Raw genomic sequence first — 55,641 nt, 5'->3', positions numbered from 1 at the left:
GGGGCCGGCCCGCAGGGCCTGGCCGCCGCAGCACACCTGCTGGAGCGAGATGTGGAACCGCTGGTGCTGGAAGCCGGGCCCGGACCCGCCGCGGCGGTGCATGAATGGGCACATGTGCGGTTGTTCTCCCCGTGGCCGGAACTGATCGACGGCGCCAGCCGCCGACTGCTGGAGGGTGCCGGGTGGAGCGCTCCGGACCAGGGGTATCCCACGGGCGGCCAGTGGGTGTCGGAGTACCTGGCTCCCTTGGCGGCAGCGCTCGGCAATCGAGTCCGATACTCGGCTCACGTGGTCGGCGTCGGACGCAAGGGCCGTGACCTCTCGGTGGACTCCGGGCGCGAGGACCAGCCGTTCGTGGTGCACATCGAGACACCGGAGGGCGAGGAGCGCATCGAGGCCAGGGCAGTGATCGATGCCTCCGGAACGTGGTCGAGCCCGAACCCCGCCGGCGCCGACGGGCTGTCGGCGCTGGGCGAACGCGATGCGGCCGCGTCGGGGATGCTCACCTACCGCATCCCCGACGTGGACTCGCGCTGCTCTGGCCGGCACACCGTCGTCATCGGCAACGGGCACTCCGCCGCGACAGCGGTCGCGAACCTCGCCCGCGTGGCTCGGCGCGATCGGACCACCCGCATCACCTGGGTGTTGCGTCGCGGCCAAGTAGGCGACACCTTCGGCGGTGGCCAGGCGGACGAGCTCCCCGAACGCGGCGCCCTCGGTCAGCGGGCCAAGCGAGCCGTCGAGTCCGGGCTGGTACGCCTCGTCACCGGCTTCCGCACCGACCGGATCGACATGGTCGACGGCTCGGTGATCGTCAGTGCCGAGGACGGCCGCCGCCTGGATCCCGCCGACCACGTGGTGGCGCTCACCGGATTCCGGCCCGATCATTCCTTCCTCTCCGAGGTACGTCTCGAACTCGATCTGCGGCTGCAGGCTCCACGGCGCGTGGCCATGGAGGTGGATCCGAACATCCACTCCTGTGGGTCCGTGGCTGCGACCGGGGCCACCGACCTCGCGCACCCGGAACCGGGCTTCTACATCGTGGGCGCGAAATCCTACGGCCGGGCACCCACCTTTCTCGCCCTCACCGGTTTCGAACAGGTGCGCAGCGTCGTCGCGAAGCTGGCAGGCGACGACGCGGCCGCCGAACGGGTCGAGTTGGACCTGCCCGACACGGGCGTCTGTGGTGGAGCAGGCCTGTTCGACGAACCGGAGCAGGCAGTCGGTTGCTGCACGAGCGCACCGCAGCCGATCTCCCTCGAACCGGCGGCCGGCTGACGAACCATGGCCCGCTTGGGCAACGTTGCGGCCACTCTCGGGTCGGAAACCGACCGCAACGTTGCCCCACCCAGGTGTGCTGGATGGCTACTGTGACGCCCATGGACGCAGCATCTCCGCACCCGGTGAGCCCGCGGACGCTGCTGCGGCAAAGCTGGCAGGAGGTGGTGTTCCTGCACTGGCGGGTGGCCGAGGAGGACGTGGCACCGTTGCTCCCCCCGGGAACCGTCCCGGACCTGATCGACGGATCGGCGTGGGTCGGGGTGATCGGGCTGCGGATGCGGAACCTGTGGTTCGGGCCGGTCCCCTATCCGTCGTTCTTCGAGCTGAACGTGCGGCTGTACAGCCGGGACGTCGAAGGGCACGCCGGGGTGGTGTTCCGGGCCATGGAGGCGGCCGACCCACTGTTCGCGGCAGGGTGCCGTGCGGCCGTGCGGCTGCCCTACACCTGGGCCGACTTCCGGTACGCCCGTACCGCCGACCATGTGGCGTACGCGACCCGGCGACTCGCTCCGGCGGCCGGCGGGGCCGGGGTGCGGCTGGCGGTGCGGCCGGGTCCGCGGCACCCTGCCCCCACCGAGGTCGAGCAGCAACTCACCGCCCGCTGGTCGCTGCACGAGCGGTGGTACGGCACCACTGTGCGGTTCCCGATCGATCATCCGCCCTGGCCGCTGCAGTACACAGCGCTCGAGGCCTGGCACGACGACGGCCTGCTCGCTGCCTGCGGGCTCCCTCCTCAGCATGGGCCACCGGAGAGCGTGCTCTACGCGTCGTCGACCACGGTGCGGTTCGGGCTACCTGCGCCGATCGTCTGAACGAGAAGGTCACGATTCGGTCGCCCGCGCGGGGATGTCTCCCGCGGGAATCGATCGCGGGCTACCGTGCGTTCACATCAGCACGCAGCACTCTGTGTGCACTCTCGGGGCCGACAAGGAGATGACATGTTCAGACGAGGTTCGCTCGCCCTGGTGGCCGGCACCGCCACTACCGCGCTCACCCTGGCCGCCTGCTCACCGGGCAGCTCGGGAGAGCCCGACGGCGGAGGGTCCGAGGACAGCGCGACGGTCACCTTCCGGTTGTGGGACGACGCGGCCGCCGCGGCCTACGAGGAGTCCTTCGAGGCATTCACCGAGGCGAACCCCGACATCACGGTGGATGTCGAGACCGTCCCGTGGGCGAACTACTGGGACCGTCTCCCGCAGGACATCGGCTCCGGCACGATGGCTGACATCTTCTGGACGAACACCTCCAACTTCGGCATCTACGCCGACAACGGCAACCTGATCGACATCGGTGCCGAGATCGGTGCCGACCAGGACGAGCTCGTGCAGTCCGCCGTGGACCTGTACACCCGCAACGGCGCCGAGTGGGGCGTGCCGCAGCTGACCGATTCGATCGCGCTCTACTACAACGCTGACCTGCTCGCCGAGGCCGGGGTCGACCCGAGCAGCCTGCAGTGGGACCCCAGCGGCACGAACGACACGTTCCTGGGAGCGGCACTCGATCTGACCGTGGACGCCAGCGGCGTGACCGCCGCCGAGGACGACTTCGATGCCGAGAACATCGAGCAGTACGCCTTCAACGCCCAGAACGACCTGCAGGCGATCTACATCGACTTCCTCGGATCCAACGGCGCCCGGTACCAGGACGGCGACCAGTACGCCTTCAACACCCCGGAGGGTGCGGAGTCGTTCCAGTACCTGGTGGATCTGATCAACACCTACCATGTCTCCCCGTCCGCTGCTGAGACCAACCAGAACGGGGACCTGGCCCGCGACCTGTTCGTGCAGGGCAAGATGGCGCTGTTCCAGTCCGGGCAGTACTCGCTGCCGCACATGGCCGACGCCGAGTTCGATTGGGGTATCGCGCCGATGCTCGAGGGCCCGGACGGGCGCGTGGGCGTGGTGCACAGCGTGGCGGCGGTGGGCAACGCCGAGACCGAGCACCCCGAGGCCACCCTCGAGGTGCTGCGCTGGCTGAGCACTGCCGAGGGACAGGAGCCGCTCGGTGCCAACGGCGCCGCGTTCCCGGCCGCCGTGGATGCGCAGAGCTCGTTCGTGGACTACTGGACCGAGCAGGGGGTGGACACCTCCGAATTCATCGCCGCCGCCGAGGGCGAGACGATCGCCGCACCGCTCGGCCCACGAGCGAACGCCGGAGCGAACGCCATCGCTCCCTACTTCGAGGAGATGTTCGCCGGCCGGCTCCCGGTGCAGGAGGCACTGCAGCAGGCACAGGACGCCGCCAACGAGGCCATCGCCGAGTAGGCACACAGCACAACGCCCCCGCATCGGGCGGGGGCGTTGTCGTGTGTGGACCGTCTGACGTGGTGCTTATCCGGCGAGCCCGAGGGCCCCGATGGCCCCTCCGATCAGCACCACCACGAGACCGAAGTACTGCATCGGGATGAAGAACAGGGTGTGGTGCCCGCGCAGCTTGCGCACCACCTGCGCGTGCTCCTTCTCGAGCATCTCAGCGCCGAGCTGCTCCGCCTCCTCGCGAGTGGCCGGCTGGTACCCGGGCACCGGCTGGAACCGACCGGCCGCGATCGTCTGCGCCACCTCCGCGCGCCGCGACTCGATGTACTTGTCGGCGCGGCGGCGGGCATCCCAGTCCTGGAACCACCGTCCGGCGAAGAACAGGATCAGACCGGCGACCGCGAGTCCGAGACCGATCGGCAGGGGTTCACGCTCCTCGCCGATGACGAGGCGGAACAGGCCACCCAGGCCCACGCCGACAACAAGAACGAAGAGAAGGCCGAGAATCCCCCAGCCACGCCAGATCACCATGACGATGATCATATGGGCGCGCGGCCCTCGAGAGTCACCGCGGGAATGGGCAGCACTGCCCATCGTCCCGAGGGGCGGGACCTGCTCGACAGGTCCCCGCTCAGCGCGGTTAGGTGCAGGTATGGCTGAACCTGTCCTACTCGCCGTCGACTGGGGAACGACGTCGGTGCGGGCGAGCGCCGTGGGCGCCGACGGCACGGTCCTGGATTCCGCCTCGGCCTCCGAAGGCATCCTCACCGTCGGCACGGAACCGGCGGCGTACGCCCAGACCCTGACCCGGCTCGCGGGCTCGTGGGCCGAATCCCGCCCAGCCGTCATCGCATGCGGCATGGTGGGCAGTGCGAAGGGCTGGCACGAGGTCCCGTACCTCCCGGCGCCGGTGCCGCTGACCGCCGGCGAGGTGCCGCTGACGCAGGTGGCCGGCCCGTGGGGGCCGGTACACCTGGTCCCGGGGGTGAGCACCGACGGCGGTGTGATGCGTGGGGAGGAGACGCAACTGCTGGGCCTTGCCCTCGCCGGGCACGCCACGGGCCCGGCCGTACTGCCTGGCACCCACACGAAGTGGGCGCTACTGGCCGACGGCGCGCTCACGGACTTCCACACGGCGATGACCGGTGAGCTGTTCGCGCTGCTCAGCACGCACGGCACCATCGCGCAGGTGGTCGGTGACGTCGCGCCGAGCGAGGCGGACTGGTCGGCCTTCGAAGCCGGGGTGCAGCGCGGGCTGGCCGGCGCCGGCCTCGGTGCGGCCGCCTTGGTGTTCGGGGTCCGTGCCCGGGCGCTGCTGGAGAAGATGCCCCCGGAGCAGGCGCGCGAGGAGCTCTCCGGGATTCTCATCGGGGCCGAGATCGCCGGTGCGTGCCATTGGCTCGGCCACACCCCAGCACGCCTGCCGGTGGTGGCCTCCGCTGCGCTGGCTGAGCGGTACCGGCGCGCCCTCGCCGCCGCGGGGATCGTGGCCGACATCGCCGACGGCGGTGTCACTACCCGCGGCCTCATCCATCTCGCCCGCACGGCCGGGCTAGGCGAAGGAGTAACCTGATGACTGGACTGATCGCCATCCTGCGCGGACTCGAGCCGGCTGACGCGGCCGCCGTCGGGCAGGTGCTGTACGAGACCGGCTTCCGCACGCTCGAAGTGCCACTGAACTCACCCGAACCGTTGCGCAGCATCGAGATCCTGCGGGAGTCGCTCCCCACCGACGCCCAGGTGGGCGCCGGGACCGTGCTCACGACGGCGCAGGTCGCCGAGGTGCGCACGGCCGGTGGACAGTTGGTCGTCTCCCCGAACACCGACATCGCCGTCATCGAGGCCACAGTGGCGGCCGGTCTGGCCAGCTACCCGGGGGTAGCGACCGTGTCAGAAGCGTTCACCGCGATCGGGGCAGGCGCCCGGGCACTGAAGTTGTTCCCGGCTCAGCAGGTGGGCCTCGCGGGGATGAAGGCCTGGCTCGCCGTGCTGCCGCCGGTGGACCTGATCCCGGTGGGTGGTGTCGGCGCGGACCAGATGGCCGAGTGGGTTGCCGCGGGTGCCACCGGGTTCGGGATCGGCAACTCGCTGTTCGCCCCAGGCGTACGCCCGGAGGAGCTACGCACGCGGGCGGCGGCACTGACTCAGGCCTGGGATGCCGCCGCTCCCGGGGTGCGCACCGTCCGCATCGGCTGACCCGGCCCTCTCCCCGCATCAGGCGTACCGTGGAGATATGGCTGACACACTCGTCGGCCCGATGGCCGACCATACGAACATCCCCCCGCAGCGGAACACCCCGCGAAAGGCAGCGGCCGTCACCCGCGACTACCGGACACTGGCGCGGCGCGTCCGCGCCACCGGACTGTTCCAGCGACGGTACGGGTACTACTGGACCCGCCTGGTGCTGACCGTGGCCGCCTTCGCCGGCGTCTGGGTGGGCGTGGTGCTGCTGGGCGACACCTGGTGGCAGCTCGCGCTCGCGGTCACGATGGCGTTCATCCTCGCGCAGCTGGCGTTCCTCGGCCACGACAGCGCCCACCGCCAGATCTTCCGCTCGTGGTCCTGGAACGAATGGACCTCCCGCGTACTGGCCAACGGACTGGTCGGGCTGAGCAACGCGTGGTGGACGCTCAAGCACGACGCGCACCACAACGCACCGAACCAGGAGAGCCGGGATCCGGACATCGAGTCCCGGGTGATCGCGTTCACCCCGGCGGCCGCCTCCTCCCGACGGGGGTTCCGACGCTGGTTCGCCCGCCGACAGGGGTGGTTCTTCTTCCCGCTGCTCACTCTGGAGGGTCTGAACCTGCACGTCGCGAGCGTGCGGGCGGTGCTCGGGCGACGCCCCATACCGCGCCGCGCAGTGGAGGCGCCGATGGTGCTCGGCCGGCTCGTGCTCTACGTGGCGGCCTTGTTCCTGCTGATGCCGCCGACTCTCGCCGCGACCTTCCTCGCAGTCCAGCTGGCCGTGTTCGGTGTGCTGCTGGGCGGAGCGTTCGCCCCGAACCACAAGGGCATGCCGATCGTCCCCGCAGATAGCAGGATCGACTTCCTGCGGCGGCAGGTGCTGATGTCGCGCAATATCCGCGGCAACCCGGTCGTCGACGTGCTGATGGGCGGTCTGAACCGTCAGATCGAGCACCACCTGTTCCCGAGCATGCCGCGACCGGCGCTCCGCGAAGTCCAGCCCATCGTGCGCGAGCACTGCGACGACCTCGACATCACCTACACCGAGGTCGGTTTCTTCTCCTCCTACCGCATCGTGATCCGATATCTGAACGACGTCGAAGGCTCGACGCGCGAGCCCTTCGCCTGTCCGGTCGCCGCGAGCCTGGGCCGCTGAACCGCTCGCCCTATCGGGAGTCCGGCCCCGGGGCTTCCTCGGCCCCGGAGCCGTTCGCCAGCCCCGTCCTGGGCACGGGGACCGGCCAGCGTGCGAGCACCACGTTACGCGCGGTCCGGGCGGACTCAGAGCGGAACACCTCAGCCACCCCGCCTGCCGCGATCAGGGCGAGACCGCCGGCAAGTCCCGCGACGGTCACCCCTTCGGCACCAAAGAACGTCTCCGCCCCGGTCGAGGCGGCGTGCCTCGCCGCCATCGAGGTGATGGTGGCCACGCTCCCCAGGCCGATCAGCAGCAGGGAGAGCGGGACGAACGTCAGGTGTGTGTGCCGGAGCAGCACCTGCTCGGGCGGGCGGGCCGCCTCGGGGTCGCCGGCCGCGTTCCGCAGCGCGCGTCGCTCGTGGAGCCGGGCTGAGGAGGCGATGATCGCGCCCACCACCACCAGCACGACGGCTGCTACGCCGATCACCGCTTCGGCCACGAACGCGTTGCGCAGGATCACCTCGACGGGTTCGGAGTAGGTGCGCGCGTCCGCCAGCCGGCTCGGCTTCCGGATCCTCAGCGTGAGCGGCAAGATCGTGAGGAGGATGCCGACGAGCACGCCACCGATGCCGGACATCCGCTGACCGATCACGATCGCGTGATTGCGGTCCGGCACCAGGGAGGTGCCCGTTCTCGGCGCCACGGCCGCCGCCTCGGCTCGTTCGACGATCTGCTCGTATCGCTCCTCCGGCCAGGAGCGACGCACCATCGCCGCGACGCGTTCGATCCCGGGCCGCACGACCGACCGGATCCACCGGATCGCGAGCAGCGCCAGTCCTGCCATCACCAGGGACACGATCAACCCGTAGACGGCGTAGATGGTGAAGTCCACGACGATGAAGCCGAGCATGATCGGTGCGAGCACGGCCCCCATCGCCACCAGCAGGTAGCACACCTGTTCCAGCCGGTGGCCGGCCTTCGACTCCTCGTGCAGCACCGTCCACTGTGACGGTGCCGGCACCACGTACGGATCGAGCCCCTGCTCGCTCACCCGGGCCAATGCCCGGACCGTGCCGTGCGGGACCGCGACATGGGTGAACAGATGCAGCACGACGGCGAGCAGTCCTCCGGCACCGCAACCGGCGAGCACGGCCAGCAGCCACGTGTTGAGGTCGTTCTGCAGACCCGGCCCGACGAAGTCCGCCTCCTCCGCCGCGATACCCACGAGGATCGCCAGGGCGGCCAGCACGCCGCAAGCCACGGCGATTGCGCCCGCACCGCGCTGGAAGGCGGAGGCAGCCCGCGCAAGCGGACTCACCTGATACTCATGCCAGACCGGTTCCGCCGGCCGGTTCGCTGCCATGTCGCCCCGGGCTCCTTCGACGCGCCGCGTGTGTCCTGCCATCCGCTGTACCAGGGTAGGAGAAGGCGCAAACGCCGGTTGCGTCGGCGACGGGAGAGTCAGCCGAGGCGTTCCCGCAACCACTCCAGGTCCGTCGCGTGCTCGGGAGCGCCGCCCGGGGTCTCCACCACCACGGGCGCACCAGCGGAGCGGACCAGCTCAACGAGCTCATCACCGGGGAGCGAGCCGTGGCCGAGGTTGGCGTGGCGGTCCGCCCCCGAGTCGAAGGCGTCCCGGCTGTCGTTGGCGTGCACCAGGTCGATCCGCCCGGTGACGGCCATGACCCGGTCCACGAGTCCGGCGAGCTCCTCACCGCCAGCGTAGGCGTGGCAGGTGTCCAGGCAGAAGCCCACCTGATCACCGCCGTCGGCCTCCATCACCGAAGCCCACAGGCGTTCCAGTTTCTCCACCCCGCGAGCCATCGCCTTGTTGCCGCCGGCGGTGTTCTCGATGAAGATCGGCACCTCGGCGTCCAACTGGTCGATGCACTTGCGCCAATTGTCGAAGCCGACCGCCTCGTCATCGGAGGCGAGCACGTGCCCGCCGTGCACCACCACCCCGATCGCACCGATCTCGGCGGCCAAACTCACCTGCTTCTGCAGCATCTTCCGGCTGGGGATCCGGATCCGGTTGTTCGTGGTGGCCACGTTGATCACGTACGGGGCGTGCACCACCAGGGTGATCCCGGCGTCCTCCGCGGCCTGCTTCAGCGCAGCTGGCCCGTCCGGGTACCCGACCGCGTGGCCCTTCCACGCCTGCGGGTCCCCGATGAAGATCTGCGCCAGCTGCGCGCCGCGCGCCTGCGCCTCTGCGATCGGGTCGGCCTGGTCCACGTGAGCTCCGAGTACTGCCATGGCCCGAGACTATCCGCCGCCACCGACCTCGCTCGAGCGGAATCACGCTACCGGCGCCGCTGGCACCGCCCGCACCAGTACAAGGTGCGCCCGGCCAAGGGCGCCGCACGGATCCGGGACCCGCACACCAGGCACGGTTCGCCGGTGCGCTTGTAGGTGAAGAACCGGCGCTCGAACCGGTCCCCCAGGCCCTGTCCGGTGAGGGTGGCGGTGTAGGCGGCGGCCGCGCCCGAGGCGACCTCCGCCGTCGCCTGCTCCACCTGATCGTCCATGGTGAGGATCTGGTTGAACGCGACCCCGAGTGGCAGCAGCATGGCCAGGTCCTCCCAGATGGCCCGCCAGGTGGCCGGGCGAATCTCGTTGCCAGGCCGCATCGGGTCCACCCGACGGCGAAACAGCACCTCGCACCGGTAGACGTTGCCGACGCCGGCGATCACCTTCTGGTCCATCAGTAGCTCGGCCACGGGCTTGCTGCTGCGCTGCAGCCGCTGCCAGCCCAGGTCCGGGTCGGCGTCAGGGCGCAACGGGTCCGGCCCCAGCGGAGCCATGATGGCCTCAACCTCCTCCGGCGTGCGCACCGCGCAGGTCATCGGGCCACGCAGGTCAGCCACATGCCCATCCCCGCGCAACCGCAGACGAACCGCACCGGTCACGGGAACATCCGCTGCGCCGTCGGGAATCGGCAGCACCGGAAAGAGGCCGATCAGGCCGAGATGCACGTGCAACCACACATCCCCGGCGAACTCGGAGAACAGATGCTTGCCATAGCCCTGGGAGCCGAACAGCTCCCGCCCGTCCAGCAGCGCCGCCCCGCCGGCAAACCTGCCCTGCGGGCTGGACGCCTGCACCGGGCGTCCGGCAAAGGCGCGATCGAGCCGGTGGGCGAGGGAGTGGATGGTGTGGCCTTCGGGCATGATCGGCACGCTAGCGTTTCCTGAGCACCCCGCACGCACTCCGGAGGAACCATGTCCACGCCCGGCCACAGCCGTGATGTCAGCCTGAACGTCTCCCGCAGCACCGGCATCACGGTGTTCCAGACCACGCCGGCGCGCCTGGTGTGGACGGCGGACGACCAGATCCAGGTGATCGACACCTCACCCATGGGTGACCAGCAACTCGTGTTCAGCGCCCGGCCGCCGGAGATCACCAAGGCCAGCTACGTGGCTGGTCCTTCGGTTGCGGAACAGAGCTATCTCACCCTGCGCACCGGCACGTCCAAGGTGAAGGTCGACCTCGGCCGCGCGCGGCCGACCCCGCACCAGGGAGAATCGGTGGAGCAGTACAACCAGCGGGTCGCTCAGGTGGGCATCCCGCCGCGCCGGTGGTGGATCGATCGGCTCGCGACCTACGGGGTCCCGGCGAAGTTCTGGAGCTTCGGGAAGATCTTCGTGCTCACCTTCCTCATCGCGATAGGTACGATCGCGGCGATCGTATTGGCCATTGCCCTGATCTCCACCTTCTGAGCACGGCGAAGCCCGCGGGTTCTCGGCTGCTGCCGAGTGCCACCTGGACGAATGGTGGCCCCCGCGGGCTTCCGGTGACTGCCGTGGTCTCGCTAGTGCGCGCGCACTGACGAGACGGCGGTCCGTCCGTGTCAGTAACGGGCGACTAGCGGACAGTCACCTCACGCGTCCAAAAAGAAATCACTTCTCGGATCACCTCCTTTCCCGTGTGCGCACCACCGTAGATCCCGACGGCGGAGCGCGCCAGGGTTTTTCGACTGCGGCCATCCGTCGGTAGGTGCCATTCGTCGTCGCCGCACGCTTACCACCGCGACAACCGCTGACACCAACCCGCCCGGTACGTGCCATCGGCCGTCGGAACAACCAATCGTGAGCGACAACTGTCGGCACCTACTGCGGTCGGGGCGGGGCGTGGCAGGCTGAACCCATGCAGCTGCGAATCTTCACCGAACCCCAGCAGGGCGCGAGCTACGACGATCAGCTCGCCGTGGCGAAGGCCACCGAAGAGCTCGGTTTCGACGCCTTCTTCCGCTCCGACCACTTTCTCGCGATGGGCGGGGACGGACGTCCCGGCCCCACCGACTCCTGGGTGACCCTGGCCGGACTAGCGCGGGAGACGTCCCGGATCCGGCTCGGCACGCTGGTCTCCTCGGCCACCTTCCGCCACCCGGGCATGCTGGCGATCCAGGTGGCGCAGGTGGATGCGATGTCCGGTGGCCGGGTGGAGCTCGGGCTGGGCACCGGCTGGTTCGCCGCCGAGCACGCCGCCTACGGCATCCCGTTCCCGGACAAGCGGTTCGGCATGCTGGAGGAGCAGCTGGCCGTCGTCACCGGCCTGTGGAACACCCCGACCGGGGAGACGTTCTCGCACCACGGCCGGCACTACCAGCTCACCGACTCCCCTGCGCTGCCCAAGCCGGCACAGTCCCCGGTGCCGATCGTGATCGGCGGCCAGGGCAAGAAGCGCACCCCGGCGCTCGCGGCCAGGTACGCCAGCGACTTCAACCTCGGGTTCGCACCGCTGGACCAGATCGCGGCCGGCTTCGAGCGGGTGCGCGAGGCGTGCCGGGCGGTCGAACGCGATCCGGCGGAGATCACCTACTCGGCGGCACTGGTCGCCTGTGTGGGAACCGACGAGGCGGAGCTCGCGCGCCGCGCCGCCGCGATCGGCCGCGAGCCGGCGGAGCTGCGCGAGCACGGGGTGGCCGGCACCGTCGCCGAGGTGGTCGATCGACTGGCCTGGCTGGCCGAGCAGGGCGTGCAGCGCACGTACCTGCAGATCCTGGATCTCTCAGACCTGGATCACCTGGATCTGATCGCGCGTGAGGTGGCGCCGCAGCTCTGAGCGGGCCTGCCGTGTACCCGGGAGCCCGCACTCGCCGTGAAGCGAGTGCGGCCGATTTCGGCTATATCTCGCGATTTGAGCGAGATGGGCCGCACTCGCGGTCAGGGGTGGGGGTAGCGCTCAGCGTGGTGGTGCACGATGCGCCACCGGCCCTCGATCGGGGTGAGCACGTCGGTGACCCGGAAGGTCTCGTCCTCGCGATCGGGATAGTGGGCTCGCAGCACGAACCGGGCCACCGCGGCGTCGGCCCAGCGGTCCACCCGGATGTCCTCCGGGGCCACCCAGGCCGGTGCCGCACTGTCGGCCGCCTGGGCCCGGCCGGCGCGCTCGTCGCGCAGCGCGTCCAGCCCGCTCACGCCATCGATCAGGTCCGGGGCGTCGGACTCCCAGATGGTGATGTCCTCGGCGAGGTGGGCGTCGAAGGCCGCCCTGTCCCCCAGTGCCCGGTACAGCGACCCGATGGTCTCGGCGACCGCACCGTCGTGATCGGCTCGCGGTTCGGTCATGATTGCTCCTCGGTGAAGGTTCGGGTCAGTGCTGCCCGCAGCGGCCCCAGCCCCATCGGGCCCAGCCGCAGCGCGGCGGTGTGGAACTCGCGCAGGTCGAAAGCGGCGCCAGTGCGTGCCTGCACGCTCTGCCGGGTCTGCCGCCACAGCCGCGCCCCCACGGCGAACGCGAGCGCCTGACCGGGCCAGCCGAGGTAGCGGTCCACCTCGAACCCGGCGGTCACCGGGTCCACCTGCGCGACCTCGGTGAGCATCTGGGCGCCGAGCTCCGGCGTCCACTCCCGCGCTCCGTCCGGCAGCCCGGGGGCACCGACGGGAATCGGCAACTGCAGGTGCAGGCCGATGTCGATCACGATCCGGCAGGCGCGCCACAACCGGGCGAACACCATGCCGAGTTCCTCTCCCGGGGTGCGCAGCAGCCCGAGCTCGCCGGCGAGCTCCTCGGCGTAGTGCGCCCATCCCTCGGCGTAGCCGTGCACGTGACACAGCAGCCGCTGCCACGGGTGCAGGTCGTCCATGGCGTAGGTGACGGCGTGCTGCAGGTGGTGGCCGGGCACCCCCTCGTGGTGCACAGTGCTGACCTCGTGCCAGGTAGCGACGCTCTCGGTCCCCTCCGGCACCGTCCACCACACCCGCCCGGGGCGGGTCAGCTGCGCATCCGGCGGGGTGTAATACATGACCCCCGACGCCGCGGTGGTGAGCATCGCCTCCACCGGGCGGGTGCGGGCGGGCACGTCCACCAGCACCCCGTCGATCGCCGACATGGTCTCGTCGATGCGGCCCTGCAGCCAGCCCTGCAGCTCGTCCCCGACCGCGACTCGGCCGTCGGTGTCAGCATCGAGCGCCGCCACCGCTGCCGCCACGTCCGGGGTGCCGACGATCTCGGTGGCCAGGGCGCGGGCCCGCCCGCGCAGCTCGTCGATCAGCTCCCACCCGAAGTCGTACAGCTCATCGAGGTCCACACTCGCGCCGAGGAACGCCTGGCTGGTGCACGTGTAGGTGTCCCGCCCGACGGCGTCGGTCACCGGAGCGGCAGGCGCCAGCTCGGTCTCGAGGTACTGAGCGAACGACGCCGTGGCTTCCACGGCCCGCTCGGCGCCGCTGGCGAGCCGGGCCGCCGTGGCGCCCCCGCCCTCGTAGCCGGCGACCACACCCGGGTAGTACCCCTGGTCCACCCAGCGGCGGCACTGCTCGGCCACGGTGCGCACCTGCCGGACCGCCACGATGTTCCCCGAGGCGGCCTGGGCGGTGAGGGTCTCACGGAACTGGGCGTACGCCGTCGGGACGTGCTCGAGGTGCCGGGCCACGCGCTGCCAGTCGTCCTCGCTGGAGCGGGGCAGGTCGTCGAAGGCCTGCCGTACCTGGTGCACCGGGGTGGCCAGTGGGGCGAGGAGCCGGCGGGTGAAGCCCACCTCGTCCAGGGCGATGTCGCTGCGTAGGCGTTCGGTCAGGGCCGCGGCCAGCGGGTCGTCCGCCGTCTCGGGGGCTTCGGTGACCAGTGCGGTGAGCCGGCGCAACGCCTCCACGTCGGTGGCGTGCCGCCGGGCGAAGCCGTCCGGTGACAGGTCGGCGATCACCAGTTCCGGCGTCTGGCCGAGAGCGGCCGCGGCCTCGGGGTCGTCGGCGGCGCGGGCGCGCACGTAGTCGTCGGCGATGGCGCGCACCGCCTCGTGGCGCGTGTTCATCCGCGGGGTCCTTCCGGTTCGCCGAGTGCGGCGCGCACGGCGGGCACCACCTGGGAGCCGAGCAGGGCGATCCCTCCGGTGCCGGTGAGCCCGTGCGGCGTGCCGAACTCCACCCGGTCCGCACCGGCGTCGGCGAGGCGCAGCGTGTGCTCCACCAGTTGGGCCGGGGTGCCGGCGAAGGCGAACCGGTCCAGCAGGTCGTCGCTGAGCAGGGCGCCGGCATCGTCCGGGCGGTCCTCGGCGAGCAGGTCACGGAGCCGGGTGAGCAGCTCCTCCTCCACCTCCACGGTGGGGTCGAGGGCGGCCACCACGTCCACATACATGGCCACCTCGCGGCGGGCCAGTCCGCGTGCCACGTCGCCGTCGTCGTCCACCACGGTCACCGCACCGGCGCACACGTCCACCGCCCCGGCCCCACGACCGGCGGCCACCGACGACGCGTCCAACCAGGTCCGCATCTGCGCGACCATGTCCGGGTTGGCGCAGCCGCCGATCTTCACCTCATCGGCCAGCCGCCCGGCGAGTGCCGCTCCGCGCGGGCCCCAGACCCCGAGCAGCACGTCCACCTCGGGCCGGACCGGGGTGTAGTGCAGCCGGAACCCCGGCTCGATCGAGAAGGCCCGCCCGGTGTAGCCGCCGGCGTCCCCAGCGAGGAGTCGCCGGACGATCTCGATGGTGTCCTCCAGGTGCGCCAACGGCCGGTCCTGCCTCACGCACACCTGCTGCAGCCAGGACCCGCGCGCCAGGCCCAGGTAGGCGCGACCACCGCAAGCCTCGTCCAGGGCGGCGATCTGCCCGGCGATCTCCACCGGGTGCAGCAGGTACGGGTTCAGGCAGGACGGGCCCAGGCGCAGTCGCTCGGTCACGTCGGCGGCCACCATCAGCGGCGCCATCGGCGGCTGGAACCCCAGGTCGGAGTACACCGAGAGCCCGTCGAAGCCATGCGCCTCCACGGCGCGGGAGAGCCGGGCGTAGTCGGTGGCGTGCTTGTCCGACTGCAGCGCGATCGTCAACGAGACACTCATGTGAGCTCCTCCGTGGGGATGCTGGTACGGCCGGTGCGCTCGATCCGCATGATCAGCCGTTCGTCGGGATCCGGGCAGGCCACCTCGTTGTCGGTGGCGAGCCAGTCGCCGGGATCCACCGCACGCTGTGCGGCCGGCAGCAGCGGCAGCACCGCGGAGAGGGCGTACAGGCAGAAGTGCTTGCCCTCCGGGATGCTGATCCGGCTCGAGCAGGTCACGTCCAGGTGGTCCCCGGGCGCCATCCCGCAGACCGAGCGGCCCTCGATCCGGTCCACCACCACCCGCAGGTCGTGCAGCTCGGTGCGGCGTTCGTCCATCACAGGCTCCCGGTCAGTGCGTGCAACATCCCTCGATCGTCGCGCACCGCACGCCCCGCCTGCACCACGGCATGCATCGACCGCAGTGCGGAGATGTCGGCGAGCGGGTCGGAATCGAGCACCAGCAGGTCGGCCGCGGCGCCGGGCACGAGTGCTCCGATCTCCCCGGCGCGGCCCAACCAGTTCGCGCCGGCGCTGGTGGCGGAGACCATCGCCGCCTGCGGGCTCATCCCCGCCTCCACCATGAACTCGATCTCCCGGACCGTGGCGGTGGTCCCGTCGAAGGGCGCCTGGGGCGGCATGTCGGAGCCCATGATGATCTCCACCCCGGCGGCGATGGCGTGCTGCAGGCTCTCCCAGTGCCGCGGACCGGCCGCGAGCGCCCGGTTCATCATCCACTCGGGCACCTGGTTGGCGCGGAAGAACTCCTCGCACCGGCTCACCGTGATCGTCGGCACGTAGCTCACGCCCCGCGCGGCCATCAGATCGCACAGCTCGCGGGTGAGCTCGTACCCGTGCTCCACACAGTCCAGACCGAGCTCGACCGCGCGGGTGATCACCGGTGCCGGTCCGGCGTGCGCGGTCACCTTCCGGCCCCAGTCATGCGCGGTGCGCAGCACCGCGGCCATCTCCTCGTCGGTGAGCTGCGGGGTGTCGATGGACTCGTGCTCACCGGCGATCCCGCCGGAGATGCACACCTTGATCAGGTCCGCCCCGGCGCGCAGCTGGGCGCGGGTGGCGTGGGTGAACCCGTCGGCGCCGTCGGCCTCGAGCCCGTCGGAGTCGTGTCCGTGCCCGCCGGTGCAGCACAGCGCGTGCCCGGCGGTGAAGATCCGCGGTCCGTCCACGGCACCGTGGGTGATCGCGGTACGCAGCGCCATGTCGGTGTACCGGGTCTCCCCGACCAGGCGCACCGTGGTCACCCCGGCCTGCAGCACCTCGCGCGCGTTCCCGGCCATCCGCAGCACCAGTTCGGCGTCGCTGGAACCGTGCAGGGCATCCTGCATCGGGCCGGGCAGCCCGAGGCCGAGGTGCACGTGCATGTTCACCAGGCCGGGGATCACGACGGCGCCTGCCAGGTCCACGTGCGTCGCTGCGCTGGCGCCGTACTCACCCAGGCGCGCGAGCACCTCCGCGTGCGGACCGATGGCCTCGATCGTGCCGTCGGCGCCGATCACGATCGACTGATCGGCCTGAGTGGCCGCCGCCGACCCGTCCCAGACGGTGCAATGGGTCAGCACGATCGGCTCGCGGGCCTCGCTGGTGCTCATACGTCCTGCTTCTCCTTGGTCTCGATGTGCAGCCAGCACGCGGTGTGCCGGTCGCCGAGCCGCACCACCGGTGGCTCCTCGGCGCAGATGTCCATGGCCGATGCGCAGCGGGGGCGGAACCGGCACCCGGTAGGTACGTGTGCGGCGTCCGGGACCTCCCCGGCCAGGGTCTCCGGGAGGGAGGCCTGCGCGCTGATCCGCGGGATGGCGTCGATCAGGGCGTGCGTATAGGGGTGCGCGGGGTCCCCCCAGACGGCGTCGGTGGCGCCGTCCTCGACGATCCGGCCCAGGTACATCACTGCGGTCCGGTCGGCGATCTGGCGGACGAGCGCCAGATCGTGGGAGATAAACAGCATGCCCACGTCCAGGTCCCGCACCAGGGACGTGAGCAGGGTGACGATCTGCGCCTGCGCGGAGGCGTCCAGCGCAGTCACCGGTTCGTCGGCGATCAGGATCTCGGGCCGCGGCGCCAGTGCCCGGGCGATCGCCACGCGCTGGCGCTGACCACCGGAGAACTGGTGCGGGTACCGGGTGGCCGCCTCGGCGCCCAGGCCCACCCGCTCCAGCAGGTCGGCCACATCGGCCTCAGGGTCGGTCACGTCGGGCGGGACGCCGTCGCGGATCTGGGAGCCGATGGTGCGCCGCGGGTTCAGCGAGGAGTACGGGTTCTGGAACACCATCTGCACCCGCACGTCCGAACGCACCCGCCAGCCCACCGGCTGCACCTCGCGGCCGTCCAAGCGCACCGACCCACCGGACACCCGCTCCAGCCCGACGACGGCACGAGCGAAGGAGGACTTCCCGCACCCGGACTCCCCGACCAGACCGACAACCTCACCGCGGGCGACGCTCAGGCTCACTCCGTCCACGGCGTGCACGGTGCCACGGCCACGGCTGCGGAAGGTGACCTCCAGGTCGGTGACCTCGAGGGCAGCTTGCGCCTGCGCGCTCATGCTGTACCCCTTTCGCATGACCACTGCGGTGCCTCACTCCGGCACACCTCGTCCCTCGCCGTACCTCCGCGGGAGCTCCTCGCGCTCATGCACGTACCTCCGTCAGATCGGGGCGGACCACACAGGCGAGCTCATGGCCGGGCGGACCGGCTGCACTCAAGGTGGGGACCGCCGTCGTGCACTCCTCGATCGCGTGCGTACACCGCGGTGCGAACGGGCAGCCGGGCGGCGCCGTGGCCGGGGTGACCGGGCTGCCCGGGATCGACTGCAACGGCTGGCGAGCCCCTTGGCCCCAGCTCTCATCGGCGTGCGGGCGCGCGCGCAACAGCGCAGCGGTGTACGGGTGGCGCGGCCGAGTCACCAGCTCCGGCGTGGCGGCGGTCTCCATCACGCGGCCGGCGTAGAAGACGTACGAGCGGGCAGTGAGGGAGGCGAGCACCCCGAGATCGTGGGTGACGAACAGCACCGACAAGCCCGTCTCGGTGCGCAGCTCATCGAGCAGCCGCAGGATGCCGGCCTGCACGGTCACGTCCAAGGCAGTGGTGGGCTCATCGGCGATGAGCAGGCGCGGGTGGCAGGCCAGGGCGCTGGCGATCGCGACCCGTTGCCGCATCCCGCCGGAGAACTGGTGCGGGTAGGCCCGCAGGGCGCGGTCCGGGTCGGGGATGCGCACCCGGTCCAGCAGCTCGACGGCGCGACGGCGGGCCGCGGACTTGTCCATGCCCAGGTGCACGCGCATGTGCTCGGTGAGCTGGCGGCCCACGCTCAGCATCGGGTGCAGGGAGGCGGTCGCGTCCTGGAAAACCATCGCGATCTCGGTGCCGCGTACCCGGTTCCACTCCGCGCCACGCAGGCCGAGCAGATCCACCGTGGAGGTGCCGCCCGGCCCGGGCACCCCGTGCAACCGGGCTGCGCCGCTGGTGCGCGCCCCGGGAGGAAGCAGACCGAGCAGTGCGGACGCCGTCATCGATTTCCCGGACCCGCTCTCGCCGGCGACCCCGACCACCTCCCCCTCGTCCACGCGCAGGGTGGCGTCGTGGATGACGGGCATGTCGCCGGGCAGGTGGACGCCGAGGTTCTCGACCTCGAGCAGCGCGGTCATGACAGTCCCTTCGCGTAGCGGGGGTCCAGTCGGTCGCGCAGTGCGTCACCGATCACGTTAAAGGCGAGCACCACGGTGAGGATCGCCAGGCCGGGGAACACACTCACCCACCAGATGGACAGGTCCTTGGACCCCGCCGCGATCATCGCGCCCCACTCCGGCGCCGGCGGGCGCGGGCCGAGGCCAAGGAAGGACAGGGCCGCCAGCATCAGCACGGCGTTGCCCAGCTCCAGGGTGGCCAGCACGACGGCGGGGCCCACGCTGTTCGGCAGGACGTCCTTGCGTAGCGCTCGCCAAGGCCCGACCCCGAGCAGCCGGGAGGCGGCCAGGAAGTCCGAAGAGCGGATGCTCAGCACGGCCGAGCGGATCACCCGGGCGTAGACCGGCCAGGAGACGATCACCAGCGCGATCACCGCGTTCTGCGTGCTCGGGCCGAAGGCGGCCGCCACGGCCATCGCGAGAATGATCTGCGGGAAGGCGAAGACCAGGTCGGTGACCCGCATGATCGCTTCGTCGAAGCCACGACCCAGGTAGCCGGCCAGCAGCCCGAGCAACCCGCCGATGGCGAGTGCGCAGGCCACGATGATCACGGCGAGCGGGAGGGAAAGCCGGGCGCCGTGCACCACCCGGGCGAAGACGTCCCGGCCGAGCTCGTCGGTACCGAACCAGTGCGCACCCGAGGGCGGCATGTACAGGTCGCCGGACTGGGCGATCGGGTCCTGCCCGGCGATCACCGGGGCGAGCAGCGCGGCCAGCACCCAGGCAGCCAGCAGCACCATTGCCAGCACCACAGACGGCTGGCGCCAGGTGGAGTGGACCTGGGAGAGGCGGAGCCGGCGCACCCAGCGGCGCCGGCCGAGCGCGCGGTCCACCCGGTCATCGGTGTGGGCCACAACGTCGTCGGTACGGGGTTCGATGCTCATGACAGCCGGATCCTCGGGTCGATCAGTCCGTACAGGAGGTCGACGATCAGGTTCACCACCGTGTACACCACGGCCACGAAGAGGCTGACGCCGAGGATGGCGGGCATGTCGAGGGCCGCGGCAGCGCGGTAGGCGTACTGCCCGACCCCGGGCCAGGAGAAGATCTGCTCCACCAGCACCGTGCCGGAGAGCAGCGCCGCGAACGCGAGCCCGCTCACCGTGATCACCGGCACCAGCCCGGCACGCAGCACGTGCGAGAGCAGCACCGTCCGGCCCGGAAGCCCCTTGGCTCGGGCGGCGCGGATGTAGTCCTGGTCGAGCACCTCGAGCATCGCCGAGCGGACGAAGCGCACGAGCGTGGCCACGGTCAGCACGGTCAGCACGAGTACCGGCAGCACGGCGTGCTGGACGGCGTCCCACGCCATGGCCGGTTCACCCGCCAGCAGGGCGTCCAGGCTCATCACCCCGGTGACCTGCTCCGGCGGCACCCAGTAGGTGCTCAGTCGGCCACCCGAGGGCGAGACGCCGAGGACGAAGAAGAAGACGTACAGCACCACCAGGGAGAGCCAGAACGGTGGGGTGGAGAGTCCCAGCAGGGTGCCCGCGCGCACCACCTGGTCACCGGCGCGGCCGTGCCGGACGGCCGCGTACAGGCCGACCGCCACGCCGATGAGCAGGGAGAGCAGCATCGCCGGGACGGCGATCTCCAGGGTGGCCGGCACGTAGGTCATCAGGTCGCCGAGGACCGGCCGGCCGGTCTGCTGGGAGACGCCGAGGTCCCCCGAGAGCACGTTCTGCAGATACAGCAAGTACTGCATGTGCAAGGGCTCATCCAGCCCCCAGCGCTCACGGTAGGCGGCCACGATCTCGGGGTCCTGCAGGGCCGCCTCGGAGAGCGTGGCGGTCATCGAGTCCCCCGGCACCAGCTGCACCAGCAGGAAGGTGACGGCGGTGACGCCGAGCAGCAGCACCGCGGTGATCACGAGCCGGCGGAGCAGGTACGCCCCGAGGGCGTACCCGCCGACTCGGAGCCGCCGGGCCGCGGAGCGGGAGACAGTGGACGTAGTGGCTGTGCTCATCGGGTCACTGCGGCGCTACCGCCCGCAGATCCACCTGCCACCCGGCCGGGGAGTACTCGGCGTTCGCGATCGTCTCGGTGGCCGCCACCACGCCGGAGTTGTAGGCGAGCGTCACGTACGGGCTCTCCTCGTTCAGCAGGTGCTGCCAGTCCTGGATCGCACTGATCTGGCTCTCCGAGTCGGGTGCACTCTGCACCGCCTCACCGGCGGCGATGATCTCCTCGCTGGCCCGGTCCTCGGTCCAACCGGTGCGCTCGGCGCTGGCCTGGCCCGGTGCGAAGTTGTTCACCAGGGAGGCTGCCACCGGGTAGTTCAGCGACTGCGGGCTGAACCGGAACGGCACCTCACCGGCGGTCTGCGCCTCCAGGAAGGAGGCGATCGGCTGCGGGTCGAGCACGATTTCGATCCCGGCCTGCTCAGCGTCGAACTGGATCTTCGTGGCGATCGTGCCCAGGTCCACCCCGCGATAGGTGATCGCCGGGTACATCAGCTCCACGGTCGGGTCCGTGATGCCGGAGGCCTCCAGGTGGTCGGCGGCCGCGTCGAGGTCCTGCTGCTGGGCCTCGACCTCCGGCAGCGCCCCGGGGAAGGCGGTCGGCACCATCCCGGCGGCCGGGAGGGCGTCCTCGCCGAACAGCGCCGCGAGACCGTCGTAGTCGATCGAGGCACGCAGTGCGCGGACGAAGTCGGGGTTGGAGGTGATCTCCGAGACCGCCGGGTCCTGGTGCAGGGTGAGGAAGTAGAAGGTGTCCTGGCTGGCGGAGACCTGCACGCTCTCCGGGAGGTCCTCGAGCAGGCGACCGGAGAGGTCGAGGGCGATCTGGTCGCCCTCGGCGCGCTGCATGGTGAGTTTCTGCGTCTCCGCCTCCACGTTGGAGATCACGATGCGCTGGTATCCGGGGGTCTCGCCCCAGTACTCCGGGTTCGCCGTCAGGACGATCTCGGACGCCGGGTCGAAGGAGTCCAGCATGTACGGGCCCGAACCGAGGGAGGCGCCGTTCAGGAAGTCGGTGGCGGCGTCCACGCTGGCGGCGTCCTCGGCGGCGGTGCCACCCTCGGCCTCGGTGGCCTCGGCGTTCAGGATGCCGGCCGCAGGCATGGCGAGGATCGTGGGCACGCTCGGGTTGGACTGCTCGCTGGTCACCACGACCACGCCCTCGGACGGCGAGCTGGCCGCGAGGCCCTCGACGGTGACCGCGGGGCTGCCCTGCAGGTTGTGCAGCCGGTTGATGCTGAACACGACGTCCTCTGCCGTGACCGGGGACCCGTCGGAGAAGACGGCGCCATCGGTGAGCGTGAAGGTGAACTCGGTGGCGTCGTCGTTGACCTCCCACGACTCGGCGAGGAGCGGCACCGGGGTGGTCACGTCGGAGCCCTCGAACGTGACGAGCGTGTCGTACATGGCGTGCACGGCCAGGGCACCGGTCGCCTCGTACACCTGACCGGGGTCCAGGCTGTTCACCACGAAGGACGTGCTCACGGTGAGAGTCCCGCCCTGGGTGGCACCGCCGTCGTCGGAATCACCACCGCCGGCTCCGCCGCCGCTTCCGCTCCCACCGGCCGTGCATGCCGTCAGTGTCAGGGCGGCGGCAACGGCTACGGCCGCTCCGACGCGTCCAGGTCGCGCTCCCATGATGTCTCCATTCAGTCGACCGTGCCGGCCTCGTCGCTGGGTCAGCGTGGTCGATACTCCGGTGGCTCCGATTGCCGGTATGAGACCATGCAATCGCGGCCAGTGTATAGCCTTGGTGAAAATGTTCATCGAAATGAAACACGGGAGGGCTTGTGATCGGTGATCGTCTGCGAGTGCTGCGCCGTGCGCGGTCGCTGACCCTGCGTTCGCTGGCCGAGCGCACCGGGCTGTCCGTGGCGCTGCTCAGTCAGATCGAGAACGGCAAGACGGATCCGAGCGTCGAGACCCTGCGCAAGCTGGCGAAGGTGTTCGAGTCCGACCTCGCGGACCTCTTCCGTGAACCGGACGCGCCGCCGGTGCACGTCTCGCGGGCCGGGGAGCGGTTCCGGATGCAGGCGCCGGCCGGGCAGATCACCTACGAGCGCCTCACTCCCGGGCGCGGCGACCTGGAGGTGCTGCGCGCCGACCTGGCACCTGGGGACCGGAGCGCCGCCGAACCGTGGGGGCACGTCTCCACCGAATGCGTCTACGTGCTGGCCGGGCAGATCACCGCCACGGTGGACGGGCAGAACTACGTGGTGTCCACCGGCGAGTCGATCACCTTCGACTCGCGGCTGCCGCACCTGTTCGCCAACAACACCGACGCCGGCGCGCAGATCATCCTCGCGGTCACCCCGCCCACCCCCTGAGGTCATCAGCGCACCCCACCTGATGCAGGAGCGTCCGGGTCGGTATGCCCATCCCCCACCCCGTCGAGCGCACCATCCCCCACCCCGCCGAACGCAACGTTGTGCGGCTCCTGAGCGGGTGGACGCCGCACAACGTTGCGTTCGCCGTCGGGGTTGGTGGCGAGGTGGTCGGTGGCGTCGGGGTTGGTAGCGAGCAAATCCGTGGCGAGCGCGGCGAGATCGCGCACCAGGACCGGCTTGATCGGCAGGTGTGCCGCGGCATACCCGGCCTGATCCGGGCGGCGCCCTCGCGCCGCGCAGAGCGCACGGCTCACGCTGGCCTCGCAGTAGCGCCCCTGGCAGGGGCCCATGCCTGCCCGGCACTCGAGCTTCACGGCACTGACGGTGGTCATTTGCGGATTCCGATCCAGCGTGCTCCGCAGGTCCCCGGCACTGACCCGTTCACAGCGGCACACCACCGTCTCCTCGGTGGCGAGGGAATCCAGGAGCGCCGACGGCACCTGGAACAGGTCCTGGACCACGCGGGCGAACCGGGCCGCAGCACGCACGCCCCGCCGGGCGTCGCGCCACCGCGTGGCGGCCACGGGGCGACCCAGGTCGGCCACGATCGACAGCGCGGCGAGCACACCCTCGGCACGTGAGGCCTCGGCCCCGGCCACACCGGTCGGTTCGCCGGCCACATAGACCCCAGGTGCGGTGGTGCGGCCGGTGCCGTCGTGGTCCACCACCCAGCCACCGGCCTTGGCGTTGTGGTGCAGACGGCACCGCGCCTGCCGGGCCAGCTCGGTGGAGGGCTGGAAGCCGTACCCGAGCACGAGCGTGGCGGCCTCGACGGTTCGTGGACGCCCGCTCGGCCTGCCGTGGGGATCCAGCCGGTCGATCTGCACGGCCTCCACCCGGTCTGCGCCAGAGGCGCTCACCACGGTGCTGTGCGTGCTGATCCGCACCCCCGCACGAACCAGCCGGGCGAGTGCGGTCCCGAGCTCGGCGAGCATCGCCACATGACCGGGCACGGCCGGGAGCGCCGCCCAGGCCTCACGCGGTCCGGGCAGGCCGCGGGTGAGCACCAGCTCGGAGATCTCGGCGCCGGAGCGGAGCAGTTGGTCGGCCGCCACTAGCAGCAACGGGTGGGCGCCGGAGAGCACGATCGGGCCGGGCGGCACCATCTTCTGGCTCTTCACCATGGCCTGCGCGGCACCGGCCATCACCACCCCGGGCAAGGTCCAGCCGGGCATCGGGACAGGCATGTCGTAGGCGCCGGTCGCCACCAGCAGCGCGGCGGTCTCGTGCGAGCGCACTCCGTCCGGTCCCCGGAGCACCACGCTGAGCCGGTCCGGCCCGGTGCGCGGTCCGGCCGGTCCGGCGACCAACCCGTGCCCGCCCTCGTCGGCTCGCTCGTGCAGCACGCCGAGCGCCGTGGTGGAGCCGGCGAACCTGATACCCGGCCGCTCCGGCACGGTCACCAGGTCCCTGCCCCAGCCGTAGCCGGCCGTGTAGGTGGCCTCCGCTCCGGGGAAGCTGGCTGGGGGTTGCCGGAAGATCTGCCCGCCGGGACGGGGCTGCTCGTCCACCAGCAGCACCGGCACGTCGTGGGCATCCAGCACCTCGGCCGCAGCGAGCCCAGCCGGTCCGGCCCCGACGATCGTCACCGCCGTCACGGCTGCCCCACCTCTCGGTCCACGATCATCCCGTCGCGCACCGGCGTGAGGCAGGCGCGGGTGAGCGGCGCGCCGTCCACGGTGAGCACGCACTCGAAGCAGGTGCCCATGTGGCACAGGGGGGCGCGTGGGTCACCGGCAGAGGTTCGACGGAACTCGTCCACACCGGCGGCGAGCAGGGCGGCCGCCACTGTCTCCCCCTGGTGTGCCTGAACCTGCGCGCCGTCCACGGTGACCTGCACGGGCGCCCCACGCCGCACATCCAGGCGCCGAAAACTGCTCACGCTGCCTCCTTGCCGAACCGGGCGGGGTCGTACGGGCTCAGGTCGTGGCCGGGCGGGCGGTGCTGCACCAGGTCGGCGATCACTTGCGCGAAGCTCGGTCCCAACGTGAAAGCGGAGCCGCCGGTCGCCACGAACACCCCGGCGTTCCCCGGGACCGCACCCACCAGTGGCAGCTGGTCCGGGGTCACGGTGGTGGTGCCCACCCAGGTGCGCAGCGCGGGAACGGAGGCCACCCAGGGCACGGCCCGCACCGCGGCAGCGAGGTTGCCGGCCACCGAGGAGGCGATCAGCTCCGGGCGCCGGCGGAAGTCGGGGCGTCCGGCGGCGTCGGTGAGCAGCCGGGCCGGCCACCCGCCCCCGATCAGCACGTTGCCCGCACTGGCCTGCTTGAGGGAGAGCCGCCGCCCGGCATGCTGCACCAGGTGCCCGATCGTGGGCTTTTGCGCGGTCGTGGCGGTCATCGTCAGCGCCATCGGGATGGTCGGAAGGCTGGCATCGATCAGTGCGCCCAGCTCGCCGGTCCACACCCCCGCAGCGAGCACGACGGCGTCCGTCACCACCCGCTCGTCAGCACCTTCGCCGTCGGGCGTTTCCAGCTCCACCAGCCACGAGGTGCCAGACCTGCGTAGGGCAACCACCTCGGTCCGGGTGCGCACCTGCGCACCGGCGCCCATGGCGCCCCGCGCGAAGGCGGGGGCGGCGATCCGGGTGTCAGCCTTGCCCTCGATCGGGCAGTACGCGGCGGCCACCACCTCGCCGGAAAGGTACGGGGCGATCCGGCGGGCCTCGTCCCCGTCGAGCAGCTGCACGTCCAGGCCCCAGGACTGTTCGAGCTGGGTCTTCGCCTCCAGCACGCGCGCCTGCTCGGCGTCCTCGGCGAGCATCAGCCCGCCGTGCTGGGCAACGCCGAGCTCCTCACCGAGCTCGTCGGTCAGACCGGCCCACAGCTCGGCGGCGGCCAGGTGCAACGGCATCGCCTCGGCCGCCGTGCGGGCGGCCTCGATCCCCTGCTCGACCATCCGATACTCGAGCTGGAAGTGCAGGCTCCCGGCGTTCTGCCCGGAGGCGTGCGCATTGAGTTCGTCGCGCTCGGCGAGCAGCACCGAGGCGCCGTCTCGGGCGAGCATCCAGGCCACGGTGCAGCCGAGCAGACCGCCGCCGATGACCACCGCGTCGTAGTGCGCCGACATCGGTCAGTCGGCCAGCGGCACGGTCTCGATACCGAGGTCGTGCAAGGTCCCGGCGATGATGGCCACTTCGTCGTCGGTGAGCTCGAGGAGGGGCCGGCGCACGTATCCCGCGGGCACGCCCTGCAGTCGCAGGGCGGTCTTCATAATGGCCTGCTGGTTGCCGAACCTGGCACCGTAGTCGGGCTGAAACCACCGGTGCATCACCACGCGATCACGGGCGCCAAGAGCGACGGCTCGCTCCCGGTCGCCGGCGTCGATGGCACGCCAGTAGTCGGAGTGGTCGGCGCCGAGCGGGGCGCCCGAGCCCATCAGTCCGTCGCCGTGGCCGAGCAGGGCCAGGTCGGCGCCGAGCTCGCTGGTGGGCAGTCCGAAGTAGCGCACCGAGTCCTCGAGGGCGTACATCCCGGCCAGGAACTGGGAGAAGTTCCCGGTGGAGTTCTTGATCGCCACCACGTTCTCGATCGCGGCCAGCTCGGTGAGCGTGTCGGTGTCCAGGTCCACGATGCAGCCGCGGGGCCAGTTGTAGACGCACAGCGGGATGTCAGTGGCGTCGGAGACGTCCTGGTAGAAGCGCGTCACCTCGGCCCGGCTCGGCACGATGTAGGGCGGCGGGGTGAGCAGGATGCCGTCCAGCCCGGCGCGCTCGGCCGCGTGGGCGTGCTCGATCGCTTCGGCGGCGGTGAAGGCGTTGCAGGCGCCGATCACCCACATCGACCCGTCGGCGGCGCGGGCCCCCTCGGTGAACAGGTCGGCACGCTCGGCGGCGGACATGCTGAACCACTCGCCGCTGGTGCCGGCGAGGATGATGCCGTGCAGTCGCTGCTCGCGCATCCAGGCGATCTGGCCGGCGAGGGAGTCCAGGTCGAGTGCGCCGTCGCGGCTGAAGGGGGTGGTGATGGCGGGGATGTACCCGGTCCAGTCGATGCTGTGGCGGTCCATGGTGTTCCTTTACGGGGACGGCGGGGCGACGGAGACGAGGAACTCGACCACACCGTCGGTGACGTTCTGGTAGCGGTGTGCGTGGCGGGAGTCGAAGGTGACCGACTCCCCCGCGGTGACCTCGTGAGCGGTCTCGGCCACATGCACGGTGAGCGTGCCGGTCAGCACCACGACGCACTCGATCGAAGGGTGCGACCACGGCTCGTCGCTGGAGACCTCGCCCGGAGCGAGCACCCCGCGCAGCACCTCGAGCTGGCCGTTGCTGGGGGCGAGACGCTCGTACTGGATGTACCCGCGCGGGGAGGTGATTCGGGAGCGCTCCCCGGGTCGGGAGACGCGCACCGTCAAGGACTCGGAGGAGTCGAAGAGCTCTCCGACGGACTGCCCGAGCACCGAGGCGAGCAGCCGGAGCGACTTCAGGCTGGGTTCGGCCTTGCCCCGCTCGATCTGACTGAGCAGAGTGGCCGAGAGGCCGGTCCGTTCGGCCAGGGCGCGCAGGCTGAGCCCCTGCTCGGCGCGCAGGTCGCGAAGTCGTCCCCCGATCATGCACGCCAGCATACAGTCTCACTGCACTTGTGCAGTGTGATTGCACAAGAGGGAGGGGCGGTGTACCGTCCGGGGCGACATGCGCGCGACGGTGCGCGGCGGAGCCTGAGGTGGAGACGAATGACTGACCAGAAGCAGACGGACGACACACTGACCTTCCGCGGCGGCTGGACGATGGCGTTCCTGCCGGTAGCCATCTTCGGTGCGTTCTGCGTGCTCTACTTCGTGGTGCTGGACGCCTTCGACATGACCGCGCTCGCCACGGGCGGGTTCATCGCCTTGCTGATCGGCGCCCTGCTGGCCCGGCGCTACACCAAGTTCTGGGACGCCGTCATGGCGGGGATCGGCAGCCCGACGTCGGTCTCGATCATCGTGGTGCTCTTCATGGTCGGCATGCTCGGCCAGCTCATCAAGGACTCGGACGTCTCCGGCGGGTTCGTCTGGATCGCCGACCAGGCCGGGATGAGCGGGGCGGTGCTGACCCTGTTCTCGTTCGCGGCGTGCTGCCTGATCGCGATGGCCACGGGCTCCTCGATCGGCACCATGTTCACCGCGTTCCCCATCTTCTACCCGGCCGGAGTGCTGCTCGGCGCCGATCCGACCATGCTCGCGGGCGCCATCGTCTCCGGGGCGATCTTCGGCGACAACCTCGCGCCGATCTCGGACACCACGATCATCTCCGCCTCCACGCAGCGGTTCCGTCGCAAGGAGGGCGCCGCGGACATCGGCGGCGTGGTAACCAGCCGGGCGCGGTACGCCCTGGTCGCAGCCGGACTGAGCGCCGTCGGCTTCGCGATCTTCGGGGGCGCCGGTGGCGCGGCGGCCGTGGACGAGGCGCAACTCGCCGAGAGCGCGAACCCGCTCGGGCTGATCATGCTGGCCCCGATGGCCGTGATGCTGTTCGTCGCGTTCCGTACTCGCAACATCTTCCTCGCCGTGACGGCCGGGCTGGCGCTGGGCACCGTGACGGCGCTCCTCGCGGGCCTGCTGGAGCCGTCCGGTGTGATCGGGGTGGAGGACGGGCATGCGACCGGGTTCCTGGTCGGCGGGGTGTCCGCGCTGCTGCCGACGGTGTGTCTGGTGACCGCGGTGTTCGGGATCATGGGCGTGCTGCGTGCGGCCGGCGTGCTGGACCGGATCGTGGACGGGCTCGCACGGGGCCGCCTAGCCGGAACCCCGCGGGGCGCGGAGGCGGCGATTGGGCTCGGAGTCAGCGCCACCACCGTGCTCTTCGGTGGCGTGAACTCGGCCTCGATGCTCACCTTCGGGCCGGTGGCGGACGAGATCGGTGCGCGGCAGGGGCTGCACCCATACCGGCGGACGAACGTGATGGACTGCTTCGCGATGGGCCTGTCCTGCGTGATCCCGGTCTTCAGTGCCTTCCTGTTCATCGGTGCGCTGCTGACCGGCGGGCACGAGGGCGCCCCCGAGCTCTCCACCGTGCAGATCTTCGGCGCCGCCTGGTACCCGCTCGCGCTGACTGTGGTGCTGATCGTGGCCGTGGTCACCGGTTGGGGGCGCCGCTTCGAAGGGCCCGACGGCGTGGCGGTGCGTGAGCGTGTCGAGGCACCAGTGCCTGCCTGACGACGAGCCGTCAGCTCGCCGGATCGTCCCCGAACTGCCTGAGCACTTGCGGGCAGCGGCAGGCGACCGCCAACTTGGCCGCCCATTCGAGCGCCGCCTCACGGGAGGGCAGCTCGAGCACGGTGTAGCCGCCGTTCGGCGCCGTGTGCCCTGGGTACGTTCCCTCGGTGACGCTGCCGTCACCGGCGACGAGAACCGGGGGGATGCCCTCGTCGATCCCACCACCGAAGACGTAGACGCCGGCCGCCTTGGCCTCTTCGATGACGGCATGAGAGTCGTCGACCACGGCCTGGAAGTCGCCCTCCGGGATCACCATGGCCTCACTGGGGAACGAGATCAGGTACTTCGACATGCATGGGCTCCTCTGTTCGGGCGCCACTGGTCGGCCCCTCTTTGGGCCTCCACGGACATGGCTCTCGGCACTGCTCGTGGCGCTTGGTTGAGTATGGCTCCGGTGCCTGAGGGGTGGTCAAGGCACGAGGGGTAGTCGAGGCACGAGGAGCGCTCGGGCGGTCAAGAGGACCATGCACGCGAGAATGATCGACCAGCAGGTCCCCGTCGGAGGGAGGTCGCCGAGCATTCGCCCTGCCGGCTCACCGACTCCATCGCCAGCGCGTGCTGGTGTTCGACTCGGGGGCCGCCGCTGAGACTCGACGTGGGCCGAGAGGTTGCGCCCAAGGCCGGTAGCTGGAGATCGGTGTTCGACCAGACGTCACGAACGCCGAACCACGAACCACGAACCACGCACCACGCACCACGCACCACGAACATCCGATGCAGGTTGCCCACAGGACGGCACCCGATACGTGCTCTCGAAGGCCCCTGTCCACAAGTGCATACCCGATGCACCTTCATCCACAGGCAGAGTCGGACTTTTCGTTGCAATACCAACGATTACCCTTGACCGGGGCGAACAACAGTTCTAGACTGTGAGGCAGGAAACAGGGCCGGATTCGGGGGACCGTGAGGAGGCGGGGATGAGCACCACCACCCACCTGGGCACCACCCCGGCCGAGGCTGTCCGGGACCTGCTGAGCGAACACCTGACCGAGACCGATGCGCCCGGGAAGTTGGCCGTGATCACCGCCCTGCTCGATGACGTGCTCGAGACGGACCTGCACGACCTGCCCTCCGCGGTGCTGCCCGACATGGTCGGTGAGTTGGAGCAGGCGCGACGCCGGTTGGACGCGTTGACCACCGCCACCGTCAGTGCGGTCGAAGCCGATGGGACGTGGGCTGTGTCGGGGGCACGCACGATGGCGTCCTGGTGGGCCAACGCCACTGGGACTCATGGTGGGAAGGCACGTGGCCAGGTGCACCTGTCCCGCACCCTGCGTGACCACCTGCCCGCCACCACCATGGCTCTTCGTGCCGGGGTGATCAGTGGCGACCATGCGGCTGCGTTGGCTAGGCACGCGACCACCACACCCATCCTGCGGGAACGGTTGAGTCACCCCGACGTGGGTGAGGACTTCCTCGTGGCTCAGGCGCGGGTGTTGGATGCGGACTCCTTCACGAAACTGGTGAAAACCTGGGCGGTGCGGGCTGACCCGGAGGCGGCGGAGCGGAACTGGCGTGAGGACTCCGCCAAAGAGCACCTCTTCGTCTCGGCCACCACCGCAGGACGCCGCGTGGACGGGTGGCTCGATGACACCAACGGTCACATCGTGGAGCAAGCCTTCGCCGCCGTCACCGGGGTGCCGGCTGCTGATGATGAACGCACCCCGTCCCAGCGCAACGCCCACGCCCTGGTCACCCTCGCCCAGCACGTCCTCGACAGTGGCCAATTCCAACCCACAGCCCGGGTCCGCCCCCACCTGCTCGTCCACGTCCCCGCCGACACCCTGCACCGCCTGACCACCACACCCACCCCCATCAGTGATCACCGGCGCCCCCGCTGCACCTGCACAAACAGGAGCCCACTCGGGACCACCCCCGCACTGCCCGGACTCGGTACGCCATCCGGCCCGGCCGAAGGCCCGGGGCATGCGCCCGGATGCCCGGGCGACCCGTCCGCACCCGTGATCAGCTCAACCATCGACCACGAACACCTGGTCGGCGCAGAACCCGCGACCCTGGCTGATGGCACCCCGATCAGCCCCACCGAACTCGCCCACCTGACCTGTGATGCCGAGTTCACCCGCATCATCCTCAACCCCGACAGCCAACCCCTGGATGTCGGCCGGGCACAACGGCTACACACCGCCGCCCAGACCAAAGCGATCTGGGCCCGCGACCAGCACTGCCAGCACCCCGGCTGCACCGCACCACCCGGGTTGGGCGAGATCCACCACAGCATCTGGTGGTCCCGCGGCGGCCACACCAACACCCACCAAGGCATCCTGCTCTGTTGGTTCCACCATCGCCTGGTCCACCAGCGCGATATCACCATCACCCGACACCACGACCACTGGCACTTCACCACACCCAGCGGCCACCCCATCAACTACCACCACCCACCACCCTGCGAACAACCAGCCTTCCCACCCGAGGAACCAGCACCACCGGGACCACCAGTCATCCCACGGGAATAAGCCACCCCACAGGACTAGCCGGGCTGAGTACGAGCACGCCGGGTGAACGCCAGCTACCCGACCATCGAGGCCGACCGGACGTGCGCCACTGCACATCCGCACGCCAGCACGCCAGCACGCCAGCACGCCAGCAGGATTGGCGTACCCGCACGCCCCATAGGACTGGCATACCCGCACACGGGGAGTGCGCCGCCGCCGAGCAAACTCTGCGAAGCGGCATTGGCCGACGTACTCGCACGTGGGGGTGCGCACACGCCATCCCCACACAGCCGAGGTGCGTGCGCCGTGACGAGATGTACGCGGGACGAGGCAGACGCGCTCCGGTTGCCGAGCGCTGCCACCTCGAGCACCGAGCACCGAGCACCGAGCACCGAGCACCGAGCACCGAGCACCGAGCACCGAGCACCGAGCACCGAGTGCGAGGATGAAGGATGCGCTTCGGATTCCACACGGGTTATTGGTCGGCCGGTCCCCCGGCAGGTGCCGCTGGGGCGGTGCGAGCCGCCGATGAGCTCGGCCTGGACTCGGTCTGGACAGCCGAGTCGTACGGGTCGGACGCCTTCACCCCGCTCGCCTGGTGGGGGTCGCAGACCAACCGGGTTCGCCTGGGCACCGGCATCGCGCAGCTGGCCGCCCGCACCCCCACGGCCACCGCGATGGCCGCCCTCACCCTGGACCACCTCTCGGGCGGACGATTCATCCTCGGACTCGGCGCGTCCGGGCCGCAAGTGGTGGAAGGCTGGTACGGCCAACCCTACCCGCGCCCCCTGGAGCGCACCCGCGAGTACGTGGACATCGTGCGGCAGGTGCTCGCCCGCGAAGCGCCCGTCACCTTCTCGGGTCGGCACTTCACGCTTCCCCACGACGGCGGCACGCGCCTCGGCAAGGCACTGCGCTCCACCGTGCATCCCGTGCGCTCCGACCTGCCGATCCACCTCGCCGCCCAGGGACCGAAGAACACCGCCCTCGCGGCCGAGATCGCCGACGGCTGGCTGCCCGCCTTCGTCTCCCCCGCGCTCGACGCCGAGTACCGGGAGAACCTCGAGACCGGGTTCGCGCGCCGGGATGCCGCCCGGTCGCCCCGCGGCGAGTTCGAGGTCAGCGCCGCGGTACCGGCCGTGATTGGCGATGATCTGGAGACCGCCGCTGACCAGGTTCGGCCCCACCTAGCCCTGTACATCGGCGGGATGGGCTCGGAGAGCACCAACTTCCACCGCGAGGCGATCGCCCGGGCCGGCTATCGCGACGTCTGCGACGAGGTGACCGCGAAGTACCTGGCCGGCGACAAAGCAGGTGCGGCGGCAGCCATCCCCACGGACCTGGTGACGGACGTGGCGCTGGTGGGGACGCCGTCGGACATCACCACGCAGCTCGCCCGCTGGGAGGCGAGCTGCGTGACCACGCTGATCCTGCAGACAGACCCGCGGATGCTCCCCTCCCTCGTGCAGGCACTCCACTGATCGCTCCCGGCGCGAGGGACGGCGACAGAACGCGGACGTCTGTTCCCGTACGGGAACATTCTTGTAAACTGAGTGCATGGATGCGGCCGCGATCACTTCATCGGAGGGCCTTGGGGCTGCGGTGCGGTCTGCGCGCCGAGCTCGCGGGTGGACCCAAGCGCGCCTCGCCGAAGAGGCGCAGGTCGGACGCCGGTTCGTGGTCGACGTCGAGTCGGGACACCCGCGCGCCGAGATCGGAAAGCTAGTCGGTCTCCTGAGGGCCCTGGACATCACTTTGCATGCAATCGAAAGCCCTGCAAGCAACGAACACGCCGCACACCAGTCCATAGCTTCTGCACTCTCACGAGTGACCTATCTGGAGCGCCGCGAAGACCGGGTTGCGCTCGAGCTACATCGCGAGGTGCTTCGCTCCATGCAGCGAGATCTCGCTGCCGTGATCGCGCGAGCCCTGAGCAACATCGGGCAGATGCGTTCCCAGGTCCGAGGAGACCAATCTCAGGAATGGCTCGATGAATGGGAGTCCGTGCTTCGCGGACCAGTTTCGAGCCTGGTGGACACGATGATGAGGGCCGACGAGCACGGGATCGACATGCGTCAGGTCGGCCCCTTCCTCGGTGTGCTCACACAGGCGCAGCGTCGTGCTGCAATCAGAAGGGCGAGCCGTGGCAACCCGAGCGCAGCTTGAGCACGCAATCCGTGCTGCGACCGAGATCATCCAGCAGAGTTCGGTCCTGGTGATCGGGTCCCAGTCAATATTGGGCACGTGGGGCGAAGACGAACTTCCGCCGGATGCCACCATCTCGATCGAGTTCGACGTGTGCCCATTGGATGATGACGACGCCGACTCGCTGGCAACTCGGTTGGACGGCGTCGCCGGGGAGTGGTCACCATTCCATGAGTTGCACGGCTTCTACGTCCAGGGCGTCGGTCGGCAGACCGCCATCTTGCCAACCGGGTGGAGTGACCGTTTGGTACGAGTAGACAACGCCAATACCAATGGCCGCACCGGGCTATGCCTGGAACCACACGATCTCTGCGTCGCGAAGTTGCTGGCAGGCCGGACCAAAGACCATCGCTTCGTCGGCGCCCTCGTTTCCGCCGGCCTCGTCGAGCGCCACGTGATCGCGGAACGACTGCAGGACGCACCTCGGGCGGAGGCACGAGCCCGGGATCTGGCGTTGGATTTCCTCGGCAGCACCACACCACCGCCGCGCTCACGCTGACCCAAGGTGGGCTCCCCACGAACCTGGTGACGGACGCGGCGCTGGTCGGGGGCGCCGTCGGACATCACCCCACCCTCGTACGCGAGTGCGGCCAATCTCGGCCAAATCTCGAAGAATGAGAGGAATAGGCCGCACTCGCGGGTGGGGTGGGGTCGGTGGGGTGGGGTGGGTTAGCGGGGCAGGAGGGCGGCGACGGTCTCGTCGAAGCGGCGCAGCACGTCCGCCTTCTGCTGCTCCGGCAGCCACGAGGCCTCGAAGCTCGCCTTGGCCATCTGAACCAGACGCTCGTCGGAGACGCCCACGTCCCGGGCAAGGATCTCGTACTCGTTCAACACGGTGGTGGGGAACATGCCTGGGTCGTCTGAGCACGGGTAGACGTTCATCCCGGCCTCCACCATCGCGGCGATGGAGGCCTTCCGCCACGGCCGCCAGGACCGGCGTGAGGTGGTCGAAGCGACCGAGAACGGCACCTGCTCGGCCACCATGCGCGCCACCACGGCGTCGTCCTCGAGCACGAAGTACCCGTGGTCGAGCCGGTCGCACCCCAGCACGTCCAGGCAGGTCACCGCGTTCACGGCAGCCGGGACGTGCTCGGAGGTGTGCGCCGTGCGCTTCAGACCCGCCTCGCCGGCCAGCCGGTAGGCGTCGGCGAACCGCTCCGGCGGCCCGGCGGTCTCCAAGTTGTCCAGCCCGATCCCGGCCACGTACTCGTGCGGATGATCGACGACGGTGCGCACCCAGGCGAGCGCCTCCTCGCCGGTGCCGCTGCGGTCGATCGCCGCCAGCAGCCGCCCGGTCATCCCGAAATCCCGCTCGGCCATCCGGATGCCCTCGGCGTGCGCCTCCACCCACCCGGCATAGCCGAGGTGGCGCAGGTGCTCGGGGATCATGTCGAAGGACACCTCGAGGTGCCACGTACCGGCCCGGTGCGCCGCCTCGAAGGCCTCGTAGGTGATGCGGGTGAGGTCGTCGGCGTCGCGGAGCAGATCACGCACCCAGCCCGAGGCCTGGAACAGCGAGTAGGAGCGCTCCGGCTCGTTCTCGCTCGGCCCCTGCGGCATCGGGATCCGGGTGTTCCGGTACAGCTCCGGGTCCGGTGGGTGGGAGTTGATCGAGGCGAAGATCTGCTCCGGCCCCTCCGGCAACGCCAGCCCCTCCCGCCGGGCGAGCTCGCCGAAGGTGCTCGCCCGGACGGTACCGAGCAGGTGGCAGTGCAGATCCGCCTTGGGGAGCCTGGCCAGGTCGAGGACCCGAGCCTGATCAGGCGCGGTGGTGAGCTGGTCGGTCATCAGCCGCCCACGACCTCGCGCGCGAACCGCTCCACCCACTCGCCGCGCTGGTCCACGGTCTCGGCCGGGTCCAGGGTGGCGTAGCCGGCGGCAGTCGGGTCCTGCGCGATGTCACCGACGACGGCGGTGAGCTCCTCGGGGACCTCCACCTCCAGGTTCACGGGCAGGTCACCGACGAGCTCGGCGGAGGACTGCTGCGCCTCCACGGAGAGCAGGTAGTCGATGAACGCGAACGCGCCCTCGGCATTCGGGGCACCGGTCGGAACCACCGCGCGGTTGGTCGCCATGTAGCGCCCCTCGGCCGGCGGCACCCAGCCGATCGGCTCACCGGAGGCGATCAAGTTGGTGGCAAAGCCGTTCAGGGCCACCCCGCCCACGATCTCACCCTGGGTGAGCAGGTTCGTGAACTCGGTGGTCGAGCTGTAGAACTGCAGCACGTTCGGCGCCCAGCCGGCCATCGTCTCGAAGGCGGTGTCGACGTCGTACGGTCCGGATCCGTAGGCGTCCCCCACTCCCGAGACGGTCAGCTGACCGGCCGTCACGGCGATGTCCGGCAGGGCGACCTCTCCGGCGTAGGCGGAGTCGGCGTAGAGCTCCCAGTCCGCGGCCTGCTCGGCGGTGAGCTCGTCGGTGTTGTAGAGCATCCCGTTCAGCTGGTAGCTGTACGCGGGCCCGGAGTAGGCCTCATCCACAGCGAAGTCGGCGATGTCGGCCAGCGTGGGCACGTTCTCCTCGGTGACCGGCTGGAACAGGCCCTCCTGCTCGGCGATCGCCACGTAGGAGTCGGACATGAGCATCACGTCGATGCCAGTGTCCTCACCCTCGAGCTGCAACCGGGAGAGCCGGTCGGCGTTGGAACCGGTGTCCAACTCCACCTCGATACCGGTCTCGGCGGTGAACGGGTCCACCACCGCCTCGGTGAACTCCTCCACCCCGAACGGGAAGGTGCTCACCACGATGGTGTCGGCGGACTCGCCACCGGAACCTCCGTCGTCGGAGGAAGACGAACAGCCGGCGACGGCCAGGGAGGTGGCGGCCACAGCGGCCAGGGCGCTCAGCGACCTACGGGAGGAGAACATGGGGGTCCTTTCGAGGGGGATTGTCAGGCGGGGAGGGTCACGAGGTGAGCGGGTCCGGCAGCGACCGTGACCTCGTCGCCGATCCGCAGATCGGGTGCGGTGGTGGCACGCAGGTCGGCCACCAGACGCACTGGCTCGGAGGTGCCGGGGGCGTCAGCGGAGAGGGTGACCAGCACGTCCACTCCGCGGTAGGCCAGGTCGGTGACGCGGCCGGGAAGGGAGAGGCCGTCGGAGGTCTCGGCCGAGCCGAGGCTCACCTGCAGGTGCTCGGGCCGCACCGTCAGCTGCGCGTCGGCAGTGGGGACGAAGTTCTCGTACCCGAGGAACTCGGCCACGAACCGGTTCGCCGGGGCCGGGAAGACCTCCTGCGGGGAGCCCTGCTGCTGGATCCGGCCGTCCTTCATCACGATCATCTGGTCGCTCATCTCGAGCGCCTCGTCCTGGTCGTGCGTCACCAGCACCACGCTCAGCCCGGTCTCGGACTGGATGCGGCGGATCTCCGCGCGCATCTGCAGACGCAGCCGCGCATCGAGGTTGGAGAGCGGTTCGTCCAGGAGCAGCAGGTTCGGTTGGATCGCGACGGCGCGGGCGATCGCCACCCGCTGCTGCTGGCCGCCGGAGAGCTGCTTGGGGCGGCTGCCGGCCAGGTGCGCCAGGCCCACCATCTCCAACGCCTCGGTGATCCGCTTCGTACGCTCGGGCCCGGGGACGCGGCGCAGCTTCAGCCCGTAGCCCACGTTGTCCGCCACGCTCATGTGCGGGAACAGCGCGTAGGACTGGAACACCATGCCCAGGTTGCGCTTCTCCGGCGGGGCCGTGGTGAAGTCCTCCCCGCGGATGAGGATCTGGCCGCCGGTGGGGCGCAGGTACCCGGCGAGCATCCGCAGGCTGGTGGTCTTCCCACAGCCACTCGGCCCGAGCAGCGTAGTGAGCTTGCCCTCGGGGATCGTCAGGTCGATCGCGTCCACCGCGGTGAAGTCGCCGAACACCTGGGAGACAGCGCGAAACTCGGCAGCACTCATCGGTTGATCCCTCCGAAAATCTTGGCGAACCCGACCGTGCGCTCGGCCACCACGGCCACCAGCACGGTGCCGGCCAGGATGAGCACCGAGGTCGAGGCCACGATCGGGTCGTAGTTCTGCTGCACGTAGTCGAGCATCGTGACCGGCAAGGTCCGGAACTCACGGCTCTGCAGCAGCAAGGACAAGGGCACGTTGTTGAACGAGGTGACGAACGCGAGCAACGCGGCCGAGAACAGCCCCGGGCGCAGCAACGGCAGGGTGATGGTGACAAAGGTCCGCAGCGGGGAGGCACCCAGCCCACGCGCGGCATCCTCCACGGCCGGGTCGATCAGCGCCAGGGAGGCACCGGTGACCCGCACGGCGTAGGGGAACATCAGCACGGTGTGCCCGATCGCGAGCGTGGTGAGGTTGTTCATCCCCAGCCCGATCATGAACTGCTGATAGAGCGCCAGGCCCACCACCAGCTCCGGCACGATCAGCGGGGAGAGGAACATCCCCTCCAGCAACCCCTTGCCCGGGATCTTTCCGCGGTGGATGGCCAGCGCCACCGGCACACCCAACGCCAGCGAAGCGACCGCGGCGAACACGGCCAGCTGAAGGCTGGAGAAGAGCGCCGACATGAACGGCTCATAGGTGACGGCGGCCTCGAACCAGCGCAGGGAGAGCCCGTCGGGTGGGAAGCGCACGGTGGAGCCGGCCGTGAAGGCGGTGATCACCACGAAGGTCAGCGGCGCGATCATCACGATGTACCCGAGCACGGCCAGGGAAGCGGCTACGGGGTGGCGTGTGTTCATGAGGTCCTCGCCCGTCGTCCGATCAGGCTGGAGAGCGCGGCCACCCCGAACACCAGGACGGTCATGATCATCGCCGTCGCGCTCGCCGCCGCCCAGTCGATGGTGGAGCTGGAGTACTGGAACAGCTGGGTGGAGAGCATCCGCTGGCGGGAGCCGCCGAGCAGGTACGGGGTGGTGTAGGCGGTGATCGACCCGGCGAACACGAGCGTGGCGGCCACCACCACCCCGGGCCAGGAGAGCGGCACCACGATGGTCCAGAAGGTGCGCGCCCGGCCGGCACCGAGACCTCGGGCCGCCTCGTCCAGGCTGGCATCCACCTGGGCGAGCGCCGAGTAGCTGGACACCACCGCCAGCGGCAGGAACAGCTGGACCAGCCCGAGCACGATCGCCAGCGGCGTGTAGAGCAACTGGGGTGCCTCGTCCACGATCCCGAGCGCCACGAGCGTCTGCCCGACGGCGCCCTGAGACCCGAGCACCACCAGCCACCCGAAGGTGCGCACCACGTTCGACAGCAGCAGCGGGAAGATCGCCACGGCGAGCAGCACACCGGCCCAGCGAGACTGCGAGCGCGCCAGCAGGTATGCGATCGGGAACCCGAGCACCACGCAAGTGACGGTCACGATCAGACCGAGCCCGAGGGTGCGCCCGATGATGGTCAGGTCGTAGGGATCGACCAGCATCTGCCCCAGCCGGGCCAGCACCTCACCGGTGGTGGTGTCCGGCGGTGCCAGCAGCATGATCACCGCCGGCACCAGGAACCCGGCGAGCAGCAGCACCAGACCGGGAAGCAGCAGCACCGTCAGGCCGCGTCCGCGCATTCCTGCCTCATCTGCTCTCGGGGGTCATGGTCGCGAGGATCGGAGGCAGCCGACCGCGGCCTATGTCAGACCACAACCGTTCCCACAACCGGTTCCATTCGCTAGGGTATGGAACCAGACGACCTCGGGGTACGTCTAGTCCCGGCCCGCGAACAGGCCGGATTCTCAACGGAAAGTGACAGGAGGGGGTTGCCGGTGCCGACACTGCTCGACGTCGCCGCGCGGGCAGGCGTGTCCAAGTCGACCGCGTCCCGTGCGTTGGGCCACCCGCAGCTGGTCGCACCAGCCACGGTGGACCGGGTGCTCGCGGCGGCAATGGAGCTGGGGTTCGTGCCCAACCGCGCGGCCCGGGAGCTCGCCCGTGGTCGCACAGGGGTGATCGCCCTCGTGGTGCCCACACTCACCAACACCTTCTTCACCCCGATCATCGGCGGCGCCCAGGTCCGGGCGTCCGAGGACGACCTGCAGGTGACGGTCGCCGTCAACGAGCTCGCCACCCCCGAGGACCTGCTCCGCTACCAGCGCCTCGCCCAGCAGGTGGACGGCGTGGTGGTGGTGGCCCCGCGGTGCACCGACGAGACGTTGCGCTCCGCCGCAGCGGTCCGGCCCACGGTGCTGGTGGACCGCGAGCTGGAGGGGACCGACTCGGTGGTGGCCGACACCGCGACCGCGTTCGTGGAGCTGCTGCGCGCGCTGGCCGAGGCCGGGCACCGCCAGGTCGCCTTCCTCGGCGGACCGGACCGGTCCTGGCAGAGCGGCCAGCGCACCCACGCGCTCCGCTCCCTGGCCGCCGAGCATCAGGTGGACCTCGCGGTACTGGGCCCCTATCCGCCCACCTTCGCCGCCGGCTCCGCCAGCGTGGACGACCTGCTGGCGACCGGCGCCTCAGTGGCCCTCCCCTACGCCACCGACCTCGGCCTGGGCGCCCTGTTCACGCTGCACCAGCGCGGCCGCGCCTCCTGGTCGACCACCCCCCAACCGAACGAGGAGGGTGTCGCCGTGGTGGGCCGCCCGGAAGCCCCGATGGTGGACGTCGACGGCGCCGGCCTGGGCGGGCGGGCGATGGAGCACCTCCTCACCCTGCTGGCCCCGACCCCACGCGGGGCGCACCCGGAACCGCGGACCGAACGCCTCCCGGTGCCGGTCACCTGGCCCTGACCCCACCCACGGACCTGGCCCTCACCCCACCGCGAGTGCGGCCGATCACGACCATTTGCTGAGATATACCCGCAGTTGTGGGCACTCGCGGGCCTTCGAGTGCTGAACCTGGGAGAATCCGGGCCATGTCCGCCACCGAGCCGAACACCTCCCTCACCCGCACCGAACGGCTCGACCGACTGCCCTACACCCGCGCGCACACGAAACTGCTCGGCGGCTCCGGCATCGGCTGGGCGCTGGACGCGATGGACGTCGGCCTGATCTCCTTCATCCTCGCCGCGCTCGCCACCGAGTGGAACCTCAGTGGCGAAGAGCGCGGCTGGATCGCCTCGGTCGGTTTCGTCGGGATGGCAGTCGGCGCGAGCCTCGGCGGCCTGCTCGCCGACCGGATCGGCCGCCGTCAGGTGTTCGCCCTCACCTTGCTCGTGTACGGGCTGGCCACGGGCGCCTCGGCCGCCGCAGGCGGGGTGGCGGCGCTGATCGCGCTGCGGTTCCTGGTGGGCCTCGGCCTGGGCGCTGAGCTGCCGGTGGCCTCCACCCTGGTGAGCGAGTTCGCGCCGAAGAAGATCCGTGGCCGGGTGGTGGTGATCCTCGAGGCATTCTGGGCCGTCGGGTGGATCCTGGCGGCGCTGATCGGCTACTTCGTAGTGCCACTGGAGAACGGCTGGCGCTGGGCGTTCCTGATCGGGATGGCACCGGCGGCCTACGCACTGTACGTGCGCTGGCGGCTGCCCGAGTCGGTGCGCTTCCTGGAGCGCACCGGCCGGCACGCCGAAGCCGAGTCGGCCGTGCGCAGTTACGAAGCCTCGGCTGGCATCCCCGCCCCGGTGCCGGAGCGGGTCTACCACCCCGAGCAGGCACCCGACGGCGGCCCCTCCGACGCCGCGTCCGTCACCTCGGGCGAGGGCTCTCCCACCCCGCCGAAGGCCCGCTGGCGCGACCTGTGGACGGCGAGGCTCCGCCGTCGGACCCTGGCGCTATGGGTGGTGTGGTTCTTCGTGAACTTCGCCTACTACGGGGCATTCATCTGGATCCCCTCGCTGCTGGTGGACCGCGGCTTCGACCTGGTCCGCTCCTTCGGCTACACCCTGATCATCACCCTCGCCCAGCTGCCCGGGTACGCGGCAGCGGCGTTCCTGATCGAGAAGTGGGGGCGGCGCGCCACCCTGGCCACCTTCCTGGCCGGGTCGGCGGTCGCGGCGCTGCTGTTCGGCCAGGCGGAGTCGGTGGGTACGATCCTCGCGACCGGGATGGCGCTCTCGGCGTTCAACCTCGGCGCGTGGGGCGCCCTGTACGCCGTGACGCCCGAGCTCTACCCGACGGCGTTGCGCGGCACAGGCGCCGGCAGTGCGGCGGCGTTCGGCCGGATCGCCTCCATCCTCGCCCCGCTCGCGGTGCCGTTCTTCGTCGCCTTCAGCGGGCAGCCGTTCGCGTTCGCGATGCTCGGGGCGGCCTTCGTGCTGGCCTGTGCGGCGGCGCTGCTGCTGCCGGACCGCACCGGTGAGGCGCTCGAGGAGGAGTAGCTCCCGGGAGCCTGGGGTGCACCTGCCCTACACCCGGTCCGGCACGTGGTGCCCGAGCTGGGCCAGCACCAGCTCGCAGAACATCGAGTCCGCCCAGGAGAACCACTCACGGGTGAACCGATCAGGCTGGTCCACGTGGTAGGACTCGCTCATCCGGCCGCGCTGACCTTGCGTCGCGACGAGCAGCTCCAGGCACTGCCTCGCCTCGTCAGAGTCCTGCGCCGTCAGACCACGCACGGCGGTGGCGATCGGCCACACATAGCGCGGCGGTGTGTGCGGGCTGCCCACCCCGTCCCCGGTGGTCCCGACGGCGTAGGTCGGGTTGGTCTCGCTGAGCACCAGGGCACGGGTGGACAGGTAGGTGGGGTCGGCCGGGTCGATGCCGCCGGTGAGCGGCAGCGAGAGCAGGCTGGGCATGTTGGCGTCATCGGTGAGCAGGTGATGCCCGAGTCCGTCCACCTCGTAGGCCCACACGGTGCCGTGCTTGGTGGGAACGCGGGCGTGCTCGGCCACGGCGGCCTCGATCTCGTCGGCGAGGACGCGGGCGTCGGCGGCCAGGGCGGCGCGGGTCTCGTCGATATCGCCGAGGGTGGCGTCGTTGAGAGCCGCATCGGTGAGCTCGCCGAGCGCGCGGAGTGAGGCGACCGCGAACAGGTTGCCAGGGACGTTGTAGTGGTAGGTGCAGGCGTCGTCACTGGGGCGGAAGGCGCTCCAGGTCATCCCGGTCACGGCCACCGGGCTGCCCTGACCACCAGTGAGCGAGTCCAGCGGGCCGGCATCGGCCTCGGTCCGTTCGAAGATGTAGTTCGAGCGGGCCGCGTGATCCTGCTCGGTGCGGATCGTCTCGATCGCCGCGCGTCCCGCGCGGGCGAAGGCGCCGTCGAGGTGATCGGTGCGTCCGGTGGCCAACCAGAGCTGGTGGGCGAGCTGGATCGGGAACGCGAGCGAGTCCACCTCGTACTTGCGCTCCCAGGTCCACGGGGTCATTGCAGTCCGGTCACTCTGATGGCCGGCACCGGTGGGGCCATCGTTGAAGGCGTTCGCGTACGGGTCCCGCGTGATCTGTGCGCACTGGCGCCGGACGATCGCGGCGATCAGATCGGCGAGGCCGTCGTCGAGGTGGGCCAGGGCCACGTACGGGCGCATCTGGGCAGCGGAATCGCGCAGCCACATGGCGGGGATGTCACCGGTGAGCACGAACGCCGTCCCATCAGGGCCCGGTACCACCGCGTCGGAGAGGGTGCGGCGCATCGCATGTCCGAACATCGTTGCAGTTGTCTCCCCGAATGCTGCGTGGGCGTCGGCGATCAGCCTCTCGAGCAGTGCCGAGTCAACGGCGCCTCTCACCTGTCTCGTCATTCGTGTGCCGCTCCCTGTTTCCGTGTGTGATCCGCGAGAGGGATCGATCAGAGGTCATCGTCTCAAGAAGGTGCAGGCAGGACTCCCCTGGCATGGGCGCACGTCGTCGGTCGGCCCCACCTGACCAGCGCGACCTGACATACGCGCACCTTCGGCATTTAAGGCAATAGGTGGCAACTTCCCGCGCACGCAGCACCCCTGGCGACTATCGTCAAGGAGTGCCACACGGCATGCCACTTTCGACGACGAAAGGACACGGCAATGGAACTCAGCCGTCGACACCTTCTGGCCATGGGAGCCCTTGGCGCTACGGGCGCCGCCGCTCTCGCCGGCTGCCGCCGCGGAGGCGGCGGTGGCGGGACATCCGGCGAATCCGGAGGGACCGGAACACTGCAGTTCACCTGGTGGGGCAACGAGGTGCGCAACGCGAACACCGCCGATGCGCTCGATGCCTACATGGAGGAGAACCCAGACATCACCATCGAGCCGCAACCCGGTGAGTGGGCCAGCTACTGGGACCGCCTCGCCACCCAGACCGCCGGGAACAACGCCCCGGACATCATCCAGATGGATATGCGATACATCAGTGAGTACGGGCAACGGGGTGCCCTGCTCGATCTCGCCGAGCACGGGGTGGATACGTCCAACTTCATCGAAGGCACCGCAGATTCCGGAATGATCGAGGGCGCGCTCTACGGCATGAACGCCGGGATCAACACTCCGATGGTGTTCGCCAATCCGGAGGTCTTCGAGGCCGCCGGGGTGGACCTGCCGGACGACATGACCTGGACCTGGGAGGACTGGCTGGAGATCGCCACCGCCATCTCCGACAGCGGCGCGGCCACCGGCACTCAGGCGATCATCGCCAGCGACGCGCTCTTCGAGGCGTGGCTGCGCCAGCAGGGCAAGAGCCTCTTCGCTGAAGGCGGCGAGATCGGATTCGAGGTCGATGACCTGCGCGGGTGGTTCGATCTCGGGATGCGGTTTGCCGATGCCGGTGCCACGCCCAGCCCCTCGGCGATCAACGAGGACTTCACCAAGCCGTTGGACCAGGCGGACTTCGTGGTGGGTAACACGGCGATCGCGCAGTACTGGTCGAACCAGCTGCAGGCCCTCGAGACGTCGGCGGGAACTGAGTTCCGACTCCTGCGCTTCCCGAGCATCGAGGGCGATGCCCTGCAGCGCGCCGCGTGGTACAAGGCGTCCATGCTGTGGTCGATCTCGGCCGAGACCGAGGACCCGGAGGCCGCCGTGGCCGTGATCAACTGGTGGATGAACAGCACCACAGCCGCCGAGATCGAGCTGGCCGAGCGAGGCATCCCACCGAACGGCGAGATCTCCGCCGCGATCCGGGAGCAGCTGTCGGAGCCCCAGCAGCGGGTTTCCCAGTTCATCGAGGACATCGAGCCCGAGCTGGCACAGACCCCGGTCGCGCCAGCGCCCGGAGGTCAGACGGACGTGTTCCTGCAGCGTCACGCCACGCAGCTGCTGTTCGGTGACGCAACCGTCGACGAGGCAGCCCAGGGCTTCTACGACGAGCTCAGCGCTGCTATCAGCTGATGTCCGCGATATCCGAACTGTCCCATCTGAAGCAGAAGGGGCCGGTGACCCCGGAGCAGCGGGCTGCGCGGCGTAAGGAGCAGTCTCATGACAACAAGGCGGCGTATCTGTTCTTGTTGCCGTGGCTGGTGGGGTTGTTCCTGTTCACGTTGGGTCCGATCCTGGCGTCGCTGTATTTGTCGATGACCGATTACAGCCTGATCCAGGCGCCGAACTTCCTCGGGTTGGACAATTACGAGCGGATGCTCACTGATGGGCGGTTGCATCAGTCGCTGAAGGTCACCCTGATCTATGTGGGTGTGGGTGTGCCGATGCAGCTCGCGCTCGCATTGGCGGTGGCGGTACTGCTGAACAAGGGCATGCGCGGGTTGGCGTTCTACCGGTCGGTGTTCTATCTGCCCTCGATGTTGGGTGGGTCGGTCGCGATCGCGTTGTTGTGGCGTCAGATCTTCGGCACGACCGGTCTGGTGAACCAGGTGCTGCAGTTCTTCGGCATCGATGCCACGACGGGGTATGTCTCGGACCCGGATTATGCGTTGTGGACGTTGATCTTGTTGAACGTGTGGACCTTCGGTTCACCGATGGTGATCTTCCTGGCGGGGCTGCGCCAGATCCCGTCGATGTACTACGAGGCGGCGGCGTTGGATGGTGCGGGCCGGCTCTCGCAGTTCGCCCGGGTCACGATGCCGTTGCTGTCACCGATCATCTTCTTCAACCTGGTGCTGCAGATCATCAACGCGTTCCAGTCCTTCACCCAGGCATTCGTGGTCTCCAACGGCACCGGGGGACCGTCGGACTCGACGTTGTTCTACACGCTGTACCTGTACGAGCAGGGCTTCGCCCGGTTCGACATGGGCTACGCCTCGGCGATGGCCTGGCTACTGCTGCTGATCATCGCCACGTTCACGGCGGTGAACTTCCTCCTCGCGAAGTACTGGGTGTTCTACGATGACTGAGACGATCGCCGGCGAGATCGCCGCCCCCCGCACCGCGAAAGACCACGCACGCAGCATGCTCAAGCACGCGGTGCTGATCGCGGTCAGCCTGCTGATGATCTACCCGCTGCTGTGGATGATCGTCTCCTCGTTGCGACCCACCGAGGTCATCTTCCGCACACCGGGCCTGTGGCTGAACGAACTGTACGTGGAGAACTACTCCGAGGGATGGTTCGCCCTGTCCCAGGCCTTCGACTGGTACCTGGTCAACTCCGCGATCGTGGTCACCGGGGCGATCATCGGGAACCTGATCTCCTGCTCACTGGCCGCCTACGCCTTCGCCCGGCTCAGGTTCCGGCTGCGCGGGCTGTGGTTCGCGATCATGCTGATGTCGATCATGCTGCCCATCCACGTCATCGTGGTCCCGCAATACATCATGTTCAACGCCTTCGACATGGTGAACACGTTCCTACCGCTAGTGCTGCCGAAGTTCGTGGCCACCGACGCGTTCTTCGTGTTTCTCATGGTCCAGTTCATCCGCGGGGTCCCCCGTGAGCTGGACGAGGCCGCCACGATCGACGGCGCAGGTCACCTACGCATCTTCGGACAAGTACTGATCCCGCTGATGATCCCGGCGCTGGCCACCACAGCGATCTTCACCTTCATCTGGAACTGGTCAGACTTCTTCACCCCGCTGATCTACCTGACCAGCCCCGACATGTACACCGTGCCGGTGGCACTGCGTTCGTTCCTGGACGCCACCTCCGGCTCCAACTGGGGTGCCATGTTCGCGATGTCCATCGTCTCCCTCGTACCGATGTTCCTCGCGTTCCTGTTCGGGCAGAAGTTCCTCGTCAAAGGCATCGCCACCACCGGCGGGAAGTAGACCCCCGCACGCACAGCGCGAGGGTGGCCCCAGTGTCGCGATCCTTGTGGTCGACCACACTGGAGCCACCCTCGCGTCGCACTGTGGCCGCGGAGTGACCTCAGGATCCGGTGATAACCACGCGGTTGCCGTCGGGGTCGGTCAGCGGCAGGATGCGTGCTCCGCCGCCGGGTTGCGGACCGTCGTGGTGGATGCCGGCCTGAAGGGCATGGTCGGCGGCAGCGTCGAGATCAGTCTCGTGCAGCACCATGGTCGAGTTCCCGGAGCGGTCGGGTTCGGACCACACCTGCACCCCGAACGTCTCGCCGAGGTGCCACTCGATCAGGCCGGGCATGGGGCGAGCATCGGGCTCGCGACCGAACAGTCGGGTGTACCAGTCTTCGGCGCGCCCGAGGTCGGTGACGGTGCATTGGGCATACACGCTGCGGATCATGATGCCGCCCTCCTGAGGTGGTTGTTATATGCAAGCACCTGCAGCGAATCACAGGTGGTGGTAGATTGCAACCAGTTCTGCTCGACTAAGGAGGAACGATGACGACCCCGCGGTCGGGCTGCCCCACCAATGCCGCCGTCGAAGCGCTCGGCGATCGCTGGAGCCTGGTGGTGCTGCACGACATCATGTTCGGCGACAGGCGGCACTTTCGGACCTCGCAGCGCGAGTCCGACGAAGGCATCGCCTCGAACATCCTCGCCCGTCGCCTGCGTGACCTCGTCGCCGCAGGACTGCTCACGCGGGAGGGTCCCGGTGCCGGACGCCGCGCCGCCGCCTACAGCCTCACCGAAGCGGCCATCCAGCTGGTACCCGTCCTCGCCGAGCTCGGGTGGTGGGGATTGCGCCATTGCCCGACGAGCGAACCCCTACGCGTGCGCGCACAGGTACTTGACGACGGCGGTCCTCAGCTCTGGGAGGAGTTGATGAACTCGCTCCGCGAACGCCACCTGGGCATGCCGCCACCGGAGACCGGGGGCCATCTGTGAGCGAACAAATCGACGCTGCCTACGTCGAGGCGGTCTAGGGAGCGCCCCGAGACCAGGTCTCGACCAGAGCGTGCGGGCCATCCACCATGCAGTCCGCCTCACGAACCGCCAACAGCGGTACCACGCGGCTCAAAGAGTGAACTGTCCGCCGTGCACGCTACCCTCGCATCATGTCCACGACGAAGCGGAACGTTCTGGGCGCGGTGTTCGCCGTCGCTGGCGTCATCGCAGCGGTGGTGCTGATCGTCGGCCTTCTCGATTCGGATACTCGCACCGTCAACGTAGGTGCGATGACGGGCGGCGACGACGGTTCAGGACAACAGTGGACCGAGCCGGACGCGATCGTTCGCTGCGGTTCGGTGCTGTCCGGACCTGCTACCGATCCCAGCGATCGGCAGGCGCGCGACGACGCGGAGCCGTCGAACGAGACGGTCGATGGTTTGCCGGTCATCGCCGAAGACGATGCGTCGCGGCTGGACGATCCGTCGCTCAGCCGAGTCGGTGACTGGGTCGCTGCCACCTGCGACCGCGCCAGACAGCAGCGGCTGGGGACAAGCGTCCTCTGGGGTGCGGGAGCCACACTCGGGTTTTCCCTGGCTGCTTCCGCCTGGATGCGGCGCCCAGAACGTAGCTAGTGTCGCGCGGCACTGGAGCTGCGGTGGTCGGCTGAGTTGGCCGCCGGAGGACCGTCCCACTGCCCGTCGAACGGCTCTGGAGCTGACACAGCCCGCGTCCCCGATCAGCCGACGTACGGCGCGTCCTGGTACTGCTCCTGCAGGCGGGCCAGCTCACGCTCCAGCTCGGCCCGCGTCTCCGCATGGGCGGGATCGTCGGCGATATTGGTGAGCTCGTTCGGGTCGGCGACGAGATCGTACATCTCCCAGGCCGGCGGGAAGGTCTTGTCGGATGACCCGTCTGTACCGAGTCCGTCGGCGTAGAAGTAGACCAGCTTGTGCGTCTTGGTCCGGACGCCGTAGTGGGCCCAGACGTGGTGGTTCGGATCGTCGTGCTCCCAGTAGCGGTAGTACATCGACTCCGGCCAGTCCTCGGGCGTCTCCCCCTCGAGGAGGGGCAGGAAACTGCGGCCCTGACCGGTCGGCAGCTCGTCACCTGGGTCGATGCCGCACGCCTCGAGGAAGGTGGCCGCGAAGTCGATATTGGTCACGATCTCGTCCGTCACCGTGCCCGGGGCGATCCGGTCCGGCCACGCGATCATGAGCGGCATCTGCAAGGACTCCTCGTAGATGAAGCGCTTGTCGTACCAGCCGTGGTCGCCGAGGAAGAAGCCCTGGTCGGAGGTGTAGACGACGATGGTGTTGTCCGCGAGACCACGCTCGTCGAGGTGGTCCAGCACGCGACCGACGTTGTCGTCCACCGACTGCACGGTCTGCAGGTACTCGCGCAGGTAGCGCTGATAGAACCACCGCGTGCGCGCCTCGCGGTTCTCCTCGCCGGCGAGTTCCGGGGGCATCTCCTCGCGGATGTCACGGTCGGGAAGATCGTCGCTGATCCGCATGTTCGCGACCGAGGCCGCATCGCTCCGGGTCGCGTAGTCGTCGAAGAGGGTGTCCGGCTCGGCGATGCTGCCGACCGGGTACAGGTCCCGATGCTTGGGGTGCGGCACCCACGGCCGGTGCGGCGCCTTGTGGTGGATCATCAGGCAGAAGGGGTCCGAACCGGACTGCTCGTCCAGCCAGTCCAGGCTCAGGTCAGTGACGATATCGGTGGCGTACCCCGGAACTGTTGTTTCGCCGTCGGGGCTGATCATGACGGGATCGTTGTACTGGCCCTGGCCAGGGAACACCTGCCAGGCATCGAAGTCCTCGGAGCGCGGCAGGTGCGGCTCGGTCTCACCCAGGTGCCATTTCCCGAACAACGCCGTCCGGTAGCCCGATTCGCGCAGCACCTGCGGGAAGTTCGGGACGCGGTAGTCGATGTGGGAGTAGATGCTGGTAACGCCGTTCACGTGCCCGTAGGTACCGGACAGGATCGAGGCGCGCGACGGCGAACAGATCGAGTTCGTGCAGAAGCAGGAGTCGAGCCTGGCTCCCCTGGCTGCTAACCGATCCATGTGCGGGGTGTGGTTGACCTTGCTCCCGTAGCAGCTGATCGCATGGGCTGCGTGATCATCGGTGAGGATCAGCACGATATTGGGGCGAGACTCACGAGACACAGACATACCGTCCAGCGTACTAGATCTCTGGAATCTAGTACTCTAGATAACTCACCGCAACGTCCGGCTCTGGAGGGCAACAATGACGGCGGACACCCGACCTGCCCACGCGACGATCGCCCAGAAGCTCCGGGACGAGCTCACCCACTACGCACCGGGCGACCAGTTTCCGGGGGATCGCGAGCTCGCCGCGCGATTTCAGGTGAGCCCCATGACGGCGCGGCAAGCTGTGGCTGCGCTGGTGACCGAAGGCCGGGTGTACCGGGTGCGCGGCAGTGGCACCTACGTGGCCGAGCAGCCCGTCCACCGGCGGATGAGCCGGTTGCTCTCGTTCACCGAGCACATGAGACGGCAGGGGCGTATCCCCTCGGCCGCCGTGGTGAGCATGTCCGAACGGGACGGGAGCCGGGAGGAGAACGCGGACCTCGAGCAACCGGGTGAGGGTTCGGTCATCGCGCTCAGCCGTGTCCTCAACGGTGACGGCGTCCCCTTCGCTGTGGAGGACGCCGTCCTGCCGCTACGGTGCGCAGCCGTTCGCGACGCCGACCTGACCCGTTCCCTGCACGCCGCACTGGGTGAGTGCGGGCACCGTCCCGTGCGCTCCCGGGGCACCATGACGGCCGAGCCTGCCACTCCTCAGCACGCCAAGCTCCTCGATGTCGCGATCGGCACAGCCCTCATGGTGCAGCGGCTGCTGCTCGTCGACGAGCAGGAACTCCCGGTGCAGCTCGTCGTCGTCCGCTACGTGGGTGAACGGATCGTCTTCGACATCGATCAGGAGCGTCCGGCGCATCTTGACCAGCCAGGGGGCCCGGTGGATGCGCCGTACACCTTCCCGTCCTTGAACTCTGATGTTGGCTGAGTGCTTGCTGGCTTGACGCCGCAACATGCCCCGGTCGTCCGTGCACCTCGGCAACGCCAGCTTCGTGAGAGGGCCCAAGCCATCGGGCTCGCCGCACGGATGCGCTGAGCCAGCGGACGTACGGCCGAGGTGCCCTAGTGTGGACAGCATGGCGTCGACGGTCCGCGAAGCGTTCGACGCATTCGCCCCACACATGCGACGGCGGCCGGATGTCGAGGCGCACGATCTGGTGGCGGCCGACGCAAGCGATCGGCTGATTCTGGAATCGGCCGGCCTCGATCATCCGGAGCCGGCCCGCGAGACCACTCCCGCCATCGGACCTCCGGAGCGACGCATTCCGGCGACGTCCACGACAACTGCGCCCGTGGCACGTGTGGTCGTGGTGGGGGATCGGTACGGTGCGCTCACGCTGCCGCTGGCTGCCGCGAACTTCCGGGTCCACGTGCATCAGGACGCCCTCACCGGAGAACGGGCGGCGCGGCTGAACGCCGTTGCCGTCGGGCTGGTGCAGGCGTCGGACGTCGCCAGCATCGTGGTGCCAGGGGTGAGCTGGCACCCACTGGACGGCGACCTGTTCGCGGGTGCGACTCTCGTGCTGATGCAGTTGCCGCGGTCGCTCGGCGCGCTCGACGAAATCGCAGGCCTGATTGCGGCCCACGCCGACCCGGCGGTTCGCGTCGTTGCGGGCGGTCGCGTGAAGCACATGGCACCCGCGATGAATGGCGTGCTGGCCAGGCACTTCGACACCGTCACGGCCGACAGAGGCGTCGGCAAGTCGCGGGTGCTGCGTGCATCGGCCCCACGAACCCGGGTGCGACCGGCCACCGAACGGCCGGGCCCGAGCGCACGCCCCGCTCACCCCGGCGCGCTGACCTGGCCACGTACAGAACGCGACGAGGCGACAGGACTGACGATCTGCGCACACGGCGCCGCGTTCGCCGGCGCGGGCGTCGACATCGGCACGCGTCTGCTGCTCAGCGTGCTCGACCAGGCGCCGGACGCGTCGCGGGTGATCGACCTGGGGTGCGGCACAGGCATCCTCGCGGTGTCCTACGCACGGGCGCACCCCGATGCACGGGTGATCGCCACCGACCAGTCCGCGGCTGCCGTCGCGTCGGCAACCGCGACGGCCATCGCGAACGGAGTCGCCGCTGGGAGTGGATCGGCTCCGCATCCAGTTCGCGGCGGGCCGCCTGGCGTCACCGTGGTCCGGGACGACGCACTCGGCACCCAGTCCGACGCGTCGGCCGATCTGATCATGCTCAATCCGCCGTTCCACTCCGGCGCTGCGGTGACTGCTCGGATCGCGCCACGCCTGTTCGCCGACGCGGCCCGCGTGCTGCGACCCGGTGGCGAGCTGTGGTGCGTGTGGAACTCGCACCTGCGCTACCGGCCGCAGCTGGAGGCGAGCGTCGGCGCTACCCGGCAGATCGTGCGGGATCCGAAGTTCACCGTCACGGCTTCCGTGCGATAGCAGACGGCGCACACCACCGGGATCTCACCGGATCAGAAGTCCCAGTCCTCGTCCTCGGTGTTGACCGCCTTGCCGATCACGTAGGAGGAACCGGACCCGGAGAAGAAGTCGTGGTTCTCGTCCGCGTTCGGGGAGAGGGAGGAGAGGATCGCCGGGTTCACCGCGGTCTGGTCACTGGGGAACATCCCCTCGTAGCCGAGGTTCATCAGCGCCTTGTTCGCGTTGTAGCGCAGGAACGCCTTCACGTCCTCGGTCAGGCCGAGCGGGTCGTAGAGGGCCTCGGTGTAGTCCTCTTCGTTGTCGTAGAGCTCGAAGAGGAGCTCGAAGGTGTAGTCCTTCAGCTCCTGACGCCGCTGCGGCGTCTCCTGCTCCAGACCCTTCTGGTACTTGTACCCGATGTAGTACCCGTGCACCGCCTCGTCCCGGATGATCAACCGGATCAGGTCCGCCGTGTTGGTCAGCTTCGCCCGGGAGGACCAGTACATCGGGGCGTAGAAGCCCGAGTAGAACAGGAAGGACTCGAGCATCGTGGAGGCGACCTTGCGCTTGAGCGGGTCGTCACCCCGGTAGTACCCGAGCACGATCTCGGCCTTGCGCTGCAGGCTCTCGTTCTCCTCCGACCAGCGGAACGCCTCGTCGATCTCGGTGGTGGAGATCAGCGTGGAGAAGATCGAGGAATAGCTCTTCGCGTGCACCGACTCCATGAACGCGATGTTCGTGTAGACGGCCTCCTCGTGCGGGGTGAGGGCATCCGGGATCAGCGAGACCGCACCCACCGTGCCCTGGATCGTGTCCAGCATCGTCAGCCCGGTGAAGACCCGCGTGGTCATCAGCTGCTCGGCCTCGGTGAGGGTGTGCCAGGACTGGATGTCGTTGGACAGCGGCACCTTCTCCGGCAACCAGAAGTTGTTCACGAGGCGGTTCCACACCTCGACGTCCTTCTCGTCCTGGATCCGGTTCCAGTTGATCGCCGACACTCTGCTCACGAGCTTGAGCTTCTCTGACACGGGTACTGCTCCTTGGTTCACGCGAAGATTGAGTCCTGCAAGAGGTGACGGGCTCACGCTCAGGTGCGCTCCGCCGTCGTGGGTCACAGTGCGCAGCTGACGCAGCCTTCCACCTCAGTCCCCTCCAGCGCGAGCTGGCGGAGCCGGATGTAGTACAGGGTCTTGATGCCCTTCTTCCAGGCGTAGATCTGTGCCTTGTTCACCTCACGCGTGGTCACCGTGTCCTTGAAGAACAGGGTCAGGCTCAGCCCCTGGTCCACGTGCTGAGTGGCGGCGGCGTAGGTGTCGATGACCTTCTCGTAGCCGATCTCGTACGCGTCCTGGAAGTACTCCAGGTTGTCGTTGTCGAGGAACGGCGCCGGGTAGTAGACCCGCCCGATCTTGCCTTCCTTGCGGATCTCGATCTTCGAGGCCACCGGGTGGATCGAAGAGGTGGAGTTGTTGATGTAGGAGATCGAGCCGGTCGGCGGCACCGCCTGCAGGTTCTGGTTGTAGATGCCGTGCGCCTGCACCGACTCCTTCAACGCCGCCCAGTCCTCCCGGGTGGGCAGCCGGACTCCGGCCTCGTCGAACAGCTGGCGCACCCGCTCGGTGGCCGGCTCCCACGTCTCATCCAGGTACTTGTCGAAGAACTCACCGCTGGCGTAGGTGGAGTTCTCGAACCCCTTGAACGCCTTGCCGCGCTCGATGGCCAGCTTGTTCGACTCCGTGAGCGCGTGGAACAGCACCGTGTAGAAGTACATGTTCGTGAAGTCCACGCCCTCGGCGGAGCCGTAGTGGATCCGCTCCCGGGCGAGGTAGCCGTGCAGGTTCATCTGCCCGAGGCCGATGGCGTGCGAGTCGTTGTTGCCCTGCTCGATCGAGGGCACCGACCAGATGTGCGTCTGGTCCGAGACCGCCGTCAGCGCGCGGATCGCCGTGCCCACGGTCTTGCCGAGGTCCGGGGAGTCCATCGAGAGCGCGATGTTCAGCGAGCCCAGGTTGCAGGAGATGTCCTTGCCCACGTGGTCGTAGGAGAGATCGTCCTTGTAGGTCGAGGCGGTGGAGACCTGCAGGATCTCCGAGCACAGGTTCGAGTGCGTGATCTTGCCCTCGATCGGGTTCGCCCGGTTCACCGTGTCCTCGAACATCACGTACGGGTAGCCGGACTCGAACTGGATCTCGGCGAGGGTCTGGAAGAACTCGCGGGCGTTGATCTTCTTCTTCTTGATCCGCCCGTCGTTGACCATCTCGCGGTAGTGCTCGCTCACGTTCACCTCGGCGAACGGCTTGCCGTACACGCGCTCCACGTCGTACGGGGAGAACAGGTACATGTCCTCGTTGTTCTTCGCCAGCTCGAACGTGATGTCCGGGATCACCACGCCCAGGGAGAGGGTCTTGATGCGGATCTTCTCGTCCGCGTTCTCCCGCTTGGTGTCCAGGAACCGCAGGATGTCCGGGTGGTGGGCGTGCAGGTAGACGGCGCCCGCCCCCTGGCGCGCACCCAGCTGGTTCGCGTAGGAGAAGGAGTCCTCCAGCAGCTTCATCACCGGGATCACCCCGGAGGACTGGTTCTCGATCTTCTTGATCGGCGCCCCGTGCTCACGGATGTTGCTCAGCAGCAGCGCCACACCACCGCCCCGCTTGGACAGCTGCAGGGCGGAGTTGATCGCCCGCGCGATCGACTCCATGTTGTCCTCGATGCGCAGCAGGAAGCACGAGACCGGCTCACCACGCTGCTTCTTCCCCGAGTTCAGGAAGGTCGGGGTGGCCGGCTGGAACCGGCCGGAAATAATCTCGTCCACCATCATCGTGGCGAACTGCTCGTCACCGTCGGCCAGCGTGAGCGCCACCATGCAGACCCGGTCCTCGAACCGCTCCAGGTACCGCTTCCCGTCGAAGGTCTTCAGCGTGTACGAGGTGTAGTACTTGAACGCACCCAGGAAGGTCTGGAAGCGGAACTTCTTCCCGTAGGCGTGGTCGAAGAGCTGCTGCACGAACTCCCGGGAGTACTTCTCGAGCACCTCAGTCTCGTAGTAGCCGTGCTCGACCAGGTAGTCCAGCTTCTCCGCGAGGTTGTGGAAGAAGACGGTGTTCTGGTTGACGTGCTGCAGGAAGTACTGGCGCGCCGCCTCCCGGTCCTTCTCGAACTGGATCTCCCCGTTCGGACCGTAGAGGTTCAACATCGCGTTGAGCGCGTGATAGTCCATGCCGGGTGC

Annotated in this window: 53 protein-coding genes (1 of these 53 cut by a window edge); 23 read left to right on the top strand and 30 right to left on the bottom strand. The window is 69.3% G+C overall.

All coding sequences use genetic code 11. The features are described 5' to 3' along the window. From BLU77_RS15160 to BLU77_RS15150, 3 genes are all read left to right on the top strand, one after another. Positions 1-1,278, top strand: the 3' portion of a protein-coding gene (locus BLU77_RS15160) for an NAD(P)-binding domain-containing protein (protein WP_089775858.1). 21 nt of this gene lie to the left of the window's left edge; only the last 1,278 of its 1,299 coding nucleotides appear in the window; its start codon lies beyond the left edge, outside the window; its stop codon occupies positions 1,276-1,278. A gap of 101 nt (positions 1,279-1,379) precedes the next feature. Next, the gene (locus BLU77_RS15155) at positions 1,380-2,093 is read left to right on the top strand and encodes a YqjF family protein (RefSeq protein ID WP_089773914.1); all 714 of its coding nucleotides are present in this window, start codon (positions 1,380-1,382) and stop codon (positions 2,091-2,093) included. Positions 2,094-2,219: 126 nt separating this feature from the next. Further along, positions 2,220-3,545 (top strand): ABC transporter substrate-binding protein, encoded by a 1,326-nt coding sequence (locus BLU77_RS15150; protein ID WP_089773913.1) that lies wholly within the window; start codon positions 2,220-2,222, stop codon positions 3,543-3,545. Positions 3,546-3,611: 66 nt separating this feature from the next. On the opposite strand, the gene BLU77_RS22175 is transcribed toward BLU77_RS15150, so the two are convergent. Beyond that, positions 3,612-4,067, bottom strand: coding sequence for a hypothetical protein (locus BLU77_RS22175; RefSeq protein WP_175477132.1), 456 nt, complete (start codon positions 4,065-4,067; stop codon positions 3,612-3,614). 121 nt (positions 4,068-4,188) lie between these two features. Between BLU77_RS22175 and BLU77_RS22170 the strand changes: the two genes are divergently transcribed. Genes BLU77_RS22170 through BLU77_RS15135 form a run of 3 tightly spaced genes read left to right on the top strand, consistent with a single transcriptional unit; the run spans position 4,189 to position 6,879 of the window. Then, positions 4,189-5,109, top strand: coding sequence for a 2-dehydro-3-deoxygalactonokinase (locus BLU77_RS22170; RefSeq protein ID WP_175477131.1), 921 nt, complete (start codon positions 4,189-4,191; stop codon positions 5,107-5,109). Continuing rightward, positions 5,109-5,732 carry a 2-dehydro-3-deoxy-6-phosphogalactonate aldolase gene (locus tag BLU77_RS15140; protein WP_089773911.1) on the top strand — a complete coding sequence of 208 codons (624 nt, stop codon included), beginning with the start codon at positions 5,109-5,111 and terminating at the stop codon, positions 5,730-5,732. The genes BLU77_RS22170 and BLU77_RS15140 overlap by 1 nt, the downstream gene beginning before the upstream one ends. Positions 5,733-5,769: 37 nt before the next feature. Next, complete coding sequence (locus BLU77_RS15135) at positions 5,770-6,879, top strand: fatty acid desaturase family protein (protein ID WP_089773910.1); 1,110 nt, start codon at positions 5,770-5,772, stop codon at positions 6,877-6,879. A gap of 10 nt (positions 6,880-6,889) precedes the next feature. On the opposite strand, the gene BLU77_RS15130 is transcribed toward BLU77_RS15135, so the two are convergent. From BLU77_RS15130 to BLU77_RS15120, 3 genes are all read right to left on the bottom strand, one after another. Next, positions 6,890-8,224 carry a hypothetical protein gene (locus BLU77_RS15130; protein ID WP_089773909.1) on the bottom strand — a complete coding sequence of 445 codons (1,335 nt, stop codon included), beginning with the start codon at positions 8,222-8,224 and terminating at the stop codon, positions 6,890-6,892. A 98-nt stretch (positions 8,225-8,322) separates the two neighbouring features. Continuing rightward, entirely contained in the window at positions 8,323-9,117 is a 795-nt protein-coding gene (locus BLU77_RS15125) for a deoxyribonuclease IV (RefSeq protein WP_089773908.1), read from the bottom strand. 47 nt (positions 9,118-9,164) lie between these two features. After that, the gene (locus BLU77_RS15120) at positions 9,165-10,031 is read right to left on the bottom strand and encodes an Fpg/Nei family DNA glycosylase (protein WP_089775856.1); all 867 of its coding nucleotides are present in this window, start codon (positions 10,029-10,031) and stop codon (positions 9,165-9,167) included. A gap of 51 nt (positions 10,032-10,082) precedes the next feature. Here BLU77_RS15120 and BLU77_RS15115 point away from each other — a divergent pair, with 51 nt between their 5' ends. Both BLU77_RS15115 and BLU77_RS15110 read left to right on the top strand, forming a co-directional pair. Further along, entirely contained in the window at positions 10,083-10,580 is a 498-nt protein-coding gene (locus BLU77_RS15115; RefSeq protein WP_089773907.1) for a hypothetical protein, read from the top strand. A gap of 427 nt (positions 10,581-11,007) precedes the next feature. After that, positions 11,008-11,925: an LLM class F420-dependent oxidoreductase gene (locus tag BLU77_RS15110; RefSeq protein ID WP_089773906.1), complete on the top strand. Its 918-nt coding sequence runs from the start codon at positions 11,008-11,010 to the stop codon at positions 11,923-11,925. A gap of 101 nt (positions 11,926-12,026) precedes the next feature. On the opposite strand, the gene BLU77_RS15105 is transcribed toward BLU77_RS15110, so the two are convergent. The 10 genes from BLU77_RS15105 to BLU77_RS15060 all read right to left on the bottom strand — a co-directional run bounded on the left by BLU77_RS15105 (position 12,027) and on the right by BLU77_RS15060 (position 22,419). After that, positions 12,027-12,431, bottom strand: a complete 405-nt coding sequence (locus BLU77_RS15105) for a nuclear transport factor 2 family protein (protein ID WP_089773905.1) — start codon at positions 12,429-12,431, stop codon at positions 12,027-12,029. Further along, on the bottom strand, positions 12,428-14,116 hold the full coding sequence (locus BLU77_RS15100; protein ID WP_089773904.1) for a DUF885 domain-containing protein: 1,689 nt from the start codon (positions 14,114-14,116) through the stop codon (positions 12,428-12,430). Before BLU77_RS15100 ends, BLU77_RS15105 begins: the two co-directional genes overlap by 4 nt. Then, complete coding sequence (locus tag BLU77_RS15095; RefSeq protein WP_089773903.1) at positions 14,113-15,141, bottom strand: LLM class flavin-dependent oxidoreductase; 1,029 nt, start codon at positions 15,139-15,141, stop codon at positions 14,113-14,115. Before BLU77_RS15095 ends, BLU77_RS15100 begins: the two co-directional genes overlap by 4 nt. Further along, positions 15,138-15,458 carry a TIGR04076 family protein gene (locus BLU77_RS15090; RefSeq protein WP_089773902.1) on the bottom strand — a complete coding sequence of 107 codons (321 nt, stop codon included), beginning with the start codon at positions 15,456-15,458 and terminating at the stop codon, positions 15,138-15,140. Before BLU77_RS15090 ends, BLU77_RS15095 begins: the two co-directional genes overlap by 4 nt. Beyond that, positions 15,458-16,729 carry an amidohydrolase family protein gene (locus BLU77_RS15085; protein ID WP_089773901.1) on the bottom strand — a complete coding sequence of 424 codons (1,272 nt, stop codon included), beginning with the start codon at positions 16,727-16,729 and terminating at the stop codon, positions 15,458-15,460. The genes BLU77_RS15090 and BLU77_RS15085 overlap by 1 nt, the downstream gene beginning before the upstream one ends. Then, positions 16,726-17,682 carry an ABC transporter ATP-binding protein gene (locus BLU77_RS15080; RefSeq protein WP_089775854.1) on the bottom strand — a complete coding sequence of 319 codons (957 nt, stop codon included), beginning with the start codon at positions 17,680-17,682 and terminating at the stop codon, positions 16,726-16,728. The genes BLU77_RS15085 and BLU77_RS15080 overlap by 4 nt, the downstream gene beginning before the upstream one ends. Positions 17,683-17,767: 85 nt before the next feature. Further along, positions 17,768-18,784, bottom strand: coding sequence for an ABC transporter ATP-binding protein (locus BLU77_RS15075; protein WP_089773900.1), 1,017 nt, complete (start codon positions 18,782-18,784; stop codon positions 17,768-17,770). Continuing rightward, positions 18,781-19,707 carry an ABC transporter permease gene (locus BLU77_RS15070; protein WP_089773899.1) on the bottom strand — a complete coding sequence of 309 codons (927 nt, stop codon included), beginning with the start codon at positions 19,705-19,707 and terminating at the stop codon, positions 18,781-18,783. Before BLU77_RS15070 ends, BLU77_RS15075 begins: the two co-directional genes overlap by 4 nt. Beyond that, positions 19,704-20,786 carry an ABC transporter permease gene (locus tag BLU77_RS15065; RefSeq protein WP_089773898.1) on the bottom strand — a complete coding sequence of 361 codons (1,083 nt, stop codon included), beginning with the start codon at positions 20,784-20,786 and terminating at the stop codon, positions 19,704-19,706. Before BLU77_RS15065 ends, BLU77_RS15070 begins: the two co-directional genes overlap by 4 nt. 4 nt (positions 20,787-20,790) lie before the next feature. Continuing rightward, positions 20,791-22,419 (bottom strand): ABC transporter substrate-binding protein, encoded by a 1,629-nt coding sequence (locus BLU77_RS15060; protein ID WP_089773897.1) that lies wholly within the window; start codon positions 22,417-22,419, stop codon positions 20,791-20,793. 152 nt (positions 22,420-22,571) lie between these two features. Here BLU77_RS15060 and BLU77_RS15055 point away from each other — a divergent pair, with 152 nt between their 5' ends. Further along, positions 22,572-23,108, top strand: a complete 537-nt coding sequence (locus BLU77_RS15055; protein ID WP_089773896.1) for a cupin domain-containing protein — start codon at positions 22,572-22,574, stop codon at positions 23,106-23,108. Between the two features lie 5 nt (positions 23,109-23,113). Here the strand turns inward: BLU77_RS15055 and BLU77_RS15050 are convergent, their stop codons facing one another. Genes BLU77_RS15050 through BLU77_RS15030 form a run of 5 tightly spaced genes read right to left on the bottom strand, consistent with a single transcriptional unit; the run spans position 23,114 to position 27,725 of the window. Further along, complete coding sequence (locus BLU77_RS15050; RefSeq protein WP_089773895.1) at positions 23,114-24,766, bottom strand: FAD/NAD(P)-dependent oxidoreductase; 1,653 nt, start codon at positions 24,764-24,766, stop codon at positions 23,114-23,116. Next, complete coding sequence (locus tag BLU77_RS15045; protein WP_089773894.1) at positions 24,763-25,050, bottom strand: (2Fe-2S)-binding protein; 288 nt, start codon at positions 25,048-25,050, stop codon at positions 24,763-24,765. The genes BLU77_RS15050 and BLU77_RS15045 overlap by 4 nt, the downstream gene beginning before the upstream one ends. Next, positions 25,047-26,240 (bottom strand): NAD(P)/FAD-dependent oxidoreductase, encoded by a 1,194-nt coding sequence (locus tag BLU77_RS15040; RefSeq protein ID WP_089773893.1) that lies wholly within the window; start codon positions 26,238-26,240, stop codon positions 25,047-25,049. The genes BLU77_RS15045 and BLU77_RS15040 overlap by 4 nt, the downstream gene beginning before the upstream one ends. Positions 26,241-26,243: 3 nt before the next feature. Further along, entirely contained in the window at positions 26,244-27,179 is a 936-nt protein-coding gene (locus BLU77_RS15035; protein ID WP_089773892.1) for a dihydrodipicolinate synthase family protein, read from the bottom strand. A gap of 9 nt (positions 27,180-27,188) precedes the next feature. Continuing rightward, positions 27,189-27,725: a helix-turn-helix domain-containing protein gene (locus BLU77_RS15030; RefSeq protein WP_089775852.1), complete on the bottom strand. Its 537-nt coding sequence runs from the start codon at positions 27,723-27,725 to the stop codon at positions 27,189-27,191. A gap of 120 nt (positions 27,726-27,845) precedes the next feature. On the opposite strand from BLU77_RS15030, the gene BLU77_RS15025 reads away from it, so the two are divergent. Further along, positions 27,846-29,309 carry a Na+/H+ antiporter NhaC family protein gene (locus BLU77_RS15025; RefSeq protein ID WP_089773891.1) on the top strand — a complete coding sequence of 488 codons (1,464 nt, stop codon included), beginning with the start codon at positions 27,846-27,848 and terminating at the stop codon, positions 29,307-29,309. A gap of 10 nt (positions 29,310-29,319) precedes the next feature. Here BLU77_RS15025 and BLU77_RS15020 read toward each other — a convergent pair whose 3' ends face one another. Further along, positions 29,320-29,661 (bottom strand): YciI family protein, encoded by a 342-nt coding sequence (locus BLU77_RS15020; protein WP_089773890.1) that lies wholly within the window; start codon positions 29,659-29,661, stop codon positions 29,320-29,322. A 625-nt stretch (positions 29,662-30,286) separates the two neighbouring features. On the opposite strand from BLU77_RS15020, the gene BLU77_RS15015 reads away from it, so the two are divergent. The 4 genes from BLU77_RS15015 to BLU77_RS15000 all read left to right on the top strand — a co-directional run bounded on the left by BLU77_RS15015 (position 30,287) and on the right by BLU77_RS15000 (position 34,526). Further along, positions 30,287-31,843, top strand: a complete 1,557-nt coding sequence (locus tag BLU77_RS15015; protein WP_089773889.1) for an HNH endonuclease signature motif containing protein — start codon at positions 30,287-30,289, stop codon at positions 31,841-31,843. Between the two features lie 431 nt (positions 31,844-32,274). Then, complete coding sequence (locus BLU77_RS15010; RefSeq protein ID WP_089773888.1) at positions 32,275-33,303, top strand: LLM class F420-dependent oxidoreductase; 1,029 nt, start codon at positions 32,275-32,277, stop codon at positions 33,301-33,303. A gap of 76 nt (positions 33,304-33,379) precedes the next feature. Then, positions 33,380-33,988, top strand: a complete 609-nt coding sequence (locus BLU77_RS15005) for a helix-turn-helix domain-containing protein (RefSeq protein ID WP_089773887.1) — start codon at positions 33,380-33,382, stop codon at positions 33,986-33,988. Further along, positions 33,966-34,526: a DUF6036 family nucleotidyltransferase gene (locus BLU77_RS15000; protein WP_175477130.1), complete on the top strand. Its 561-nt coding sequence runs from the start codon at positions 33,966-33,968 to the stop codon at positions 34,524-34,526. The genes BLU77_RS15005 and BLU77_RS15000 overlap by 23 nt, the downstream gene beginning before the upstream one ends. A gap of 170 nt (positions 34,527-34,696) precedes the next feature. Here BLU77_RS15000 and BLU77_RS14995 read toward each other — a convergent pair whose 3' ends face one another. The 5 genes from BLU77_RS14995 to BLU77_RS14975 are packed head-to-tail and all read right to left on the bottom strand — an operon-like array spanning position 34,697 to position 39,528. Beyond that, positions 34,697-35,815 (bottom strand): adenosine deaminase family protein, encoded by a 1,119-nt coding sequence (locus tag BLU77_RS14995; RefSeq protein ID WP_089773886.1) that lies wholly within the window; start codon positions 35,813-35,815, stop codon positions 34,697-34,699. Next, the gene (locus BLU77_RS14990) at positions 35,815-36,894 is read right to left on the bottom strand and encodes an ABC transporter substrate-binding protein (RefSeq protein ID WP_089773885.1); all 1,080 of its coding nucleotides are present in this window, start codon (positions 36,892-36,894) and stop codon (positions 35,815-35,817) included. Before BLU77_RS14990 ends, BLU77_RS14995 begins: the two co-directional genes overlap by 1 nt. A 23-nt stretch (positions 36,895-36,917) precedes the next feature. Next, the gene (locus tag BLU77_RS14985; protein WP_089773884.1) at positions 36,918-37,916 is read right to left on the bottom strand and encodes an ABC transporter ATP-binding protein; all 999 of its coding nucleotides are present in this window, start codon (positions 37,914-37,916) and stop codon (positions 36,918-36,920) included. Continuing rightward, entirely contained in the window at positions 37,913-38,710 is a 798-nt protein-coding gene (locus BLU77_RS14980; RefSeq protein ID WP_089773883.1) for an ABC transporter permease, read from the bottom strand. The genes BLU77_RS14985 and BLU77_RS14980 overlap by 4 nt, the downstream gene beginning before the upstream one ends. Continuing rightward, on the bottom strand, positions 38,707-39,528 hold the full coding sequence (locus BLU77_RS14975; RefSeq protein ID WP_089773882.1) for an ABC transporter permease: 822 nt from the start codon (positions 39,526-39,528) through the stop codon (positions 38,707-38,709). The genes BLU77_RS14980 and BLU77_RS14975 overlap by 4 nt, the downstream gene beginning before the upstream one ends. Positions 39,529-39,723: 195 nt before the next feature. Here BLU77_RS14975 and BLU77_RS14970 point away from each other — a divergent pair, with 195 nt between their 5' ends. Together BLU77_RS14970 and BLU77_RS14965 are read left to right on the top strand one after the other, a co-directional pair. Continuing rightward, positions 39,724-40,686: a LacI family DNA-binding transcriptional regulator gene (locus tag BLU77_RS14970; RefSeq protein ID WP_175477129.1), complete on the top strand. Its 963-nt coding sequence runs from the start codon at positions 39,724-39,726 to the stop codon at positions 40,684-40,686. Positions 40,687-40,811: 125 nt separating this feature from the next. Continuing rightward, positions 40,812-42,209, top strand: a complete 1,398-nt coding sequence (locus BLU77_RS14965) for an MFS transporter (protein ID WP_089773880.1) — start codon at positions 40,812-40,814, stop codon at positions 42,207-42,209. A 27-nt stretch (positions 42,210-42,236) separates the two neighbouring features. Here BLU77_RS14965 and BLU77_RS14960 read toward each other — a convergent pair whose 3' ends face one another. Further along, on the bottom strand, positions 42,237-43,556 hold the full coding sequence (locus BLU77_RS14960) for a glycoside hydrolase family 125 protein (protein ID WP_245708886.1): 1,320 nt from the start codon (positions 43,554-43,556) through the stop codon (positions 42,237-42,239). A gap of 273 nt (positions 43,557-43,829) precedes the next feature. On the opposite strand from BLU77_RS14960, the gene BLU77_RS14955 reads away from it, so the two are divergent. Genes BLU77_RS14955 through BLU77_RS14945 form a run of 3 tightly spaced genes read left to right on the top strand, consistent with a single transcriptional unit; the run spans position 43,830 to position 46,949 of the window. Next, the gene (locus BLU77_RS14955) at positions 43,830-45,128 is read left to right on the top strand and encodes an ABC transporter substrate-binding protein (RefSeq protein WP_089773878.1); all 1,299 of its coding nucleotides are present in this window, start codon (positions 43,830-43,832) and stop codon (positions 45,126-45,128) included. Then, a complete protein-coding gene (locus tag BLU77_RS14950) occupies positions 45,128-46,084 on the top strand; it encodes a carbohydrate ABC transporter permease (RefSeq protein ID WP_089773877.1) in 957 nt (318 codons plus the stop codon). Before BLU77_RS14955 ends, BLU77_RS14950 begins: the two co-directional genes overlap by 1 nt. After that, on the top strand, positions 46,077-46,949 hold the full coding sequence (locus BLU77_RS14945) for a carbohydrate ABC transporter permease (protein ID WP_089773876.1): 873 nt from the start codon (positions 46,077-46,079) through the stop codon (positions 46,947-46,949). Before BLU77_RS14950 ends, BLU77_RS14945 begins: the two co-directional genes overlap by 8 nt. Before the next feature lie 100 nt (positions 46,950-47,049). Here BLU77_RS14945 and BLU77_RS14940 read toward each other — a convergent pair whose 3' ends face one another. Next, a complete protein-coding gene (locus BLU77_RS14940) occupies positions 47,050-47,382 on the bottom strand; it encodes a VOC family protein (RefSeq protein ID WP_089773875.1) in 333 nt (110 codons plus the stop codon). Positions 47,383-47,480: 98 nt separating this feature from the next. Here BLU77_RS14940 and BLU77_RS14935 point away from each other — a divergent pair, with 98 nt between their 5' ends. Both BLU77_RS14935 and BLU77_RS14930 read left to right on the top strand, forming a co-directional pair. Continuing rightward, entirely contained in the window at positions 47,481-47,927 is a 447-nt protein-coding gene (locus BLU77_RS14935) for a winged helix-turn-helix transcriptional regulator (protein ID WP_245708885.1), read from the top strand. 170 nt (positions 47,928-48,097) lie between these two features. Continuing rightward, the gene (locus BLU77_RS14930; RefSeq protein ID WP_089773874.1) at positions 48,098-48,562 is read left to right on the top strand and encodes a hypothetical protein; all 465 of its coding nucleotides are present in this window, start codon (positions 48,098-48,100) and stop codon (positions 48,560-48,562) included. Positions 48,563-48,666: 104 nt separating this feature from the next. Here BLU77_RS14930 and BLU77_RS14925 read toward each other — a convergent pair whose 3' ends face one another. Then, positions 48,667-50,106: a sulfatase family protein gene (locus BLU77_RS14925; RefSeq protein ID WP_089773873.1), complete on the bottom strand. Its 1,440-nt coding sequence runs from the start codon at positions 50,104-50,106 to the stop codon at positions 48,667-48,669. A gap of 76 nt (positions 50,107-50,182) precedes the next feature. Between BLU77_RS14925 and BLU77_RS14920 the strand changes: the two genes are divergently transcribed. After that, entirely contained in the window at positions 50,183-50,962 is a 780-nt protein-coding gene (locus tag BLU77_RS14920) for a GntR family transcriptional regulator (protein ID WP_089773872.1), read from the top strand. Between the two features lie 148 nt (positions 50,963-51,110). Continuing rightward, positions 51,111-52,436: a class I SAM-dependent methyltransferase gene (locus tag BLU77_RS14915; RefSeq protein WP_175477128.1), complete on the top strand. Its 1,326-nt coding sequence runs from the start codon at positions 51,111-51,113 to the stop codon at positions 52,434-52,436. A gap of 32 nt (positions 52,437-52,468) precedes the next feature. Here the strand turns inward: BLU77_RS14915 and nrdF are convergent, their stop codons facing one another. After that, on the bottom strand, positions 52,469-53,443 hold the full coding sequence (gene nrdF / locus BLU77_RS14910; protein WP_089773871.1) for a class 1b ribonucleoside-diphosphate reductase subunit beta: 975 nt from the start codon (positions 53,441-53,443) through the stop codon (positions 52,469-52,471). Positions 53,444-53,526: 83 nt separating this feature from the next. Further along, positions 53,527-55,632, bottom strand: coding sequence for a class 1b ribonucleoside-diphosphate reductase subunit alpha (gene nrdE / locus BLU77_RS14905; protein ID WP_089775848.1), 2,106 nt, complete (start codon positions 55,630-55,632; stop codon positions 53,527-53,529). Between the last annotated feature and the right edge of the window lie 9 nt (positions 55,633-55,641).

It is taken from the genome of Ruania alba (genome assembly GCF_900105765.1).
GTDB classification, from domain to species: Bacteria; Actinomycetota; Actinomycetes; order Actinomycetales; family Beutenbergiaceae; genus Ruania; species Ruania alba.
This window is presented reverse-complemented; position numbering and strand designations above follow the sequence as displayed.

Bases quoted from the DNA above. Each gene is read 5' to 3' on its own strand.
- BLU77_RS22170 (WP_175477131.1), top strand. From the start codon at position 4,189: ATGGCTGAACCTGTCCTACTCGCCGTCGACTGGGGAACGACGTCGGTG.
- BLU77_RS15125 (WP_089773908.1), bottom strand. From the start codon at position 9,117: ATGGCAGTACTCGGAGCTCACGTGGACCAGGCCGACCCGATCGCAGAG.
- BLU77_RS14995 (WP_089773886.1), bottom strand. From the start codon at position 35,815: ATGACCGACCAGCTCACCACCGCGCCTGATCAGGCTCGGGTCCTCGAC.
- BLU77_RS15150 (WP_089773913.1), top strand. From the start codon at position 2,220: ATGTTCAGACGAGGTTCGCTCGCCCTGGTGGCCGGCACCGCCACTACC.
- BLU77_RS15085 (WP_089773901.1), bottom strand. From the start codon at position 16,729: ATGAGCACCAGCGAGGCCCGCGAGCCGATCGTGCTGACCCATTGCACC.
- nrdE (WP_089775848.1), bottom strand. From the start codon at position 55,632: ATGGACTATCACGCGCTCAACGCGATGTTGAACCTCTACGGTCCGAAC.
- BLU77_RS15010 (WP_089773888.1), top strand. From the start codon at position 32,275: ATGCGCTTCGGATTCCACACGGGTTATTGGTCGGCCGGTCCCCCGGCA.
- BLU77_RS15110 (WP_089773906.1), top strand. From the start codon at position 11,008: ATGCAGCTGCGAATCTTCACCGAACCCCAGCAGGGCGCGAGCTACGAC.
- BLU77_RS14935 (WP_245708885.1), top strand. From the start codon at position 47,481: ATGACGACCCCGCGGTCGGGCTGCCCCACCAATGCCGCCGTCGAAGCG.
- BLU77_RS15030 (WP_089775852.1), bottom strand. From the start codon at position 27,725: ATGATCGGGGGACGACTTCGCGACCTGCGCGCCGAGCAGGGGCTCAGC.
- BLU77_RS15095 (WP_089773903.1), bottom strand. From the start codon at position 15,141: ATGAGTGTCTCGTTGACGATCGCGCTGCAGTCGGACAAGCACGCCACC.
- BLU77_RS15020 (WP_089773890.1), bottom strand. From the start codon at position 29,661: ATGTCGAAGTACCTGATCTCGTTCCCCAGTGAGGCCATGGTGATCCCG.
- BLU77_RS14990 (WP_089773885.1), bottom strand. From the start codon at position 36,894: ATGTTCTCCTCCCGTAGGTCGCTGAGCGCCCTGGCCGCTGTGGCCGCC.
- BLU77_RS14950 (WP_089773877.1), top strand. From the start codon at position 45,128: ATGTCCGCGATATCCGAACTGTCCCATCTGAAGCAGAAGGGGCCGGTG.
- BLU77_RS14915 (WP_175477128.1), top strand. From the start codon at position 51,111: ATGGCGTCGACGGTCCGCGAAGCGTTCGACGCATTCGCCCCACACATG.
- BLU77_RS14955 (WP_089773878.1), top strand. From the start codon at position 43,830: ATGGAACTCAGCCGTCGACACCTTCTGGCCATGGGAGCCCTTGGCGCT.
- BLU77_RS14925 (WP_089773873.1), bottom strand. From the start codon at position 50,106: ATGTCTGTGTCTCGTGAGTCTCGCCCCAATATCGTGCTGATCCTCACC.
- BLU77_RS14940 (WP_089773875.1), bottom strand. From the start codon at position 47,382: ATGATCCGCAGCGTGTATGCCCAATGCACCGTCACCGACCTCGGGCGC.
- BLU77_RS14985 (WP_089773884.1), bottom strand. From the start codon at position 37,916: ATGAGTGCTGCCGAGTTTCGCGCTGTCTCCCAGGTGTTCGGCGACTTC.
- BLU77_RS15135 (WP_089773910.1), top strand. From the start codon at position 5,770: ATGGCTGACACACTCGTCGGCCCGATGGCCGACCATACGAACATCCCC.
- BLU77_RS14930 (WP_089773874.1), top strand. From the start codon at position 48,098: ATGTCCACGACGAAGCGGAACGTTCTGGGCGCGGTGTTCGCCGTCGCT.
- BLU77_RS15115 (WP_089773907.1), top strand. From the start codon at position 10,083: ATGTCCACGCCCGGCCACAGCCGTGATGTCAGCCTGAACGTCTCCCGC.
- BLU77_RS15060 (WP_089773897.1), bottom strand. From the start codon at position 22,419: ATGGGAGCGCGACCTGGACGCGTCGGAGCGGCCGTAGCCGTTGCCGCC.
- BLU77_RS15005 (WP_089773887.1), top strand. From the start codon at position 33,380: ATGGATGCGGCCGCGATCACTTCATCGGAGGGCCTTGGGGCTGCGGTG.
- BLU77_RS15025 (WP_089773891.1), top strand. From the start codon at position 27,846: ATGACTGACCAGAAGCAGACGGACGACACACTGACCTTCCGCGGCGGC.
- BLU77_RS14945 (WP_089773876.1), top strand. From the start codon at position 46,077: ATGACTGAGACGATCGCCGGCGAGATCGCCGCCCCCCGCACCGCGAAA.
- BLU77_RS15155 (WP_089773914.1), top strand. From the start codon at position 1,380: ATGGACGCAGCATCTCCGCACCCGGTGAGCCCGCGGACGCTGCTGCGG.
- BLU77_RS15065 (WP_089773898.1), bottom strand. From the start codon at position 20,786: ATGAGCACAGCCACTACGTCCACTGTCTCCCGCTCCGCGGCCCGGCGG.
- BLU77_RS15100 (WP_089773904.1), bottom strand. From the start codon at position 14,116: ATGAACACGCGCCACGAGGCGGTGCGCGCCATCGCCGACGACTACGTG.
- BLU77_RS15140 (WP_089773911.1), top strand. From the start codon at position 5,109: ATGACTGGACTGATCGCCATCCTGCGCGGACTCGAGCCGGCTGACGCG.
- BLU77_RS14920 (WP_089773872.1), top strand. From the start codon at position 50,183: ATGACGGCGGACACCCGACCTGCCCACGCGACGATCGCCCAGAAGCTC.
- BLU77_RS15120 (WP_089775856.1), bottom strand. From the start codon at position 10,031: ATGCCCGAAGGCCACACCATCCACTCCCTCGCCCACCGGCTCGATCGC.
- BLU77_RS15080 (WP_089775854.1), bottom strand. From the start codon at position 17,682: ATGAGCGCGCAGGCGCAAGCTGCCCTCGAGGTCACCGACCTGGAGGTC.
- BLU77_RS15015 (WP_089773889.1), top strand. From the start codon at position 30,287: ATGAGCACCACCACCCACCTGGGCACCACCCCGGCCGAGGCTGTCCGG.
- BLU77_RS14965 (WP_089773880.1), top strand. From the start codon at position 40,812: ATGTCCGCCACCGAGCCGAACACCTCCCTCACCCGCACCGAACGGCTC.
- BLU77_RS22175 (WP_175477132.1), bottom strand. From the start codon at position 4,067: ATGGTGATCTGGCGTGGCTGGGGGATTCTCGGCCTTCTCTTCGTTCTT.
- BLU77_RS15035 (WP_089773892.1), bottom strand. From the start codon at position 27,179: ATGGACCGCCACAGCATCGACTGGACCGGGTACATCCCCGCCATCACC.
- BLU77_RS15075 (WP_089773900.1), bottom strand. From the start codon at position 18,784: ATGACCGCGCTGCTCGAGGTCGAGAACCTCGGCGTCCACCTGCCCGGC.
- BLU77_RS15105 (WP_089773905.1), bottom strand. From the start codon at position 12,431: ATGACCGAACCGCGAGCCGATCACGACGGTGCGGTCGCCGAGACCATC.
- BLU77_RS14980 (WP_089773883.1), bottom strand. From the start codon at position 38,710: ATGAACACACGCCACCCCGTAGCCGCTTCCCTGGCCGTGCTCGGGTAC.
- BLU77_RS15070 (WP_089773899.1), bottom strand. From the start codon at position 19,707: ATGAGCATCGAACCCCGTACCGACGACGTTGTGGCCCACACCGATGAC.
- BLU77_RS15130 (WP_089773909.1), bottom strand. From the start codon at position 8,224: ATGGCAGCGAACCGGCCGGCGGAACCGGTCTGGCATGAGTATCAGGTG.
- BLU77_RS15040 (WP_089773893.1), bottom strand. From the start codon at position 26,240: ATGTCGGCGCACTACGACGCGGTGGTCATCGGCGGCGGTCTGCTCGGC.
- BLU77_RS14975 (WP_089773882.1), bottom strand. From the start codon at position 39,528: ATGCGCGGACGCGGCCTGACGGTGCTGCTGCTTCCCGGTCTGGTGCTG.
- BLU77_RS15090 (WP_089773902.1), bottom strand. From the start codon at position 15,458: ATGGACGAACGCCGCACCGAGCTGCACGACCTGCGGGTGGTGGTGGAC.